The following is a 56,871-nucleotide window of genomic DNA, read 5'->3' as shown; positions in this document are numbered from 1 at the left end:
GGCCGGTCCACCCGCTTGCCGCCGACCACCACGGTGGCGCCCTTCTCGACGGCGTCCCGCACGTACCCCTCGACCTCCTCGACGCCGGACTCGGTGGCCAGCGGGCCGACCTGGGTGCCCTCGTCCATGGGGTCGCCGACGGTCAGGGCGGCCAGCTTCTCGGCGAACAGCCGGGTGAACTCCTCGGCGACGTCGGCGTGCACGAAGAACCGCTTGGCGGCGATGCAGCTCTGCCCGTTGTTCTGGCAGCGCGCGGTGACCGCGACCTCCGCGGCCCGGTCCAGGTCCGCCGAGGGCATGACGATGAACGGGTCGGAGCCGCCCAGCTCCAGCACCGTCTTCTTGAGCGCGTCCCCGGCGACCGTGGCCACCGCCTGCCCGGCGGCGTTCGACCCGGTCAGCGTCGCGGCCACCACCCGGTCGTCCCGCAGCACCCGCTCCACCGCACCCGAGCCGATGAGCAGGGTCTGGAAGACGTCGTCGGGGAAGCCGGCCTTGCGGAACAGCTCCTCCAGGTACAGCGCGGTCTGCGGCACGTTGGAGGCGTGCTTGAGCAGGCCGACGTTGCCCGCCATCAAGGCCGGGGCGGCGAAGCGGATCGCCTGCCACATCGGGAAGTTCCACGGCATGACCGCCAGGACCACGCCCAGCGGCTGGTGGACGACGTAGGCCTCGGTCGCGCCGACCGCGGCCGCGTCGGCGGGCTGCGGCTGCAGCATCTGCTCGCCGTGCTCGGCGTAGTAGCGCAGCCCCTTGGCGCACTTGCCGACCTCGGCCTGCGCCGACGCCAGGGTCTTGCCCATCTCGGTGGTCATCAGCTCCGCGACGCTCTTGGCGTCGGCGTCGAGCACGTCGGCGGCGGCCCGCAGCCAGCCGGCCCGCTGCCGCGGGCTGGTCAGCCGGTAGGACCCGAAGGCCGCGGCCGCCCGGGCGATCCGCTCCTCGACGGCGTCGTCGGACAGCGGCTCGAAGGTCTGCAGCGTCTCGCCGGTGGCGGGGTTGATCGTGGCGATGGCCATGGGTGTCCTCTCTCGGGGCGCTCGGTCTCGGCTGGGGCCCGGGGGGTCAGGTCTTGCTCTTGCCCTGCGCGCTCGAGTGCTCGTGCCGGTCGTCGCCCGTGCTGACGTGCCGCGTCTGCTTGCTCGCGCCGGTGGTCACGCCGGCCTCGCTGGGCGAGAGCCCCTCCTTCTTCGCCTGGCGGGCGGCGGCCTGCTGCTCCTGCTGGTTGGTCTTCTTGCTCATGGGGGTCCGGTTCCCCACGGCGGGGGCGCGCACACCCGCCGGGGCCGACACCCTCGACCGTCGGGTGGCGATGGGTGGGTCGCTCCACGCAGGGGTACCGACGGCGCGGTCGAGACCCGGGACCCCTCCTCCGAGGAGCACGATGCCGCCCCCCTCGCCGGCCCTCGCGGGCCGGGTCGCCTCCGCCCTCGACGGGCTGCCGCCCGGGGAGGCCCTCGCCCGCCCGGTCCGCGCCGCCACCGCGGTCTCGATCGGGGTGGCGGCAGCGGCGTGCCTGGTCGAGCTGACCGTCCCGGGTGGCTGGGGGGACGCGGCGCCGGCCGTGCTGGTGGCCGGGCTGCTGCTCGGCCTGCCGCACGGGGCGGTGGACCACCTGGTCCCCGGGTTCCGGCTGGGCTGGCGGCTCCGGGTGCTCGCCGGGTTCGCCGCCGGCTACGCCGTCCTCGCCGCGGCCGGCTGGCTGGCGTTCCGCGCCGCCCCGGGTGCGGCCCTGCTGGCGTTCGTCGCCGTCTCCGTGTGGCACTTCGGCAGCGGGGAGACCGCCTTCGCCGACCTGCGCGCCGGCCGCCCGGTGCGGCACCGGGTTCCCGCGGCCGTCGTCGTCGGGGCGCTGGTGCTGCTCGTGCCGCTGGTCCGCGGCGCCGAGGAGACCGCCGCCGTCGTCGCCGCGGTCGTGCCCGGGTCGGGCGGTCGCCTGCCGCCGCAGCTGGCGGCCGTCGTCCTCGGCGTCGTCCTCCCCGCCACCGCGGTGCTCGCCGGGACGCTGGTGGCCGCCCGGCGGTGGCTGGACGCCGCCGAGCTGGGCGTCCTGACCGCCCTGGTGCTGGTCGTCCCGCCGCTGGCGGCGTTCGGGGTCTGGTTCGGCTGCTGGCACGCCGTCCGGCACGTGGCCCGCGTCGGGGCCGAGGACCCGGGCAACCGCGCCGACCTGGTCGCCGGCCGGCTGGGCCGTCCGCTGCGGCGCTTCGCCGTGCAGGCGGCGCTGCCCACGGCGGCGGTCCTCGTCGTCCTCGCGCTGCTGTGGTCCACCGCCGACGGGTGGCGGGCGTTCGTGGCCACCGACGTGCCGGTGCTGGCCGCGCTCACCCTCCCGCACGTGCTGGTGGTCGGCTGGCTGGACCGCCTGGAGTCGGGAGGGCGGCGAACGTCCGGCGGGCCATGAGGTCGGCGTCGAAGGCGGCCACCGCCCGGGCCCGCGCGCGCCGGCCCAGGTCCGCGCGCGCGGCCGGGTCGGCGAGCAGGCCGGCCAGCGCCGCGGCGAGCGCCCCGGCGTCCTCCGGCGGGACGACGACGGCGTCGGCGCCGACCGCGACCGCGACGTCCCCCACGTCGGTGGCCACGCACGGCAGCCCCTCGGCCATGGCCTCCAGCAGCACCAGGGGCAGCGCCTCGCGGCGGGAGGACAGGCAGAAGACGTCGAGGCCGGCCAGGAAGCCGCGGACGTCGTCGACGAAGCCGCAGAAGGTGACCGGCAGGCCGGCCGCCGCGGCGCGCAGCCGGTCGCCGTCCCGGCCCTCGCCGCCGACCACCACCTCGACCGGCACGCCGTCGCCGGTCAGCACCCGGACGGCGTCGAGCAGCACGTCGAAGCCCTTCTGCGCGGTCAGCCGGCCCAGCGCGCCGATCCGCGGCACCGCCCGCCCGGCCGGCCCGGCCGGGTCCGCGGGCACGTCGACGCCGTTCGGGACGACGTGCACCCGGTGCGCGGGCACGCCCAGCCCGGTGACCAGCTGGTGGCGGGCGCCGGCGGCCGGCGTGAGGACGGCGGCCATCGCGCGGTAGAGGCCGGCCAGGTGCGCCCGCTCCGCCCCCGTCCCGACGTCGCCGGGCAGGTGCAGGACGCCGACGGTGGGCGCGACCGCGAGCGCCGCCGCCACCGCCGCGGCGTTGGACCCGGGGTCGACGAGGTTGACCAGCACGGCGTCCGGGCGCTGCGCGGCCAGCGCGGCCCGCACCGCCAGCGCGGTGCAGGTGTGCCGGGCCAGCGGGACGGCGGCGAGCCGGTCGGGCGGCAGCAGCGGCGCGAAGCGGCCGGCCAGCGGCTCGGCGCAGACCAGCGACGCACCCCAGCCCCGATCGCCGGCGCGGCGCAGCAGGTGGGTCAGGTAGACCTCGGCGCCGCCCCAGTTCTCGGAGTCGCAGACCAGCGAGACCCGGCTCACGCGATCACACCGACGAGCTCGCGGGCCGCGGCGAGCACGTCCCGGGGCCGCACCGAGTCGGCGCAGCGGAAGTCGATGGGGCAGACCAGGTGCGGGCAGGGGGCGCAGGGCACGTCGGCGACCAGCGCGCGGTGCCGCGGACCGGGGTGCGCCCAGCGGACCGGGTCGCCGGGCAGGAAGACGGTGACGCTGCGGGCGCCCACCGCGGCGGCCAGGTGCGCCGAACCGGTGTCGTTGCCGACCAGCACCGCGGCGTCGCGCAGCAGCGCGGCCAGCCCGCCGAGGCCGGTGGCGCCGGTGAGGTCGACCGCCGGAGCACGCATCGCGGCGACCACCGCCGCGCCCACCGCCCGCTCCCCCGGCCCACCGGTGACGACGACGGCCAGCCCGTCGGCGGCCAGCGCGTCGCCCACGGCGGCGTACCGCTCGGCCGGCCACCTGCGGGTGGGCGAGGAGGCGCCCGGGTGCAGGACGGCGTAGCCGCCGGGCACCAGGCCCGTGCGGTCCAGCGTCGCCGCGTGCTCGGCCTCGTCGGCAGGTGTCAGCGGGAAGGCCATCTCGGGCGGGCCGGCCGGCGGCAGGCCGAGGTGCTCGAAGAGCCGGGTGTGCCGCTCGGCCTCGTGCAGGTGCACCGGGTAGCGCAGGTGCAGGTGCACCGTGCCGGGCGGCGGCTCCCAGCCGGTCGGGGCGAAGCCGCCGACGAGCCGGGCGCCCAGGGCCGCGGTGACCCGGTTGGCGGCGGGCCGGTCGCCGTAGACCTGCAGCGCCAGGTCGAAGCGCCGCCCGGCCGCCGCCGCGGTGAAGGCCGCCCAGGACGCCGGGTCGGGCTCGCGGCCGGGCGGGCGGTCGGGGACGTCGTCCGCCCCGGGGAAGGGCAGCAGCTCGTCGACGGCGTCCGCCATCCGCGCCACGACCGCGGCGGTCTCCGGCCAGGTGACCAGGCTGACCCGCAGGTCGGGCCGGGCGGCGCGCAGCCGGCGCAACGCGGGCAGCGAGCAGAGCAGGTCGCCCAGGCCCACGCGCAGCCGCACGAGCGCGATCCGGCGCACCGCCGGGTCGACGAGGGGTCCGCCCACCAGCCCGTCCTCTCCCCCGGCGGGCGTCCGCCGGGTCTGCTGTACTGCGGGTCCTGTCCAGAACGGGCAGGTCCCATGCGTGCGGGAGGTCCGGTGGTGCACTCCTCCAGCCCGCACGTGCTGCGGTTGTGCAGCGTGTTCGAGCCGGTGCGGGTCGACGGGCGGTCCGCGCGGTACGACCCGATCGGCGGCATGCAGAACCACACCGCCACGCTGACCCGCTGCCTGGACGCCCAGGGGCACGCGCAGACGGTGGTCACCTCGCGGCTGGCCGGCCGGCGGGGCGTCACCCGGCTCGGCCGCTCCGCCGTCGTGCACCGCACCGGGCTCCTGCTGCCGCGGCTGCGCCAGCTGTGGGCGCTGGACGCGCTGCGCGTCGTCCTGCGGCGGCCGGCGCGGCCGGTGGACGTCGTGCACGCGCACCAGGGCGAGGACCTCGCCACCCTGCCGCTGGCCCGGCTCGCCGCGCGGCGGCACCGCTGCCCGCTGGTGGTCACCGTGCACTGCAGCGTCGGGCACACGCTGACCGGCCGGGGCCCGCGCACCCGGCTGCTGCGGGCGCTGGGCGGGTGGGTCGAGCGCTCGGCGCTGCGCCGGGCCGAGGCGGTCGTCGTCCTCACCGACCGGACCGCCGCCGCGCTGGCCGCCGACGGCGTGCCGGCCGCCCGGGTGCACACCATCCCGTCGGGCTTCGACCCGGGCCTGTTCGCCGGCGGCTCCCCCGACGTCCGCCCGCCGATCGCCTTCCCCGCCCACCCGGGCCCGCGGATCGGCTACGTCGGCCGGCTGGCGCCGCAGAAGCGGGCCGACCTGCTGGTCGAGGCGTTCGGGCGGATGCGCGAGCCGGCGTCCCTCGTCGTCGTCGGCGACGGCCCCGACCGCGAGCGGGTGCACGGGCTGGCGGCCGGCCTGCCGCGGGTGCACCTCACCGGGTTCGTCGAGCACACCGCCGTCCCGGCCGTGCTGGCCTCGCTCGACGTGCTGGTGCTGCCGTCGGCCTACGAGGAGATGGGCTCGGTGCTCACCGAGGCCATGGCCTCGGGGCTGCCGGTGGTGGCCAGCGACGTCGGCGGGATCCCCGAGGTGGTGCGCGACGGGCAGACCGGCCTGCTCGTGCCGCCCGGGGACGTCGCCGCGCTGGCCGCGGCGCTGGACCGGCTGGCCGCCGACGCCGACCTGCGCGCCCGGCTGTCGGCGGGGGCGCGCGCCCGGGCCGCCGAGTACGCCTGGCCCCGGCTGGCCAGGCGGGTGGCCGCCGTCTACGCGCGGGTGCGGGGAGGGTGCGCGGTGGGGGCCGCCGCGTGACGGCGGTCGGCGTGCTCGTGCCGGTGTACGACCAGGCCGCCTTCCTGCCCCGCGCGCTGGAGGGCCTGCGCGCGCAGCGGGCCGGCGACTGGACGGCGCTGGTGCTCGACGACGGCTCACCGGACCCCTCGGCGGTCGCCGACGTGGTGCGCGGGCTGGGCGACCCGCGGGTGCGGCTGGTCCGGTGGGCGGACAACCGCGGGCTCGGCGCGACCCTGAACGCCGGGCTCGACGCGCTGGGGACCCCGCTGGTCGCCTACCTCCCGGCCGACGACGTCTGGTCCCCCGACCACCTCACCGCGCTGCTCTACTGCCTGGCCGAGCCCGGCGTCGTCCTGGCGCGGTCGGGCCTCGCCGAGCCGTCGGACACCGCGTACGCCCAGCTGGTGCAGGTGGCGCACCGGCTCACCGCCGACCGGTGGACCGAGCGGGCGGAGCTGGAGAGCGACGACCTCGGCCGGCTGATGTGGGACCGGCTGCGGGGGCGGACGGCGGACACCGGCCGGGTCACCTGCTCGTGGACCCGCCACCCCGGCCAGCGCTCGGCGGCGCTGCGGGAGTCGCGGGACGGCGGGCTGAACGTCTTCCGCAGCCGCTACCGGGTGCGCGAGCCGCTGCGCTTCGCCTCCACCGACGGCGGGGACGTCGACGAGGTCGCCCGCTACGCGCGGTTCCGGTCGCGGTCGTACCCGGCCGACGGGCCGTCCGTGCTGCTGGTCGGCGAGCTCGCGCTCAACCCGGAGCGGGTGCTGGCCCTGGCCGAGCGCGGCACGCGGCTGACCGGGCTCTGGACGACCGACGGCCTCGGCGACGCCACCGTGGGCCCGTTGCCGTTCGGGCACGTGCCCGACCTCCCCCGCGACCGGTGGCGCGACGCCGTGCGGCAGCTCGCACCCGACGTGGTGTGGGCGCAGCTGAACTGGCGGGCGGTGCCGTTCGCGCACGCGGTGCAGTCGGCGTTCCCCGAGCTGCCGTTCGTGTGGACCTTCAAGGAGGCGCCGCAGCGCAGCACCGTCCGCGGGGAGTGGCCGCTGCTGGCCGACCTGGTGACGCGCGCCCCGGCGTCGCTGTTCGCCACCGAGGAGGAGCGCGACTGGTTCGCCCTGGCGCTGTCCGGGCGGGTCGACCCGAGCCGGCTCGGGGTGCTCGACGGCGACCTGCCCAAGCGGGACTGGCTGGACGCGCCGCTCACGCCGAAGCTGTCCGACGCCGACGGGCAGCCGCACACCGTCGTCACCGGCCGGCCGTCGGGGCTGGACCTCGACTGGGTGCTCGGGCTGGCCGCGCGCGGCGTGCACACCCACCTCTACGGGCAGGTGCGGGCGCCCGGGCCGAAGGGCTCGTGGACCGGCTGGCTCGACGTCGCGCTCACCGCCGCGCCGGGGTTCGTGCACCTGCACCCGCCGGTCGGGCCCGACGGGTGGGTGCGCGAGCTGTCGCGGTACGACGCCGGGTGGCTGCACCGCTTCGGCAGCACCAACGACGGCGACCTGCGGCGGGCCACGTGGGACGACCTCAACTCCCCCGCCCGGCTGCCGGTCTACCTCGCCGCTGGGCTGCCACTGCTGCAGCAGGCCAACCCCGGGTCGCTGGTGTCGGTGGAGCGGGTGCTGCGCCGCGACGGGACCGGCCTGCTCTACCGGTCCGCCGACGACGTGGCCACCGTCCTGGCCGGGGAGCTGGCCTCCCGGCGGGGCGCGACGGCGGCGCTGGCGGTGCGCGAGCAGCACACCTTCGACGCGCACGCCGACCGGGTGCTGGAGCTGTTCGGCGCGGTGCTCGGCGCGCGGTGACGCTCGGCCCTGGTGCTGCGGGCACCCGCGCGGCACCCTTCCGGCCAGCACGCACCGAGGAGGACGCCGTGCGCACCCTCGTCGTCGGCGGGACCGGCACCGTCGGCCGGCCCCTGGCCGCGGAGCTGGTCCGCCGCGGTCACGAGGTCCGGGTCCTCAGCAGGAGTGGCGGCACGGCCGGCACCACCGGCGCCGTCGGTCATCGCGGGGACGTGGCCGCCGGCACGGGTGTCGACGAGGCGGTGGCCGGTGTCGAGGCCGTGGTCGACTGCCTCAACGTCGAGACCGTCCGACGGAGCCGTGCCGAGGCCGTGCTGGTGCGCGGCACCCGCCGGCTGCTCGACGCCGGGGCCGCGGCCGGCGTGCGCCACCACGTGCTGCTGTCGATCGTCGGGATCGACCGGATCCCCTACCCCTACTACGCCGCCAAGCTCCACCAGGAGGAGGCCGTCACGGCCGGCCCGGTCCCGTCCACCGTGCTGCGGGCCACGCCGTTCCACGAGTTCGTCGCCACGGTGGCCCGCCGCGGCCGCGTCGGCCCGTTCGTCCTCGTGCCCCGGCTGCGCACCGCACCCGTGGCCGCCGTCGAGGTCGCCCGGGCGCTGGCCGACGCCGTCGAGGGCGGGCCGTGCGGTCGGGCACCCGACATCGGGGGACCGCGGGAGGAGGAGTTCGTGGACCTGGTCCGCGTGCTCCTGCGCGCGCGGGGCGACCGCGGCGTCGTGGTGCCGGTCGTCTGGCCGGGTCGGGCCGGGCGGGCGATGCGTGACGGGGCGCAGCTGCCCACCGGGGGCCGGCGCGGCCACCAGTCGTTCGACGAGTGGCTCGCGGAGCACCACGGCCCGGGCGGGAGCGGCTCCGCCGGTCGGTCGTGATGCCCGGACCTGTCGGTCCCCCGGCCTACCGTCGCGGCGTGTCGATCGAGCTGCGGTGGGCGGTGACGGACGGGCCGGCGGGCACCGCTGCCGTCACGCTGCCCGAGGACGGGACGGCGGCCCGCGTGCTCGGCCTGGACCGCAGCGGCGGCTTCTGGTGCTCCCGCGAGGCCGGCGGGTGCGGTGGCCGGCTCGTCCTGGAGGCCCGGGACGGCGCTCGGCCGCACTTCCGGCACTCCGGCGACGTGCGCTGCGCCTTCACGGCGGCGGACGCCGGGCCGGCGTATGAGCTCCTCCGCCACCGGCGGGCGCTGGGGGCGTGGCTGGCCGCGCAGGGGTTCCGGCCGGTGCTCGAGGAGGTCCCCGGGACGAGCGGGCTCCACGTCGTCGTGGCCGAGGTGAGCTGCGCCCTGGCCGTGCAGCTCTCGCCCCTGCCCGACACCGCCTGGCGGGAACGCGACGACCGGTACCGCAGGCAGGTGCGGCACGTGACCTGGCTCTACGGGCCCGCGGCCGAGTCGGCCGGCGACACCGAGCTGGCCGTCCGGGGCGTCGCCTACGCGGTGCGCCGGCACAACACCGGGCTGCTCGTCGGCGTCCGGGACGTCGACGGCGGGACGCGCTGGGTGCGACTCGGCGCCTGCCGCCTCACCGCTGACGGGTTCGAGGCGCCGGGCGCGGCGGAGGCCCGGGCGCTGCACGCCTGCCGCGCGGCCGACCGGCAGGAGGCGGCGCGCCGCGCCGCCCGGTGCGCGGAGCGGGCGGCGCAGGGGGCGCGGGAGCACCCGCGGGTCGAGGCGCCGCCCGTCCTCCCGTTCCCCGCGTAGCGGACCGGCCCGGCTACTCGCCGGTGGCGCCGTCGATCGCCTCGCGCAGCAGGTCCGCGTGGCCGTTGTGCCGGGCGTACTCCTCGACCAGGTGCAGCAGTACCCAGCGCAGCGAGTACTCGTCGTGCCGGCCCCACGGCCGGTCCGCGGTGTCGAGCGGGAGCTGGTCGACGACCTTGCCGACGGCCTCGGTGACGGCGTGCCAGGTCGCCCAGGCGGCGTCGACGTCGGCCTGGGTGACGGTGTCCGGGTCGACCCGGAACTGCTCGTCGCGGTCCCGGACCACGTCCGGCCAGATGTCGTACGGCAGCCCGCCGAAGCCGACCAGCCAGCCGGTCTCCACCGCCGCGAGGTGGCGGACCACGCCCAGCAGGGTGAGCTCCGAGGTGGGGACGGCGCGGATCGCCAGCTGCTGCGGCGTCAGGCCCGCGCACTTCCAGGCCAGGGTCTCCCGCTGGTACTGCAGGAACCCGGTCACCAGCGGGACCTCGTCCCCGGTCAGCGGGGGCTCGGTGCGGTCGTCCTCGGGCGTCACGCCCACCTCCTCGTCCGGCGCTGTCGCGGCAGTGTGCCGCACCGCCGAGCGGGCCGGCTGCTCGGCGGCCCGCCTCGACGCCGCCGGACGACACCGCGGAGCACAGTGCAGCCGAGCGCTCGTCCGCGCACCGACAGCCCGACCGTCCCCACGGTGTCCGGGCCACCGGACGCTGCACGAGCGCGATCGCGTCGTGCCGCTCGGCCCGGCTACTGGACCGGGCTCCACGACTCGGCTGTCGGAGGGACTCCCGGCTGCCGATGGATCGATGTCCGGTGGGACCCGCGGACACGACACCCGGAGACGGTGCAACGGGAGCATCCCGTGCACGGATGGCGAGGGAGCGACACGTGCTCGGCAGACCGACGTCACCAGGAGTGGGGCTCCTCGTCGTCGCGCTGCTCGCGACGAGCGGGTGCACGGGACCGGTGAGCACAGCCACCGCACCGGTCACGACAGCGGCAGTCGACGACAGCCCGGCACCCCCGGCCTCGTCCGCGAGCAGGTCGCCGGCACCGGCCATCCCGGCGCCACCGCCGTCGCCTGACGTCGTCGTACTGGACCCGGGCCACAACGGCGCGAACGCGTTCCACCCCGAGGAACTGGGTCGCGCTGTGCCGGCAGGAGGCTTCACCAAGCCGTGCAACACGACCGGGACCGCCACTGACGGGGGCTACCCGGAGCACGCCTTCGCCTTCGACGTCGCCCTGCGTGCCGCGGAGCTGTTGCGTCACGAGGGCGTGACGGTGGTGCTGACCCGTCCCGACGACAGCGGTGTCGGACCGTGCGTGGACGCGCGCGCGGCCGTCGCCAACGACGCTGGTGCCGATCTCGCGGTCTCCATCCACGCGGACGGCGCTGCCGCGGACGCGCGGGGTTTCCACGTCATCACACCGGCTGTGGCGCCTGACGGAGGGAACGCGTCGATCGTCGAGATCTCGGCGCGGGCGGCGCTGGACCTGCGGGCAGCATTCGGTGCGGCGACCGGGCAGGCGCCGGCGACCTATCCCGGTGGACTGCTGGAACCGGGGCTCACCCGCCGCGACGACCTGGCGGGGCTCAACCTGGCGCGCGTGCCTGCGGTGTTCATCGAGTGCGCCAACATGCGCAACGCCACGGACGCCGCTGCGGTGGTCGACGCCTCGTGGCGGCAGCGTGCAGCCGAGGGCATCGCGGACGGTGTCCGCGTCTTCCTCGCGACGTCGCCCCGATGAGGGGGCATCCGGTGTCGTCCCATCGGGTGAGGCTCGTCGTCGGCGTCCGCACGGCGACGAGCCGCGGACTAGCGTCCTGCCGTTCGACGCCGACGATCCGGGGGGACCTCATGCGGCGCAGGGTCGCGACGATCGTGGCCCTCGGCGTGACCGTCGCCGTCACGGCTGGATGCGGGACCACGGTGCGCGGACTGGCCTCCCCCGCTGAGGGCACGTCGGCTGCCTCCACACCGGCGACCCCGCCCCCTCGGGACGGCGCTGCCGACGGCGCCGACCCCGCCTGCCTCATCGAGGATGGTTGCCCTGCTCCCGGCGCTCCGGCCTCCTCCCGCGGCCCCGGCACCACGGACACCGTGGTGTGTGCGCCGCTGCCCACCGCGATGGCCGTCTTCGACGAGCAGGCCGGCGCCCTCTTCCCGAGCGGTCAGGTCCCGAACTCGAGCTCGGACGCCAGCCTCAGCGGCCTGCAGGGCCTGGTCATCGACGTCGTCGACCAGTGCGGTTACCAGTTGATGGTCGACGTGGCGAACCAGTACCCCGATCCGCTCTACGGCTGGCTGCGCACCACGGCGGTCATGGCGCTCGGCGAGATCTCCGCGCTGCCGGACGGCCTCCGCTGTGCGGACCTGGCCTCGCTCGGGCTCGGGCCGAAGCAGGCGCTCGACTACTGGTTCCTCTGGAACGGCCCGAGCCTCATGGACGCCGACGTCGACGGCATCCCCTGCGAGACCGTCTGGCCGGACGTCGAGCAGTACATGCCGGCGCACTACTGACCGACCCCGGGCCTCGTCCCCGGCCGGACGTGGTCCCGGGGGCGACGCGTGTGGGTACGCCTCGTCGCGGCCAGTCGGGACGCCGCACCCTCACCGACGCGCCCAGCCGAGACGAGGGCGCAGCTGACGGAACCGGTGGAGACGGCTGCGCGGTACCAACGGCCCTCGGCAGCACATGCCCTGCTGCGTGTCCGGGGACGGTAGCCGTCCGACGACGTCCGTGCGGGTCAGCACCCGCCGGAGCGGCCGTGCAGGAACTCGACGAGGACGGCCGCGAGGTCCTCGTCGGCGACGCCGTGCCAGCTGCCGGGCAGGCTGCGGTGGCTGCCGGAGCGCAGCTGTGCGGCGACGGACGCCGCCATCCCGGTGAGGTCGTCGCTGCTGCCCTGGCTGTCCAGGACCAGGGTCGGGACGGTCACCGCAGCCCGGAGTTCCGTCGTCGTGGCCTCGCTGACCCGGCTGTCGTACACCAGCGTGTGCGCCACCGACTCCATCGCCGTCCACGCCGGGCTGCCGCGCATCTCCGCGACCATCTCGGCCGGGACGCCGATGCTGCTCAGGAAGTGCTCCAGGGCGGCGTCACGCCGGCCGGCCGACACCAGCGCCTCGAGCTCCACGGTGAAGGCGGCCTGCGCCGGCCGGTCCTCGACGGAGCCGATCGGCGGTTCGAGCAGCACCATCGCCGGGATCGGCAGCCCGCGCGCGGCTGCCTGCAGGGCGACCAGCCCGCCGCTGGAGAAGCCGTACAGGCACGCCGCGCCGCCGACGTCCTCGATGAGCGCGGCGAGGTCCTCGACCTCCCGCTCGACGGCGTACGGCGGGGTGTCGCCGCTGTCCCCGCGGCCGCGGCGGTCGTGGTGGACGACGGTGAAGTCCCTCGCGAGGAGGTCGATCAGCCCGGCGGAGAAGGAGCTGAGCCCGCGGAAGTGACCGGCGGCGTCCACGAGCACGAGCGGCGGCCCGCTCCCGGTGCGCTCGAACGCGATGACCGTCCCGTCCGCCGACCGGACGGTGTGCGGCTGCCTCCCCGAGGTCATCGCGGACCCCCCTGCGCCGTGCGGGACCGTTCAGGGGTTGGACCCGCGGCGCACCGCGGAGTCATCGCCGTGGGCACACAGCGCGGACCGCGCGCGGACAGCGCTGCATGCACACCGCGGCCGGACGGCCTACGACGCGGGCTGCTCCTCGGACGGCGGGCCGACCTCGTCCGCCGCGGGCACCGGCACCTCCTGCGCGGGCACCGGCACCTCCGCCGCGGGCACCGGCACCTCCGCCGCGGGCACCGGCACCTCCTGCGCGGGCACCGGCACCTCCTGCGCAGACGCCGGCGCCTCCTGCGCGGGCACCGGCGCCTCCTGCGCAGGCACCGGCGCGTCGGGACGGCGCCGGGTCAGGCGCAGGTGCGGCAGGTGCAGGCGCGGGCGGTGCAGCGTGCCGCGCGTCGTCAGCCGGTCGACGACCCGCGGCGGCAGGTGCACGTGCGGGAGCTGCGTCAGGTGCGGGTGCGGCAGCCGCCGGACGCCGGGCGGCACGTGCTGCGCCACGACGGCCGCCGCCCGCACACGCAGCCCCGCCTCCTCGCGCGCTCTGATCGCCGCCCGGGCGGCCCGGTGATCACGCTCCCACCGCGCGGTGTTGCTCCGCGCCATCGCGATCACCAGTGCGATCTCCAGCCCGAAGCCGAGCACGACGACAGCCGCCCACTTCATGACGACCCACTCCCCGAGCGCCGCGGGAGCCCGGCCCACCCGGCGTGCGCGGCGATGTCGGCAGGATCCGCCCCCGGGGGTTGCGGGACAAGTGCGTCCGCAACGACTCACCGGGCGACACGCCGGTACACCTCCTGCAGCGCCGCGACGTGTGCCGTGGGGTCGTGCCGCGACCGCACCCGGGCCCATCCCGCACGGCCGAGACGGCCCGCCCCGGCGGGGTCCGACAGCAGCCGGGTGAGCGCGCCGGACAGCGCGTCGGCGTCCCCGGGCGGCACCAGCAGCCCCGTCGTCCCGTCGTCCACCAGCTCGGGGACGCCGCCCACCGCGGAGGCCACCACCGGCACGCCGTGGGCCGCGGCCTCGAGGACCGCCATCGGGCAGTTCTCCCACCACAGCGCCGGCAGGACGGCGACCGCCGCGGCCCGCAGCTCGGCGGCGACGCGGTCCGGCGCCAGCGGGCCCAGGACGTCGACCGGCAGCTCCTCCGCCGCGACCCGCGCCCGCACCGCCCGCTCCAGCCGCCCGGACCCGGCCAGCCGCACCCGCACGCCCGCCGGCAGCCGCGCGGCGGCGTCCAGCAGGGTGTCCACGCCCTTCTCCGCGACCAGCCGCGAGGCGTACAGCACCGCCGGCGGGTCCGCGGGGGCGGTCCGGGGCGAGGGAGCCGCGACCACCGGGTTGGGCAGCACCTCGACCCGGTCGGCCGGCAGACCGCCCTCGACCACCCGGTCGCGCAGGAACCCGCTCGGCGCCACGAACCGGTCCACCCGGTCGTAGACGCCGCGGGCGCGGGCGGCGTAGGAGTCCACCGCCGCGGCGACCGACCGCCACCGCGAGCCCTCCAGGCAGCGGTGCCGCACCACCTGCCAGGAGCCGCCGGACAGGCAGCGGGTGCAGGGCGCGCCCTCGGTGAACAACCGGAAGTTCGGGCAGACCGGCTTGTAGTCGTGCAGCGTCATCACCGTCGGCACGCCTCGGCGCTGGAGCGCGTCGAGCACCGAGAGCGTCAGCCGCTCGAAGACGTGGTGCACGTGCGCGACGTCCGGCCGCACCTCGTCGACCACCCGCGCCAGCGCCCGGTACGCGGCCGGCGACCACACCCCGGCCCACGCCTCCCCGAACCGGGTCCGCGCGCCGGCCCCCGCCGCTCCCGGCAGGGAGGAGCGCACCGGGGTGGGCAGGGTCCGCTCCTCGGCCACGGCGAAGGGCACCACCTCGTGCCCGGCGGCCCGCAGCAGGTCCGCGGTGAGGACCAGCACCGTCTCCGCGCCGCCGGGCCCCTCGGTCCAGTGGTTGCCGACGAGCAGGACCCGCACGGCGATCAGGGGACGTCGAAGCGCAGCACGGCCTGCAGCGGCGGCGCGGCCAGCCGGCGGCCGGCGAGGTCGGCGAGCAGCCGCGGCCCCTCCTCGAACGGCAGGACGTCGGTGACCAGGTGCCGGCGGACGTCGTCCCCTCGCCGGCGCAGCAGGTCGAGGGTGACCTCCGCCAGCGCCGTCCTCGGCCAGGCACCGGCCATGCCCCGCGGCACCCGGCCGATCTGCGCGCAGACCACCGCCAGGCCGTTGTGGTGGAACTCCTCGCCGAGCCGCACCGCCTCGGCGCCGGCCTGGTAGAAGCCCAGGTCGACGACCGTGCCCTGCGGGCGCAGCGCCTTGAGGCCGGTGGCCAGCGCGGCATCGTGCCCGCGGCACTGCAGCACGACGTCGGCGCCGGCGTCCCCCGGCCCGTGCCGCCAGCGCTCCTTGACCGCGCGCCAGGCCGGGGAGGCGGGCTCGGCAGCGGCGCCGTCCGCGAGGGTGGTCAGGCCGAGCGCCTCGGCGACCGCGCGCCGCTCGGCGGAGGGCTCGGCGACGACGACGTCCGCGGCCCCGTGCTGCACGGCGAGCATCGCGCTGAGCAGCCCGATGACCCCGGCACCGGTGACCAGCACGTGCCGGTCGCGCACCCCGGCGTCGACGCCCGCACCCGGTCCGGCGACGTCGGCGGCGGCGTGCAGCAGCCCGTTGACGCAGATCGGCCCCATCTGGGCCAGGTAGACGCCCAGCAGCGGGTCGAGGTCGTCGGGCACCGGGATGACCGGCTTGACCGACGGGTCGGCGCAGGTGCCGGTGCGGTGCCCGTAGGCCATGGCGACCAGCTGCCCCTCGGCCAGGTCGGGGGTGCGGCTCTCGGTGACCCGGCCGACCTCCATGTAGCCCAGGCCGGCCACCGGGTAGGCGGCGGGCGGGCCGGCGTCGTCGAACGAGCGCAGGTCGGGGTCCCAGTGCAGCATGTGGTGCGGGTCGGTGCCGCGGACCAGCGCCACCTCGGTGCCGGCGCTGATCCCGCTCCACTCGGTGCGCACCCACGCCTGCCCGGGGCCGGGGTCGGGCTCCTCGAGGTCCAGGATCGCCGGCCGCCCCGGCTCGACGACGCCGATGCTGCGGACCGCGCGGCTCACAGCTGCACCGCCCCGCCGTCGGCGGCCGCCCTGGCGACGGCGACCGCCAGCCGGTGGGTGCGCAGCGCCTCGCGGTACGGCGTCCGGACGTCGTGCCCCTCGCCCCGGACGGCGGCGACGAAGGCGCGGTCCTCGGCCTCGAAGGGGTCGACGTCGCGGTCGATCGTGCGCTCGCCGTCGGCGTCGGTGACCACCAGCCGGTGCTCGGTGAGCCACAGCCCCAGGCCGGGAGCGACCAGCTCGACGCCGATCCGGTGCGCGCGGGGCAGCAGGCAGCTGTTGGAGAAGGACCCGACCGCGCCGCCCTCGAAGCGCAGCGCGGCGGTGCAGACGTCGAGGATGTCGCCGGGGCCGTCGGGCGAGCGCGAGCCGGTGGCCCAGCCGCCCTCGACCTCCCCGACCAGCACCCGGGCGACGTCGAAGAGGTGGGTGGCCTGCTCGACGGTCTGCCCGCCGGAGCCGTCCTGCCGCGCCCACCAGTCCACCCGCGGCGCCTTGTCCAGCCACGTGCCGAGCACCATGCGGGCCGGCGCCCCGGCGAGCAGGTCGCGCGCCATCTCGAGGGTGTCGAGGTAGCGCCAGTGGTAGCCGACGGCGGTGAGCAGGCCGGCGGCGTCGATGCGGTCGGCCAGCGCCTCCGCGGTCGCGAGGTCGGTCGCCAGCGGCTTCTCGACGAACAGCGGCAGCCCGCGCTCGACGGCCGCCGACTCGACCTCGCCGTGCGCGTGCGGCGGGACGCAGACCCACAGCGCGTCCAGGCGCTCCACGTCGAGCAGGTCCGCCCAGTGCGCGTAGGCCGCGGCCCCCGCGCGGGCGGCGAGCACCTCGGCCCGGTCGGCGCGCGGGTCGGCGATCCCGGCGACGGTCACGCCCTCGATGGAGGTGAGCGCGTCGAGGTGCCGACCGGCGATGAACCCGGCTCCGACCAGGCCGATCCTCGTCGTCATGTCCGCCTCCTGCCCGGGCCGGCCGGGCGGCAACCCTCGTCAGTCCCGGAGCCGGACGGGCCCGCCCTCACGCCCCGCCCGGTCGGCAGCGCAGGCCAGGGCGTGCGAGCGCAGCCCCTCGGCGTAGGGGACCCGCACTCCGGGGGCCGCCCCGAGGAGCACGTCGAGGAACTCCCGGTCCTCGGCGGCGATGGGGTCCTCGGCGGAGCCGGTGGTCTCCTCCCCCTCGGCGCCGGAGACGCGCAGCTGGTGGTCGGACAGGCCGCGCTCTGTCACCTCCACGGCGAGCCCCTCGGTGACCAGCTGCAGCCCGACGGAGTGGCGGCGGCCGAGGACCCGCGCCGAGGAGATGCTCCCCACCGCGCCCGAGGCGAAGGTCAGCAGCGTGGTGGAGGCGGCCGGGACGTCGCCCTCGGGCGCGGCCCGCTCGACCGCGGCGACGGTGTCGACCTCGCCGGCGAGCAGCCGGGCGAGGTCGAACAGGTGGGTGGTCTGCTCGACGACCTGCCCGCCCGAGGCCGCCCGGCGCGACCACCACGGCGCACCGGGCGTGCGGTCCAGCCAGGCACCGGTCACCAGCTGCACGGGTCGGTCCCGCAGCAGCTCCTGCGCCCGGTGCACGAGCCCCAGGTGCCGCCAGTGGTAGCCGACGGCGGTGGTCAGCCCGGCCGCCGCGACCTCGGCCCCGATCGCCTCGGCGGTGGCCAGGTCCGGCCCCAGCGGCTTCTCCACGAAGAACGGCAGGCCCCGGGCGACCGCCGCGGCCTCCAAAGGCCCGTGGGCGAACGGCGGGACGCACAGCCAGACGGCGTCCAGCTCCTCGGTCTCCAGGAGCGCGGTCCCGTCCGGGTACGGCCGCGCGCCGGAGCGCGCGGCGGCCTCCTCGGCCCGCGCGGGGACGGCGTCGGCGACCGCGACGACCGCCACGTCGTCGAAGCCGGCGAGCGCGCCCAGGTGCCGGCCGGCGATGAAGCCCGTGCCGACGACGCCGACCCGCAGGCGGGTCACCACAGCGCCCCGCGCAGGACCGACTCGTAGACCGCTGCGGTGTCCCTGGCCATCCGCTCCCGGGTGAACCCGGCCAGGTACCGGCGCCGCCCGGCGTCGCCCTGGCGGCGCCGGAGCGCGGGGTCGGCGAGCAGCCGCGCCAGGGCCGCCCCCAGGGCGGCGGGGTCCCCCGCCCGCACCAGCGCGCCGGTGACGCCGTCCTCGACGACCTCCTCGGTGCCGATCACGCGGGTGCCCACCACCGGGAGCCCCTCCTCCATCGCCTCCAGCGCCACCAGGGGCAGGCCCTCGTGCCGCGAGGGCAGCACGAACACGTCGGCCGCGGCCAGCAGCTGCCGGGCGTCGCCCCGGTGACCGGGGAACCGGACGGCGCCGCCCACGCCGAGCCCGGCGGCCCGCTTCTCCAGCGCCTCGCGCAGCGGTCCGTCGCCGACCAGCACGACGGCGAGGTCCGGGAACCGCCCCAGCAGGCCGGGGACGGCGTCGACCAGGTGCCACTGGCCCTTCATGTGGGTCAGCCGGCCCACGGTGAGGACGACGGGCTGCCGCGGGTCCAGGCCCAGGGCGGCGCGGGCGGCCTCCCGGCCGATCCGGTCGGCGAGCGGGGCCACGCCGTTGGGCACGGTGGTCAGCCGCTCCGGGGGGACGCCGATCCGGGAGTAGGTGCGCCGCAGCCCCTCCGAGACCGCGATGAGCCGGTCGACCTCCTCGATCGCGTGGTGGAAGGCCCGCCGCTTGCGCGGGGAGGACACCAGGTAGGGCAGGTGCTGGCTCTGCACGACCGCCGGGCACCCGGCGCGGCGGGCGAGGCGCACGCCGTCCCAGTCCTCGCAGCCGGTGCCCACGTGACAGTGGAAGACGTCGGCGGGCGAGGTGACGAGGGAGTCCGACACCACGGCGGAGAAGCCGGGGTCACGGGGTGAGGGCAGCTCCACGGTGCGGGCGCCCAGCTCGGCGGCGCGGTCCAGCAACCGCCGGCCGCCCACCGTCGGCCTCATCATCAGCGCCACGTCGGCCGTCCCGGCGAACTCGGCGATCAGGTCCACCATGTGCGCGCCCATCCCCGAGGGGTCGGTCGACGGCGTGTAGAAGCAGATCGAACGGCAGGCGGTCATCGGCGTCCCCCGTGGTCGGTGGGCCCCGTGGGCTCCGGGACGTGGAAGCTATCGCCCCTCGCACCCCCGTGTGGCCTGGAGCACAGCGCCTTCCTCCCGGGCTCGCGGGTGTTCCGCAGCCGCGAGCCGACCCTGGGTGCGTTCCGGGCGGCGGACCGGGGCGCGCGTCCCGTGGCTGGCACCCAGGACGGTCCCGACCTGCACTCCACCACCCGCGAGCCGGCCAGCGGCCCCGACTACGCCGCGATCAGCACCCGTATGCCGAGCGGACACATCCGGACCCAGTACATCTGGGTCGGCGTCGAGGGGGACGGGTTGTTCGTCAACACCGGTCCGCACCGGCAGGAGTTCCGGGACCTCGAGCGGGACCCGCGGGTGACCCTGGCCATCCGGGACGAGCAGAACCCGTACCGCTACGCGGAGGTCCGCGGCCGCGTCGTCGAGACCGAGCGCGGCCAGCGCGCCCGCGACCAGATCGACGAGCTGTCCCAGAAGTACGACGGCAAGCCCTACCCCGCCGAGAACATCACGACCGAGCGGGTGATCGTCTGGACCGAGCCGGAACGCCAGACCATCGCCGGCTGAGCACGGACCCCGTCCTCCCCACCCCCCGCACGCTCAGGCCGCCCCCGAGACGGAGCCGACCCCCGATCGAGGCCAGGTCACCGGCGGGGCGCCAGGCCCTCCACGACGGCCGCGACGTCGGCCGCCGACGGGTCGGGTAGCCGCTCGGCCGCCGTGTCCATCGTCGCCAGCACCGCGGCGGTGAGCCGGTCGGGGACACCCGTGGCCTGCAGGGCCGCCCGGATCAGCCGCGCGTCCTTGGCCGCCCCGGTGAGGGCGAAGCTGACCGGGTACTCGCCGTCGAGCATCAGGCCGGCCTTGAGGTGCGCGTACGGGGTGTCCAGCGGGCCGCCCTCGATCGCGGCGAGGAAGTCGCGCGGGTCCAGCCCGAGCCCGCGGGCCAGCGCCACCGACTGGGCCACGCCGGCGGTGACCATGAACAGCCAGGCGTTGCAGACCATCTTCAGCCGGCTGCCGGCCCCGGCCTCGCCGAGCCACAGGGTCTTCGACCCGAGCGCGTCGAGCACCGGGGCCAGCCGGTCCCGGACCTCCTCCGGGCCCGAGGCGAGCAGCACCAGCGCCCCCTTCTCGGCGGGCTCCTTGGTGCCGAGGACGGGGCAGTCGACCAGCACCAGGTCCAGCTCCCGGGCCGCGGCGACCGTCCTGTCGGCGCCCTCCAGCCCGACGGTCGAGGTCTGCAGCCACACGGTGCCGGCCGCTGGTGACGCCTGCCGGACGACGTCGAGGACGGCGTCGGCGTCCAGCAGCATGGTCAGGACGACGTCCGCGCCGTCCGCTGCCTCGGCCGGTGAGTCGAACGCCTCCGCGCCGGTGTCGGTCAGCGCCCGGGCCTTGGCGGTGTCCCGGTTCCACGTGCGGATGGGCAGGCCCGCTCGGCGCAGCGACCGCACCATCCCCGCGCCCATCGTGCCCGTACCGAGGACCGTCACCACCGGTGTCGACATGTCGCCAGTCTGCGGTGGGCGGCGGGTGCGCACGAACCGGCGGGGTCGGGCGGGCGGTGGCGCAGGGGGCGGGACAGGAGGGCAAGAACGGTCGGGCGCGAGGCCGCCGTCCCCGGCCAGACTCGCTGACGTGGCCGACGACGACCCCCTCCCCGGACGGGACCGACTCCGCGAACTGCTCGACGCCGTCCTCGACGAGGACAACCGCACGCTGCCCGACATGGCCGGCGACGCCTTCGCCAGCCCCTGGTACTTCGCCCGGCAGGTGAGCCGGGGCGCCGGGGAGCCGCCGGTGGCCCTGCGCCGCCGGGTCCTGCTGGAACGGGCGGCGTGGCAGCTGCGCGAGGGGTCGAGCGTCACCGCGGCCGCCTTCGCCGCCGGGTACGAGTCGGTCGAGGGCTTCGCCCGCGCCTTCGCCCGCGCCTACGGCCGCTCCCCCGGCACGCCGGACGACGACCGCCCGCGCACCCGCGACGAGCACTGGCTGCCGGCGCCCAACGGCATCCACTTCCACCCGCCGACCTCGCTGTGGGTCGCCGACGAGGGCCGGCGCGGCACGCCGGACGAGGTGACCGCCCTGCTGGTGCACCACGACGTCGAGGACACCCGCGCCCTGCTCGAGGCCGCGAAGGCGCTCCCGGAGGGTGAGTACCGCCGCGCCCGGCTGCCCGGGCTCTCGGTGCTGCCCTGGGACGGCCCCGAGGAGTCGGTCGCCGCGGTCCTGGACACGCTGGTGTGGAGCAAGGAGGTGTGGCTGGCCTCGATCGAGGGCGCCGGGCACCCCGCCCGCGGCGCCGACGACCCGGCCACCCTGCTGGCCCGGCACGACGCCGTGGCGCCCCGCTGGCTGGCCGCCGTCCGGGACGTCGCCCGCCGGGGTGCGTGGGGCGACCGGCTGGTCGACGCGCTGTGCGAGCCGCCGGAGACCTTCGTCCTCGGCAGCGTCGTCGCCCACGTCCTCACCTTCTCGGCGCACCGGCGGCTGCTGGTGCGCCACCTGCTCCGGGACGCCGGCCTGGCCGTCGACACCGGGGACCCCATCGAGTGGCTCACCAGGAGGGACCGATGACGCGCACCGTCTACTACACCGCGACCAGCCTCGACGGCTTCATCGCCGACCAGCACCACTCGCTGGACTGGCTGCTCTCCCGGCGCTCCGACGAGCACGGCCCGATGGGGTACGCGGAGTTCGAGAAGCGGGTCGGCGCGCTGGCGATGGGCGCGACGACCTACCAGTGGGTGCAGGAGCACGACCCCGGCGCGTGGGCCTACACCGTGCCCGCGTGGGTGTTCACGCACCGGCAGCTGACCGCGTACCCGGACGCGGACATCCGGTTCACCGCGGCCGACGGCGACGACGGGATCGCCGAGGTGCACGCGGAGATGGTCGCGGCAGCCGGGGGCCGTGACGTGTGGGTGGTCGGCGGCGGCGACCTCGCCGGCCAGTTCGCCGACCGGGGTCTGCTCGACGAGGTGGTCGTCTCGATCGCCCCGGTGACCCTCGGCGGCGGGGCGCCGCTGCTGCCGCGCCGGCTGGAGCTGGTCCGCACCGAGGAGGCGGTCAACGGCGAGTTCGTCTGCATCCGCTACGACGTCGTCCGGGGGTGACCCCGCCGGGGCGTCCCGAGGCCGGGTGGGCAGGTGCGGTCGGCGACGCGCGACGACGCGCCGCGCCCGGCGACCGCGACCGCCCACGCGGCCCGGCCGCCTCCCGACCCGGCGACGCATGGTCATTCACAGTCGTGCATACTTCTTCGCGTGTCCAAGGTGCTCACGTCCCTGCCCGTCGGCCAACGCGTCGGGATCGCCTTCTCCGGTGGTCTCGACACCTCGGTGGCGGTCGCGTGGATGCGCGACAAGGGCGCGGTGCCCTGCACCTACACCGCCGACATCGGCCAGTACGACGAGCCCGACATCAGCTCGGTGCCCGGGCGCGCCGCCGCCTACGGCGCGGAGGTCGCCCGGCTGGTCGACGCCCGTGCGGCGCTCGTCGAGGAGGGCCTGGCGGCCCTGACCTGCGGGGCGTTCCACATCCGCTCCGGCGGGCGCAGCTACTTCAACACCACCCCGTTGGGCCGCGCGGTCACCGGCACCCTGCTGGTGCGGGCCATGCTCGAGGACGACGTCCAGATCTGGGGCGACGGCTCGACCTTCAAGGGCAACGACATCGAGCGGTTCTACCGGTACGGCCTGCTGGCCAACCCCTCGCTGCGGGTCTACAAGCCGTGGCTGGACGCCGACTTCGTCACCGAGCTCGGCGGCCGCAAGGAGATGTCGGAGTGGCTGACCGCGCACGGTCTGCCCTACCGGGACAGCGCGGAGAAGGCCTACTCCACCGACGCCAACATCTGGGGCGCCACCCACGAGGCCAAGGCCCTCGAGCACCTGGACACCGGCGTCGAGATCGTCGAGCCGATCATGGGCGTGCGGTTCTGGGACCCGGGCGTCGACATCGAGCCCGAGGACGTGACGATCCGCTTCGAGCAGGGCCGGCCGGTGGCGATCGACGGCAAGACGTTCGACACCGCCGTCGACCTGGTGCTGGCGGCCAACGCGATCGGCGGCCGGCACGGGTTGGGCATGTCCGACCAGATCGAGAACCGCGTCATCGAGGCCAAGAGCCGCGGCATCTACGAGGCCCCGGGCATGGCGCTGCTGCACGCGGCCTACGAGCGGCTGGTCAACGCCATCCACAACGAGGACACCCTCGCCACCTACCACAGCGAGGGCCGGCGCCTCGGCCGGCTCATGTACGAGGGCCGCTGGCTGGACCCGCAGGCGCTGATGCTCCGGGAGGCCCTGCAGCGCTGGGTCGGGACGGCGGTCACCGGCGAGGTCACGCTGCGGCTGCGGCGCGGCGAGGACTACTCGATCCTCGACACCACCGGCCCGGCGTTCAGCTACCACCCGGACAAGCTGTCGATGGAGCGCACCGAGGACTCCGCCTTCGGCCCGTCGGACCGGATCGGCCAGCTCACCATGCGCAACCTCGACATCGCCGACTCCCGGGCCAAGCTCGAGCAGTACGCGGCCCTCGGCATGGTCGGCAGCGGGCACCCGCAGCTGATCGGCGCCGCGCAGGCGGCCTCGACCGGGCTGATCGGTGCCATGGACGCCGGGGGTGCCCAGGCCATCGCCTCCCGCGGCGCGGTCCCCGAGGACGAGGAACTGCTCGACCGCGCCGCGATGGAGTCCGGCACGGACTGAGCAGAAGGACCCCTCTGCCCCCACGCCTCGCAGGCTCGGCGCGGGTCCCTGCAGAGGGGCCGCTCCCGACGGTTCCGAACGCCGGGGCCTCAGCTCTGCCGGTAGACCGCGTCGGGGACGTCGGTGACGAACATGTGCCCCGGCGCGTGGGTGATCGCGAACGGCGGCCGGGAGGCCATGAGCGCCGCCTGCGGGGTGACCCCGCAGGCCCAGAACACCGGGACGTCGCCGTCGGCGAGCTCGACCGGGTCGCCGAAGTCCGGCCGGGCGAGGTCGGCGATGCCCAGGGCCTCGGGCACACCGACGTGCACCGGCGCCCCGTGCACCTGGGGCATCCGGGCGGTCACCTGCACCGCGGCGGCCACCAGCTCGCCGGGCACCGGCCGCATCGACACCACCAGCGGCCCGGACAGCCGGCCGGCGGGGCGGCAGGCCCGGTTCGTGCGGTACATCGACACGTTGCGGCCCTGCTCGATGTTGCGCACCGGCACACCGGCGTCCAGCAGCGCGGTCTCGAAGCTGAAGCTGCACCCGATGAGGAAGGTCACCAGGTCGTCGCGCCACAGGTCGACGACGTCGGTCGGCTCGTCGACCAGCTCGCCGTCCCGCCACACCCGGTAGCGCGGCAGGTCGGTGCGCAGGTCCGCCCCCGGCGCCAGCGCGGTGGACGTCGACCCCGCGTCGGTCACGTCGAGCAGGGGCACCGGCTTCGGGTTGCGCTGCCCGAACAGCAGCACGTCGTAGGCCCAGTCCTGCGGGACGACGACGAGGTTGGCCTGGGTGTAGCCGGGCGCCCAGCCCGACGACGGGACGGCCAGGCCGGCGCGGTAGTGCTCACGGGCGACCGCGGGGTCGGCGGCGGGCATCGTGGCGGTCACGGGGTCCTCCTCGGTCGGTCGCGAGAGGCCAGGTGCCCATGGTCCCCCGCTCACTCCCGCCCGGCTCGCCCGCAGGTCCTCCTGCAGCTGTCCCCGCCCCCCTGCCCCGTCCGACCCCGCGGACGATCACGGAGCTGCGGGGCGACACGCGGACGAGCCCCGGCGTGTCGCCGCGCCGACCCCGTGGTCGTCGCCGAGCGGCCGGCTGCCCACGCGGACGGGACGCCGCCCGCCCTCGCGTTGCCGCTCCCTGCAAGGGCCCCTAGCGTCGGATCCCCGCCGTCGTGGAGAAGCCCATGTCGCAGAGCCACGAACCCGCCACCACCGCCCCGGCCAGCAGCCGCATGGCCGCGGGCACGCGCTCGACCCTGCTCGGCGCGATGTTCCTCATGGCCACCTCGGCCATCGGCCCGGGCTTCATCACCCAGACGACGACGTTCACCGTCCAGCTGGGTGCCGCGTTCGCGTTCGCCATCGCCGTGTCGATCGTCATCGACATCGCGCTGCAGCTGAACGTGTGGCGGGTGATCGGGGTCAGCGGCCGGCGGGCCCAGGAGCTGGGCAACCTCGTCGCCCCCGGCCTGGGCTGGGTGATGGCCGCGTTCCTGCTGATCGGCGGGCTGGTGTTCAACATCGGCAACGTCGCCGGCGCGGGCCTCGGCTTCGACGCGATGATCGGGCTGGATCCGAGGATCGGTGGCGCGGTGTCGGCCGTCATCGCGATCGGGATCTTCCTCAGCCGCCGGGCGGGGGTCGCCGTCGACCGGATCGTCGTCGTCCTCGGCCTGCTGATGATCGGGCTGACCGCCTACATCGCGATCACCTCGGGCCCGCCGGTCGGCCGGGCGCTGCGCAACGTCGTCCTCCCCGAGCAGGTCTCCTTCCTGGCGATCACCACGCTGGTCGGCGGCACGATCGGCGGCTACATCGTCTACGCCGGCGCCCACCGGCTGCTCGACTCCGGGGTCACCGGCCGGGAGCACGTCCGCGACATCACCCGCGGCTCGGTCACCGGGATCGTGATCACCGGGATCATGCGGGTCGTCCTCTTCCTCGCCATCCTCGGCGTGGTGGCCGGTGGCGCCGACCTCGGCACGGAGAACCAGGCCGCCAACGCCTTCCAGGCCGCGGCGGGCGAGATCGGGTTGCGGGTCTTCGGCGTCGTGCTGTGGGCCGCGGCGATCACCAGCGTCATCGGCGCCTCCTACACGACCATCTCCTTCGTCACCTCCCGCACCCGCACCAGCGACCGCACCCGCACGCTGCTGGTGGTCGGCTTCATCGCCGTCACCACGCTGGCCTTCCTCCTCCTCGGTGCCGCCCCGACCACGCTGCTGGTCTTCGCCGGTGCGTTCAACGGCCTGCTGCTGCCGATCGGGATCGCGGTCATCCTCTGGGTGGCCACCCGCCGGTCCGACCTCCTGCACGGATACCGCTACCCGCGCTGGCTGCTCGTGGTCGGCTGGGTGGCCTGGCTGCTCACGATCTACCTGGCGGTCAACTCGATCCGCCCGGTGATCGCGCTGTTCTCGTGAGGGAGGCTGACGGGATGGACCTCAACTCCGACCTCGGCGAGGGCTTCGGCCAGTGGCGCCTGGGGGACGACGAGGCGCTGCTGGACGTCGTCACCAGCGCCAACGTGGCCTGCGGCTTCCACGCGAGCGACCCGTCGATCATGTACCGGGTCTGCGCCCGGGCCGCGGAGACCGGCGTCGCGATCGGCGCCCAGGTGGGCTACCGCGACCTCGCCGGCTTCGGCCGCCGCTTCATCGACGTGGAGCCGGACGAGCTGACCGCCGACGTGCTCTACCAGATCGGCGCGCTCGAGGCGTTCGCCAAGGTCGCCGGCTCCCGGGTGCGCTACGTCAAGCCGCACGGCGCGCTCTACAACACGATCGTCACGCACGAGGAGCAGGCGGCGGCGGTGGTGCGGGCGGTGGTCGAGTACGACCGCGAGCTGCCGGTGCTCGGGCTGCCCGGGTCGGCCTGGCTGCGGCTGGCCGACGAGGCCGGGCTGACGACGGTGGCCGAGGCGTTCGCCGACCGCGAGTACACCCCCGAGGGCACCCTGGTCTCCCGCCGGCTGCCCGGCGCGGTGCTGCACGACCCCGGCGAGATCGCCCGCCGCTGCGTCGCGATGGCCACCGGCGAGCCGGTCACCGACGTCGAGGGCGGACTGCTGCGGCTGGCGCCGGACTCGATCTGCGTCCACGGCGACACCCCCGGCGCGGTGGCGATCGCCCGGCAGGTGCGCGAGGCCCTCACCGCGGCCGGGGTCTCGCTGGCACCGTTCGCCGCCTGATGCGCGTCCTGCCCAGCGGGTCGACCGCGCTGCTGGTCGAGCTCGACGGCCTCGACGAGGTCCTCGGGCTGTACGCCGCGCTCACGGCCGAGCCGGTCGAGGGGGTGGTGGACGTCGTCCCCGCGGCGCGCACCGTGCTGCTGGTGACCGACCCCGCGGTGACCGGTCTCGCGGCCGTGGAGCAGGCGGTGCGGCAGACGACGCCCCGCTCCGGCCGGCGCGACGGCGGGGAGCTGGTCGAGCTGCCGGTCGTCTACGACGGCTCCGACCTGGCCGACGTCGCCGCGCACCTGGGCGTGGACGCCGCCGAGGTGGTGCGCCGGCACACCGGCACGGAGTGGACCGTCGCCTTCTGCGGCTTCGCCCCCGGCTTCGGCTACCTGACCCCCGACGGCGAGCCGTGGCACGTCCCGCGCCGGAGCAGCCCGCGGACCAAGGTGCCGCCCGGCTCGGTGGCACTGGCCGGTGAGTTCAGCGGCGTCTACCCGCGGGAGTCCCCGGGCGGCTGGCAGCTGATCGGTCGCACCGACGTCGCCGTCTTCGACGTCGACCGCGAGCCGGCGGCGCTGCTGCGTCCCGGCGTCCGGGTCCGCTTCACGGAGGTCCGGTGACGCTGCACGGAGGTCACGTGACCGGCCGCGCCGCGTCGCAGGGCGGAGCGACGCGCTCCCTCACCGTGCTGGCGACCGGCCCGCTGACCACCGTCCAGGACGGCGGCCGGCCCGGGCAGGGCGCGCTCGGCATCGGCCGGTCCGGCGCCTGCGACCGGGCCGCCGCACGGCTGTCCAACCGGCTGGTGGGCAACCCTCCGGACGCCGCCGTGCTCGAGGTGACCCTCGGCGGGCTGGTGCTGCGGACGGGCGCGGACCTGGTGGTGGCCACGACCGGCGCCCGGTGCTCCGGCGCGCACAACGCCCCGACGGTGCTGCGGGCCGGGCGCGAGCTGCGGCTGGGCCTGCCGCCGACGGGGCTGCGCACCTACGTCGCCGTCCGCGGCGGGATCGCCGTCGAGCCGGTGCTCGGCAGCCGCTCGACCGACCTCCTCTCCGGCCTCGGCCCGCCGGCGCTCTCCGCCGGTGACGTCCTGCCCGTCGGCGAGCCCACGGCACCGATGCCGGGGGTGGACCTCGCGCCGGTGCCCGACCCCCCCGGCGGCGAGGTGACCGTGCGGGTGCTCCCCGGCCCGCGCGCCGACTGGTTCCCCGCCGAGGCCGCGGCCGCCCTCACCACGACCGCCTGGGAGGTGACCGGCGAGAGCAACCGGATCGGCCTGCGGCTGGCCGGCGTCGCGCTGGAGCGGTCGCGGGCCGGCGAGCTGGCCAGCGAGGGCATGGTGCGCGGCGCGCTGCAGGTGCCGCCGTCCGGGCAGCCGGTCCTCTTCCTGGCCGACGCCCCGGTGACCGGCGGCTACCCGGTGATCGGCTACGTCGAGGACGCCGACGTCGACCGCTGCGGCCAGCTGCGGCCGGGCCAGACGCTCCGCTTCCGCGGCGCCGTCGCCCCCCGCTGACCACCGGTCGGCGTCCGGCAGGGGGTCGTCGACCCCACGCCGCTCGGGACCGTCCCGACGCTGCTGGTCCTCGACGTCCTCGGCAACCGCATCGGGGACGTCAGCGGGGCTGGCCTGAACCGACATCCCGGGCCGACGTGCCCGGGAGGCACCAGCCCGGTCTGCTGCGCCCGGTCCCCGCGGAGGTGCCGCCCACCACCGCTGCGGAGTGGCCGGCCGGTGCTGCGCGACGATGGGCGTCCCCGATCCCCCTGGAGGAACGCGCGTGCAGACCGCCGACCCGGCGACCGGAACCGGCTCCCCACGCCGCTGGTGGGTGGTGCTCGCGCCCGCCGCCGCCCTGGTGCTGGCCGCCCTGTGCCTGCGCGCGCCGTTCTCGGCCGTCGGGCCGGTCCTCGGCGAACTGGGCACCGAGCTGTCCGTGCCGCAGGCCGCGCTGTCGGTGCTGCCCGCGCTCCCGCTGGTCTGCTTCGGCCTGGTCTCCCCCGTCGCGCCCGCGCTGGCCGCGCGGCTCGGCGTCCAGCGCGCCGTCCTGGCCGGCCTGGCCGTGCTCGCCGCCGGGATCGCCCTGCGCACGGCCGGCACGTGGGGTCTCTACGCCGGCACCGTGCTGCTGTCGGCGGGGATCGCGGTGGGCAACGTGCTGGTCCCGGCGGCCGCGCGGGCCGCGTACGGGCGCCGCGCGGCACCGGTGCTGGGCGCGGCGACCGCCGCGATGGGGTTCTCCGCGAGCCTGGGCGCGGGCCTGGCCCAGCCGCTGACGACGGCGACCGGCAGCGCGGTCGCCGGGCTGACCGTGTGGTCCGCACCGGTGCTGCTCGCGGCCGCCGCGATGGCCCTGCTCGCCCGGCGCCGCGGGCCCGCGGCCGGCCCGCGGGTGGCCCGGCCGCCGGTGGTCGCCGTCCTCCGCGACCGGGTGGCACTGGCGGTGACGGTCTTCTTCGGCCTCCAGTCGCTGGCCTTCTACGTGATGCTCACCTGGCTGGCCGACGTGCTGGAGGACGACGCCGGCACGTCCGCGGTCACCGCCGGGGCGCTCGTCGCCGTCGCAGCCGCGTTCGGCGCACCCTGCGCGCTCGTCGTCCCGCCGCTGGCGGCGCGGGCGCGGTCCCAGGTCGGGTGGGTGGTCGGCGCGACGCTGCTGTCGACCGTCGGCATCCTCGGGTTGCTCGCCGCGCCCACGGCCGCCCCGGCGGTGTGGGCGGTGCTGTGGGGCCTGGGCACGGGGACGGCGTTCCCGCTGGCCCTGACCCTGGTGCTGGTGCGCACCCGGGACGTCGCCCAGACCGGCCGGCTGTCGGCGGCCGCGCAGAGCGTCGGGTACCTGGTGGCCGCGACCGGCCCGCTGGCCGTCGGCCTGCTGCACGACGCGACCGGCGGGTGGCGCGCGGGGCTGGCCGTCCTGGCCGTCCTGCAGGTCCTCCAGCTCGGGGCCGGGCTGTACGCCGGCCGCCCGCGGCTGGTGACCGAGGCGACGACGGACGCTGCCGCGGCCCGCCGCTGACCACGCCTGCCTGGCCCGGCGCCGGCGGGCCAGGAACGGATGGCCAGGTCAGCGGCCCGGAAGTGTCGTACCCGACCCGTTCGGGGCACGACCTCGGCCGGCTCCCTGCGCACGCCGATCGAGGCTGCGCCGGTCGGCCGGCTGCTGGACCGGCCCCCGACCACCGCCCGGTTGCCGGTGGGCGCGCTGACCCGGGTGGGAAAGGCCGCCGAGCTGCGGCGGCTGCGGGCCCGACAGGCCATGGACGCCGCCTGCGAGGCCGAGCTGGTGCTGGGGCTGGCCGACGACACCCCCGACACCCTCGACCCGCCACCGGACCGGCCCGGCGCGCGCAAGGGGTCCTGGGCGCCGGAACCCGAGCTGCCCGGGGTGTCGCAGTTCTTCACCGCCGAGCTGGCGGTGGTGCTCAACTGCGGCCGCCGCACCGCCGCGAACCTGGCCCACCGCGCCTGGACCCACCGCGAGCACCTGCCCGCGACCTGGGCGGCGCTGGCCGTCGGCGCCCTGGACGAGCCGCGCGCCAAGGTGCTGGCCGACGTGCTCGGCCTGACCGCCCCGGCGATCGCCCGGGCCGTGGAGGCCCGACTGCTGCCCGAGGCCATCGGCACCGGACCCGCCGCAGAGGGCTGGCGCGCCACCGCCGGACCCGCTGCCTCGGGACACCGATCCCCCGGCCTTCTGACCCATCGGGACCACGTGTCGGTTCGTCGCCGTGTCGGCTGGTCGCCGTGTCGACGAACCGACACGGCGATCGGCCGATGACGGACGGCCAGCTCGGGTGGACTCCTGCAAGCCTCGGGGGCGGCGACGTGTGCCGCGGCAGGCGGAGTCCACCCCGGAGCGGGCCCCTGTGGGGCACCTCGGCGGCATCCCCGGCACGCCGGTCCGCCATGCCTACCCGGGGTGAGCGGTGGCTGCGGTCGCGGCGAAGGTGACGAACCGGCGCACCAGCGGGCTGCTGCGGCGGGGCCGGTAGGCGAGGCAGACGGGAACCGGTGGCGCCCCGGTCAGGGGCACGAACGTGACCCCGGGGTGCGTGCCGGTGCGGGCGGCCGACCGGGGGACGGCGCCGACGCCGCGGCCGGTGGCGACCAGCAGCAGCCACTCGTCGTAGTTGCCGCAGGTCACCACCCGCGTCGGGCGGTGCTCCGCCGGCCAGGAGTCCGGTTGCGTGGTGCCGTTGACGGTGTTGACGACGACCGGCTCCCCGGCCAGCTCCAGCCAGTCGATGACGTCCTCGCCCGCGAGCGGGGAGCGGGTGCTGACGGCGGCGACGCGGTCCTCGTCGAAGAGGGGCGTCTGCACCGTCCCCGACGTGGTGAGCCGGGTACGGGTGATGGCGACGTCGAGGTCGCCGGCCTCTAGGGCGGCGTCGACGTCGTCGCGGCGCAGCAGGGTGACCCTCGCCCCGGTGGCCTGCTCGAACCCGGTGATCGTCTCGGTGGCCCAGGGGTCGGGCAGGACCCACTGGAAGCCCAGCCGCAGCTCCTGCTCACCGCGGGCGGCCAGGATCGCCCGGTCGAGGTCGGCGAGGACGGCGCGGGTGCGGTCGAGGAAGTCCCGGCCGACGTCGGTGAGCTCGACCGATCGGGACGTCCGTTCCAGCAACCGCACCCCGAGCGCGGCCTCCAGCTGCTGGACGGTGCGGGTGAGCACGGGCTGGCCGATCAGCAGCTCCCGGCCGGCGGCGGTGAAGGAGCGGTGGGCCGCGACCGCGGTGAAGGCGCGCAGGTGGCGCAGCTCCACATCCATGCCTGCGGAGCATAGGCGCGGTCGCAGCGGCATTTCCGGCGGCGGCACCCACTGCCTAGCGTCGTCGTCGGGCTCGCCGCGAGACCCGCTGACCACGCCGGACGCTGGAGAGGCGCTGATGGCACGCACCGCACCCGAACCGCTGGGCAGCCCGCTGCCGCTGGCCGCCGCACCGATGGCCGGCGGCGCCACCACGCCGAGGCTGGCCGCCGCGGTCGCCGAGGCCGGCGCGTTCGCCTTCCTCGCCGGCGGCTACAAGACCCCCGAGGCGCTGGCCGCCGAGATCGCCGAGGTGCGCCGCACCGGCGCGGCGTTCGGGGTGAACCTGTTCGCGCCCGGCACCACCGAGATCGACGACGCCGACCTCCGCCGGTACGCCCGCGAGCTGCAACCGGAGGCCGAGCGCTACGGCCTCGACCTCTCCCAGGCCACGCCGGTCCACGACGACGACCAGTGGGCCGACAAGCTCGACCTGCTGCTGGCCGATCCGGTGCCGGTGGTGTCGGTGACGTTCGGCCTGCCCCGGCCGGCCGAGGTCGCCGCGCTGCGCCGTGCTGGCAGCCAGGTGCTGGTGACCGTCACCACGGTGGAGGAGGCCCAGGCGGCCGCCGACGTCGGCGCCGACGCGCTGGTGGTGCAGGGCAGCAGCGCCGGCGGGCACTCCGGCACCCACGACCCCCTCCGGCCGATCACCGAGACGCCGACCGCGGAACTCACCCGGGGCGTCGTCGCGACGACCGGGCTCCCGGTCATCGCCGCCGGCGGCGTCGACGGCCCACGGGCCGTGGCAGAGCTGCTCGCCGCCGGTGCGTCGGCCGTCGCCGTCGGCACCCTGCTGCTGCGCACCGACGAGAGCGGCGCCTCCCGTACCCACAAGGACGCGCTGGCCGATCCGCAGTTCCCCGACACCGTCATCACCCGCGCGTTCACCGGCCGCCCGGCGCGCTCCCTGCGCAACCGGTTCGCCGACCGCTACAGCGCCACCGGCCCGGCCGGCTACCCGGCCGTCCACCACCTCACCCGCGCGCTCCGGCAGGCCGCGGCTGCCGCCGGGGACCCGCACGGTCTGCACCTGTGGGCGGGCACCGGCTTCCGCTCCGCCACCACCGGACCCGCGCGCGCCGTCGTCGACCGGCTCGCCGAGTTCCTCTGACCGCTCCGACCACACCGCCCGCCCGACAGAGGAGACGCGATGACCCTGCACACCCGCTTCACCGAGCGCTTCGGGATCGAGCACCCCATCGTCTCCGCACCGATGGACGTCGTCTCCACCGCGCAGCTCGCCACCGCGGTGAGCCGAGCCGGGGGCCTCGGGCTCATCGGCGGCGGCTACGGGGACCCGGACTGGCTGCGCCGAGAGGTCTCGGCGGCCGCGGGCACCCGCGTCGGGTGCGGCTTCATCACCTGGAGCATCGACGCCGGCCTCGTCGACATCGCGCTGTCGCACGAGCCGGCCGCCGTCTTCCTGTCCTTCGGGGACGCCGGCCCCTACGTCGAGCGGATCCACCGAGCCGGCGTCCCGCTCATCTGCCAGGTCCACGACCGGGCCGGGGTCGAGGAGGCGCTGCAGGTCGGCGCCGATGTGGTCTGCGTGCAGGGCGGCGAGGCCGGTGGCCACGGCACGGGCACGCGGTCGACCTTCACGCTCGTGCCCGAGGCCGCCGACCTCATCGCCGAGCAGCGCCCGGAGGTGCTGCTCCTGGCCGCCGGCGGCATCGCCGACGGCCGCAGCGTCGCAGCGGCGTTGGCGCTGGGCGCCGACGGGGTCGTGGCCGGCACCCGCTTCTGGGCGACACGCCAGGCCGCCGTCTCCCGAGCCGCCCACGCACGGGCCCTCGCCACCACCGGCGACGCCACCCGGCGCACCAGCGTCTACGACATCGTCCGCGGCAAGGACTGGCCTCCCGTCTACACCGGCCGCGTCCTCGCCAACGACTTCGTGGTCCGCTGGCACGGCTCCGAGACCGAACTGGTCGAGCACCTCGACGACGCGCGCGCGGAGTTCCGGCACGCCGTCGAGGCCGACGACCTCGACCACGCCAACATGATCGTCGGCGAGGCGGTCGGGCAGGTCCACGCGATCGAGGACGCCGGCGACGTCGTGCGGGACATGGCCGCGCAGGCGGAGCGCATCCTGACGGGACGTCAGAAGGGGTAGGCGGGCAGGTCGCCGCGCAGGGTGACCCACTGGGTCTCGGTGAACGCCTCGATGTTGGCCTGGGGTCCGCCGTGCCGGGAACCGGTGCCCGACGCCCCGACGCCGCCGAACGGGGCCACGGCCTCGTCGTTGACCGTCTGGTCGTTGATGTGCACCAGGCCCGACGGGATCCGCTCGGCCAGCTGGAGGCCGGCGTAGACGTCGCGGGTGAGGATGCCCAGGGACAGCCCGTACTCGGTGCCGCGGGCCAGCTCCACCACCTGGTCGAGGCTGGAGAAGGGGGTCACCGGGGCGACCGGGCCGAAGATCTCCTCCCGGTAGGCGGGCGCCTCGACCGGGACGTCCCCGAGCACGGTGGGCCGGTACAACAGCCCCTCGAAGGTGCCGCCGGTGCGCAGCGTCGCCCCGCCCTCGACGCTGCTCGTCACCAGGCCGTGCACGCGGTCGCGCTGGCCGGCGTCGATCAGCGGGCCCAGCGCCACCTCCTCGCGGAACGGGTCGCCGACGGGCAGCTTCTCGACCTTCTCGGTGAGGACGGCGGTGTACTCCTCGGCGATCGACTCGTGCACCAGGTGCCGGCTGGTGGCCATGCAGATCTGCCCCTGGTGCGCGAACGTGCCCCAGGCACCCACCGAGGCCGCCGCGGTCACGTCGACGTCGGGCAGCACGATGAGCGCGGAGTTGCCGCCGAGCTCCAGGTGCGCGCGCTTGAGGTGCTGACCGGCCAGCGCGCCGACCGCGCGACCGGCCCTGGTCGAGCCGGTGAACGCGATGACCCGCACCGGCGGGGCGGTCACCAGCGCCTCGCCGACGTCCGCACCGCCGGGCAGCACCTGGAGCACGCCGGCCGGCAGGCCGGCCTCCTCGAAGACGCGGGCGAAGAGCACACCACCCGAGACCGCGGTGCGCGGGTCGGGCTTGAGGACGACGGCGTTGCCCAGCGCCAGCGCCGGGGCGATCGCCCGGATCGCCAGGATGGTCGGCACGTTGAACGGCGCGATGACGCCGACCACGCCGGCCGGCACCCGGCGGGCGAAGGACAGCCGCGGCGCCCCGGTGCGCAGCAGCTCGCCGTACGGGTGGCTGGGCAAGCCTGCGGCCTCGTAGCACTCCGCGGCGGTGGTGTGCACCTGGAAGTCGCCGAAGGGCTGGATGGCGCCGGTCTCCCGGGCCAGCCAGCCCTTGATCTCGTCGGCGGAGCCCTCGAGCACCTCACCGGCGCGGCGCAGCACCCGCGCCCGGTCCTCGAACGGCAGGGCCGCCCACGCCCGCTGGGCCTCGGCGGCCCGGTCCGCCGCGGCGGCGACGTCCTCCGGGGTGGCCCGCCCGACCGCGCCGACGACGTCCCCGGTCGCGGGCTCGACCACGTCGTACGTGCCGCCCGACCCGTCGGTCCACGCACCGGTCCAGACCTTCCCGTGCCACGCGCCGTCGTCCAGCAGTGCCATGCCTGTCCTCTCGTCGGGGCGGGCGGGGCCTGGGGTCGCCCCGCGGCTCGCCTCCCGGCAGGGTAGGAGGCACGGCAGCCGATCCGTCGGCCGGGAACGGGAGGGGTCCATGGGCATCAGCGACAGCGCGGAGTGGCAGGCGCTGGCCGAGCACCACCGCGCGGTGCGCGACCGGCACCTGCGCGACCTGTTCGCCGAGGACCCGCAGCGGGGCACCGAGCTGGTCGTCACCGCCGGCGACCTGTACCTCGACTACTCCAAGAACCGACTGACCCGCGAGACGGTGCGGCTGCTCGCGGCGCTGGCCGAGCGGGTGGGCCTGCGCGAGCGCACCGAGGCGATGTTCCGCGGTGAGCACATCAACGCCACCGAGGACCGCGCCGTCCTGCACGTGGCGCTGCGCGACCCCGCTGCCCGCGGCCTCGTCGTCGACGGGCACGACGTCAACGCCGAGGTGCACGAGGTCCTCGGCCGGATGGCCGACTTCGCCGACCGGGTCCGCAGCGGGGCGTGGACCGGGCACACCGGGGAGCGGATCCGGGCCGTGGTGAACATCGGCATCGGTGGCTCGGACCTCGGCCCCGCCATGGCCTACCTGGCGCTGCGCGACCACTCCGACCGGTCGCTGACCTTCCGGTTCGTCTCCAACATCGACCCGACCGACCTGGCCGAGGCGACCCGCGACCTGGACCCGGCCACCACGCTGTTCATCGTCGCGTCGAAGACCTTCACCACCCAGGAGACGCTGACCAACGCCAAGGAGGCCCGCCGCTGGCTGGTCGAGGGCCTCGGCGGCGACGAGAAGGCCGTCGCCCAGCACTTCGTCGCCGTCTCCACCAACGCCGAGAAGGTCGCGGAGTTCGGCATCGACACCGCCAACATGTTCGGCTTCTGGGACTGGGTCGGCGGCCGGTACTCGTTCACCTCGGCGATCGGCCTCTCGCTCATGGTGGCGATCGGGCCGGAGCAGTACCGGGAGATGCTCGACGGCTTCCACACCGTCGACGAGCACTTCCGCACCGCGCCGTACGAGGAGAACCTGCCGGCCCTGCTCGGCCTGATCTCGGTCTGGTACGTCGACTTCTTCGGGGCGCAGAGCCAGGCGGTGCTCCCCTACTCGCAGTACCTGGCGCGCTTCCCCGCCTACCTGCAGCAGCTGTGCATGGAGTCCAACGGCAAGTCGGTCACCCTCGACGGCTCACCGGTCGACGTCGCCACCGGGGAGATCGTGTGGGGCGAGCCGGGCACCAACGGCCAGCACGCCTTCTACCAGCTGCTGCACCAGGGCACGGTGCTGGTGCCGGCCGACTTCCTCGCCTTCGCCCAGCCCAGCGATCTCGCCCACGACAGGGACCTCGACGGCATGCACGACCTGTTCCTGGCCAACTTCCTGGCCCAGCCGCGCGCGCTGGCCTTCGGCCGCACGGCCGAGGAGGTCGCCGCCGAGGGGACGGCGCCGGACGTCGTCCCGCACAAGGTCATGCCGGGCAACCACCCCTCCAACGCGATCGTGGCGCCGAAGCTGACGCCGTCGGTGCTCGGGCAGCTGGTCGCCGCCTACGAGCACCGGGTCTTCACCCAGGGCGTCGTCTGGGGCATCAACTCGTTCGACCAGTGGGGCGTGGAGCTGGGCAAGGTCATGGCCAACCAGCTCGCGCCGAAGCTGCAGAGCGAGTCCGCGCCGGAGTACGACTCGGACTCGTCCACCAACGCGCTGGTCCGGCTGCTGCGGGAGGGCCGCGGCCGGCCGGCCTGAAGAAGGCCCCTGCCCCGACCCGTCCCCCCGCGAGATCTGCACGCTGGCGGCCTTCGAGGGCTCGAAGGCCGCCAGTGTGCAGATCTCGCACCGGGGGCCGGCCGCGGGACGGTCACTCCCCGCCGCGCAGCTCCTCGAGGATCGGCGCGGCGACCTTGAACGCGTGGTTGGCCGCGGGCACGCCGGCGTAGACGGCGGCGTGCTGGACGACCTCGGCGATCTCCTCGTCGGACAGGCCGTTGTTCTTCGCCGCCCGCACGTGCAGCGCGAACTCGTCCCAGTGGCGCAGCGCGATGGTGATCGACAGCGTCATCAGGCTGCGGTCGCGGCGGGACAGGCCGGGTCGCTGCCAGATGTCGCCCCAGGCCACCCGGGTGATGAAGTCCTGGAAGTCGGCGGTGAACGGCGTCGTGCCGGACACCGCGCGGTCCACCCAGGCGTCGCCGAGCACCTCGCGCCGGGTGCGCATGCCGGCAGCACGGCGCTCGTCGTCCGTGCTGGGAGGCAGAGCCCGGCGGGCGTCGTCGGTGTCGGGGAGCTCGCTCATGCGTGCCCGCCCGCCGCGTCGAGGTGCGCCAGGAGCGCACCGGTGACCTCCAGCGGCTGCTCGAGGTTGGGCAGGTGCGCGCCCGGGCTCACCGACACCAGGGAGGCGCCGGCGATGCCCTCGGCGATCGCCTGCTGGTGCGGCGGCGGCAGCGCGGGGTCCTCGGCGCCCGACACGACCAGCGTCGGGGCGGTGATCCGCCCCAGGTCCTCGCGCAGGTCCACCGCCGCCACCACCTCGCAGCACAGCGCGTAGCCCTCGTCGTCGGCGCTGACGATCATCGCCTCGAGCCGCGCCACCAGGTCCGGGTGCTCAGCGGCGTACGCCGGCGTCAGCCACCGGCTCACCACCGTCGGCGCCAGCGGCGCGGTCCCGCCGGAGCGGGCCGCCGCGGCCCGGTCGAGGAAGCCCTGCGGGTCGGGCTTGGCCGACGTGGCCAGCGCGACGAGCCGGTCCACCCGTGCGGGCTCGCGGGCGGCCAGCCGCAGCGCCGTCATCCCGCCCAGGGACAGCCCGGCGACGTGGGCCCGCTGCACGCCGAGCCGGTCGAGCAGCGCGACGACGTCGTCCACCAGGTCGTCGAGGGACCAGGGCCCGGCGGGGGACGGCGAGTCGCCGTGGCCGCGGGTGTCGTAGCTGACCACCCGGTAGCGCTCGGCCAGCGCGGGCACCTGCGGGTCCCACATGCCGCGGGTGGCCCCGAGCGAGTTGGACAGGACGACGACCGGCGCGTCGGCCGGCCCGTCCTCGGTGTACGAGACCTCGACGGCTGTCATGGGCGTCCCTCCGTGAGTGCGGCGTGCTCGGCGAGCGCGGCGTCCACCTGGGCGCCGGCCTCGCCGACGTCGGGTCTACCGGCGGCGAGCACCGCACGCACGTCGACGTCGGTCCGGGTGGCGACGACCTCTGCCAGCGGCCGGCCGCTGTCGCGGGCCTCGCGGACCGCCGCGGCCGCGGCGTCGTGCGCCGCGCCCTTGCCGAGCGTGGGCGCCAGCGCCTCGGCGAGCGCGCCGGCCAGGGGACCCTCGGCGGCGGCCGCGGCGGTGGCGGCCATGCGGGCGGGGTCCGGGCGCAGCCCGCGCAGGCTCTCGGCCAGCCACGACGCCGCCGACCCGACGGTGGTCAGCAGCTCGGTGAGCGTCGGCCACTCGCTGTGCCAGGCGCCGGCGGCCCGCTCGTGCTCCTGCTCCATCGCCGACAGCAGCGTGGCGACCAGCCCCGGCGCGCGGCGGGCGCAGGCCCGGGCGGAGACGGCGGCCACGGGGTTGCGCTTGTGCGGCATCGCCGACGACCCGCCCCGCCCCTCGCCCACCTCGGCGACCTCCGCCACCTCGGTCTGGGCGAGCAGCACGACGTCGACGGCCACGGTGGCGACCACGCCCGCGGCGGCACCCAGCGCCCCGGCGAGATCGGCGACCGGCAGCCGGACGGTGAACCACGGGACGGCGGTGCTCGTCAGCTGCAGCTCCTCGGCCAGTGCCGCCCGCAGCGCGACGCCGGCCCCACCGCTGGCGGCCAGCGTGCCGACGGCGCCGCCGTACTGCACCGGCAGCGCGGCGACCACCTCGGCCAGCCGCAGCCGGGCGCCGTCGAGCCCGGCCAGCCAGCCGGCGGCCTTGAGCCCGAAGGTCGTGGGCAGCGCCTGCTGCATGAGCGTGCGGCCGGCCAGGACGTCGTCCCGGTGGGTGCGGGCGAGCTCCGCGACGGTCTCCGCGGCCGCGGCCAGGTCGGCGTCGACCGCGGCGATCGCGTCGCGCGCCATCAGCAGCAGCGCGCTGTCGAGCACGTCCTGGCTGGTCGCCCCGACGTGGACGGCGCCGGCGTCGCGCTCGCCGACCGCGTCCTGCAGCACCCGCACCAGCGGCGGCACCGGGTTGCCGGCGTCCGCCGCCCGGGCCACCACGGTCGCCAGGTCCAGCCGCTCGGGGTGCGCGCAGGCGGCGGTGACCGCGTCGGCCGCGGTGGCGGGCACCAGCCCGGTGCGGGCCGCGGCGCGGGCCAGCGCGGCCTCGACGGCCAGCAGCGCCCGGAACCAGGCGTCGTCGGAGACGGCGGCCGCGGCCCCGCCGCGGGCGAAGGTCCCGGAGAGCAGCGTCATACGGCGAAGAACACCGTCTCCCGCTCGCCCTGCAGGTGGATGTCCAGGCGGTAGCCGTCGTCGGTCGGCTCCGCGACCAGCGTGCGGCGCTGCTCCTCGGTCAGCCCCCGCAGGACGACGTCCTCGGCGTTGGCCGCGGCCTCGTCGGCGAAGTAGATGCGGGTGACGACGCGGTCGAGCAGGCCGCGGGCGAAGACCGAGACGTCGATGTGCGGCGCCTGCAGGCCGCCCTCGCCGTCGGGCACCCGGCCGGGCTTGAGCGTGAAGATGCCGAACTCCCCCGGCGGGTGGACCGTCGAGGCGCGGGCGTAGCCGCGGAAGCCGGGGTGGGTCGAGGCGCCGCGGGGGTCCTCGGGCGACGGGAAGCGGCCGTCCGGGTCGGCCTGCCAGGTCTCCAGCATGGCGTCGGGGACGACGTCGCCCGCGCCGTCGAGCACGCGGCCGCGGATCCAGATCCCGCCCTCGGTGCCCTCCGCCGCGGCCCAGATGCCGTCCGGCCAGGTCAGACCGATGGCCAGGTAGGGGCCGACGGTCGCGCTCGGGGTGGTGCCCAGCCGGAACGGCTCGGTGAGGAAGCCGGTGCCGCGCTGCCCGGACCGGGGCTGGAACGGGGTGGCCGGGTCCGGCGGGACGTCCAGCGGGTCCACGAACTGCGACGCTCCCTCGGCTGTCGTCACGCCACGTCTCCGTCGTCGTCGGTCTCGAAGGGGGTCTGGTCCGTGCCGCGCAGCACGATGTCCCACTCGAAGGCCAGCGCCCAGTTGTCCTGCGTGCGCTCGAGGGAGTACCGGCTGACCGCCCGGTGCCGCGCGACGGGAGGGATGGCGTTGAAGATCGGGTCCTGGCCGAACAGCGGGTCGTCCGGGAAGTACATCTGGGTGACCAGCCGCTGGGTGAACGCGCGGCCGAACAGGCTGAAGTGGATGTGCGCGGGGCGCCAGGCGTTGTGGTGGTTGCCCCACGGGTAGGCGCCGGGCTTGACCGTCATGAACTCGTAGCGGCCCAGGCTGTCGGTCACCACGCGGCCCAGCCCGTCGAAGTGCGGGTCCAGCGGCGCCGGCCAGTTGTCGGCGACGTGGCGGTAGCGACCGGCCGCGTTGGCCTGCCACACCTCCACCAGCGCGTCCGGCACCGGGCGGCCGTCGCTGTCGAGGACCCGCCCGTACACGAGGATCCGCTGGCCGATCGCCTCGCCGCCGTTGCGCAGGGTCAGGTCGGCGTCCTGGGGCAGCACCCGGTCCTCGCCGAGCACCGGGCCGGTGACCTCGGTGAGCCGGTGCGGCAGGTCGACCGGGGTGCGCAGCGGTGCGCGCAGCGCCGTGCTCCGGTAGTCGGGGAAACCGACGGGCGTCCGCTTCTCGGCGGGTTCGCGCAGGTAGCGCGGCAGTATCAGCCTGCTCTCCGATGTGGTGCCGGTCATAGCGTGGAAGGTACGGCCCCGGCTCTACGCTCCCAAGCGATCGCTTCCGGTGGTCGGAAGCAGGGAGGTGCGATGGCCGGTCGGAGCAGCACCCCCGGGCGGTCGGTCACCTCCCGCGCGCTCGCCGTCCTCGGCGCCTTCGACACCGGTGCCCCGCGGCTGTCGCTGTCGGAGATCGCCGAGCGATCCGCCATGCCGCTGACCACCGTGCACCGGCTGCTCGGCGAGCTCACCGACTGGGGTGCGCTGCAGCGGCGTCCCGACGGCCGCTACGAGATCGGCCGCCGGCTGTGGGACCTGGGCCTGCTCGCGCCGGTGCAGCTGGAGCTGCGCCAGGTCGCCGCGCCGTTCCTGCTCGACGTGCACACCGCGACCCGCGACACCGTGCACCTGGCGGTCCGCGAGGGCCGCAGCGCGCTGTACGTCGAGCGGGTCTCCGGCCGCGAGTCGGTGCCGGTGGTCAGCCAGGTGGGCAGCCGGCTGCCGCTGCACGCCACCGCGGTGGGCAAGGTGCTGCTGGCCGCCGCGCCGGAGGACGTCGCCGAGGCGGTGCTGCGCGCGCCCACCCGCGAGACGCGGCACACCATCGTCGACCCCGGGCGGCTGCGCCGGGAGATCGCCGAGGTGCGCCGCCGCGGGTACGCGCGGACCGCCGAGGAGATGTCGCTGGGCACGCTGTCGGTCGCCGTCCCGGTGCGGGTCGAGCGGCCGGCCGGCCCGGCGGTCGTCGCCGCCCTGGGCATCGTCGTCCCCAGCCACCGGCGGGACCTGCTGCGGCTGGTGCCGGTGCTGGAGGTGGCCGCGCGCGGCATCGGGCGGGAGCTGGCGCGGGCTCAGCCCTTCCACTGAGCGGGAGCGAACGGTTCCCATCCGGGCGTTGCGGCGGTCACACTCGGCCCGTGCGCACCCAGGTGGGGATCATCGGCGCCGGCCCGGCCGGCCTCCTGCTGTCACGGCTGCTGGCCCTGCAGGGCATCGACTCGGTCGTCCTGGAGAACCGGTCGCGGGACTACGTGGAGGCGCGCATCCGCGCCGGCATCCTCGAGCAGCACACCGTCGACACGCTGACCGCGGCCGGCGTGGGCGACCGGCTGCAGCGCGAGGGCCTGGAGCACTCCGGCATCCACCTGCAGTACCCGGGTGTGCGCCACACGCTGGACTTCCCGGCGCTGTGCGGGCGCACCGTGTGGGTCTACGGGCAGACCGAGGTCACCAAGGACCTCATCAAGGCCCAGCTGGACGGCGGCCCGCCGCTGCTGTTCGAGGTCTCCGACGTCCGGCTCGAGGACGTCGACGGCGACAGCCCGCGGATCCGGTTCACCGACGCGGACGGCGTCCCGCAGGTGCTCGAGTGCGACGCCGTCGCCGGCACCGACGGCTTCCACGGCGTCTCGCGGCCGGTGGTGCAGGGGGCCGGCGGGCGGGTGTGGGAGCGCACCTACCCCTACGCCTGGCTGGGCATCCTGGCCGACGCCGCGCCCGCCACCGACGAGCTGATCTACGCCTGGCACCCCGAGGGCTTCGCGCTGTACTCGATGCGCTCGCCGACGGTGTCCCGGCTGTACCTGCAGGTCGACCCGTCGGAGAGGATCGAGGACTGGTCGGACGAGCGGATCTGGGACGCGCTCGACACCCGGATGGCGCTGGAGGGCTGGTCGGTCAACCGCGGGCCGGTGACGGAGAAGTCCATCCTGCCGATGCGCTCCTTCGTCAGCGCCCCGATGCGCCGCGGCCGGCTCTTCCTCGCCGGGGACGCCGCGCACATCGTCCCGCCGACCGGCGCGAAGGGCCTCAACCTCGCCGTCGCCGACGTCACCCTGCTGGCCCAGGCGCTGGTGCGGCTGCTGCAGGAGAAGGAGACCGACCTGGTCGACTCCTACTCCGACCGCGCCCTGGCCCGCGTCTGGCGGTGCACGCACTTCTCCTGGTGGATGACGTCGATGCTGCACCGCTCCGGCGACGACTTCGACGCCGAGCTGCAGCTCTCCCAGCTGCGCCGGGTCTGCTCCTCGGAGGCCGCCGCGCGCGAGCTCGCCGAGAACTACACCGGCCTCCCGCTCGAGCTCTGAGTCGCGGCCACCGGCCGCCGGCCGAATCAACGGCGGCCGGTAGCCGGTGGCCGCGCTACCCAACGGTCCGAACGCGTGCACGCCCACGACCCCCACATGCCAAGCTCAGCAGGCACACTGACCGACCTGGCGCCACGGCGGCCGGACAACGATCCCCATGCTGACTGGCTCCAGGCACCGTCCCTGTGAAGACAGCCCCAGGGATACCCGCCGGTGCAAGCTGGCGCGGCGATGCCAAAATCCTCGGCACTGACAAGATCCAGATCTGCGTCGGCAGCAGCGCCGACCTGTCCACGAAAAGACTTATTGATGCGCAGCGGGGGCTACGACCTCCTCAGATTGTTCAAGACGACGATCACGTTTCCCCGAACGTTGACTCACTTCGAAGTTCGCGCGCAATAAGATCTAGTTGGTCAACCGTCCTGGTGACCCGCTCACTCCAGCCTTGCGGCAGCTCTCCTTGATTCGGATGAAGCTCCTCAACCAAGGCCTCCAACTGCACGGCCTGTTGCTTCCAGCGTGCCGCTAACGGGCCGCTGCGTCTCGCACCCAGAGAGCTAAGGGGCCTCAATTGCTCCTGAACTGCTTGAACGGTCTGCGGTTGCACATTCACCGCCAAGTCGGCAATGGCGGCGCGAAGCCGTCTCAGTGCCGCTTGGATTGTGATCAAAGTTGTGTCGGTCGAACGAGTTGACTCCGCGGCGAGCACGTATGGGCCCAAATCAGGCACAGACAACAGCGCCCGCCCCTCCTGGTTCAAGTAGTTGTACAAAGATGGTGGCAACTGCGGCGCTCCGTCATTGACACCCTGGCCATCCGCGAGTTCCGGCTGCAGGACCGTCGAAACGTACAACTGTGGATCTGCCGCTAGCGCCAAGTACTGAGGTCGCCAGTCGGAACGGGAGCCCATAAGTTGGAGGATCATGACGATGTTCGGATCCACGACGGCGAGCCGCCGCGTAAGGATCTTCATCTGGATGACATACGAATTGATCAGTCTCTTGACCTCTCGCGGATTAACGGTGTCATTCTCGACGAGAAATCTCAGATGGTGCCGGACGACTACGTTGTAGTCCACCTTCTGATCGTCAGCCCAATCGCTGTCTCGAAGCAGCACCTCGTTGTAGTGCCTGAGGTCAGCCGAAGTAATGCGCGGCAGTGCGAACGGTAATTGGAATATCTTCTGAATGTACTCACTGCCGGACACGTGTTCGACAGCCTCGGTGGCGGGCGTTGGATACTTGGACGAAACTGCTCGCGCAACGAGGTCCTGATCAAGTCCGCAGACGAAAACAAATCCCTCAAGATCGAAGAATAACTTCATAGACTCGAGGACCTGCAGCGCTTGGGACGGGAGGCATCGGTCTAAGTCGTCGATGAAGACGACCACGCGCTCTAGGCCGGCCTCTCGGAAATCACCCGCGGCTCCCTCCAACTCTTTGAAGGCCGCATGATAGAACGATTGCAGTGATGGAGCTTGCGTCTGCGCCCCCTTCGACCATTCATCCAGTATTGCACCCGCGTTCAGTCCAACGTCCACTACAGGTGTCTTCAGAGTGACCGTCGATCCGTGGAGTATTGCGCGCGCGGCTCGAGCGATGCGGCTAGCTGCGCGACGAATCATCTGCTGACGATCATCGTCGGCCTCATCGTTGTCGGCCGTAAGTTTTAATAGCCTGTCCCGCATTATATCCAGCAATGGCACGATCAGGTCGGGCTCCCGCTCGTAACGCCAGGCATTGAACTCAACTGTCAGCACTCCAGAATCTGCTGCCAGGAGGTTTTGGACCGCTCGCATCAAAGTGGTCTTGCCGGCTCCCCAGTCTCCGAAGATCCCTACTGCGAAACGTGCGGGACTTTCCGATACCACTTCCGCCAGAGCCTCGGCGTAGTGCGTAAAACCCAGTCCAGGCGCTTTCGCGGGCGTGTCCAGAAGAATACGAAAAGAGCTGTAGTTCACCACTGGAGTCCTCCGTGAGATCCATACGGATAGACGACGCGCAGTTCGACAGGTGAAAACACCGTTTGCCGAGATTGCCGGCGCGTGTTCATTTCGCTCCTGAATAGGGCGTCGGCGCGATCGCTCGTCCGTGACCACTTGTACCTATTCTCACCCCCAAGGATCAAAGCTGATCGTCGAGCTGAGGCGAGGCTCGATACGCCATCCGGCTCGAGATTCGACCACAGCAAAGAGGGCGGAGTCTGCACGGGCGACCGTCACGCAGACGTCACCAGAGCGTCACCGCTGCGTCGACCCCTTAATGGGTCGCCCAGGAACGCAAGGCAACTCTTGAGACAGCAGCGGTGTCCTGCCCTGAGGGGCGGCCTGAGCCGTCATGGCCGACAGAATGTGCACCGACTGCGCGCACCCTTGGGAGGTCCACTCCGGGGCCCCAGCCCAGGTCACTACCTGCGCCTCTTGCACCTACGGAGAGGATGCCGGCCTATGGAAGAAAGCTGCCATGTACTCACGGGTCCGCCCGACATGGGAAGGCGCACCCGCTGGTCGCTCGTCGATCCTCCGTTATGAGCGCCGTTCGTCCAGAGCGGCAAGGTGTCCTTCGGAGACCACATGAGCTCCCAGGGAGCTGCTCTGGCCGCCGGTTGACGGCCAAGCGCAAGGAGAGCGCCTGACGCTGCAGGTTCGGGAGCACCTGGCGACGATGCCGACTACGCGCCTTCGTCAGAAGTAGGCGACCTCATGGAACAGCCTCAGGTGGGCCGCTGCGAGGCTCCTTGCCGCGTTGGGTCGGCCGGGTCAGCTCCGTGTCGCCGGGCCGTGGGGCGCTGCGGCGCTCAGGGGGTCCACCGGACCTCGACCCTGGTCCAGGTGACCTCGATCCCGCCGGGGAGCACCTGCCGCACCGCATCGGCACCCATCCGCTGCCGGGCCACCCGGCCGGCCACCTCGACCGCCTTGGCCGCAGCGGCCGCGGTGAGCGCGAGAGCCGACGCGGTGAGCAGCGGCCCGGCGAACGCCACGCGTGCGAGCGCCGGGACCAGCGAGGGGAGCTGCTGCGGCGCCAGGCCGGAACCCCGCGGGCCCGGGACCGCGGCCCCGTCCCTCCCGAGGATCGCGTCGGGCTCGACCGGCTGCTGATCGCTCATCCTGTCCTCCGTCCACCGGGCTCCGCGGCCCTGGACCGCCCTCTCCATCGTGACGGACGCCGGCACCCCGGCGCGAGGGCGGTGTCCCGACGGCGGTCAGCGGCCGGCGTCGAGCAGGGTGAGGACGGCGTCCGCGGTGCCCGGCGCCAGTGGCAGGTGCGGCAGGACGGCGGGCAGCTCCTCGGGCTCGATGCCCTCGGCCAGCAGCGCGGTGAGCACCCGGTCGGCCTGCGACGGCGGCACCGGTTCGTCGAGGCCCGCGAGCGCGGCCCGGGCCAGGAAGACCGCCCCCGAGGCGGCCGGGTCCTCCCCCGGCGGCCCGGACGGCGGAGCGGTCGCGGCCTCCCGGGTCAGCGCCTCGGCCGCCCGCAGCAGCGACAGCGGCAGCCCCTCGGCCTCGACCTCCAGCAGCGGGACGTCGGCCAGCGCGGCCAGCACCAGGTGCTCGGCCTCGGTGCGCAGCGACGTCTCCCACTCCCCCGCCCGGACCACCCCGACCAGGTCGCGGCCGTCCTCCCCCAGGTCGTCGAGCAGCTCGGCCCACTCCGCCCGCCGGGTGGCCCGCGCCCGCTCGGCGGCCAGCACGCAGGTGGCCAGCACGAACGGCTCGAGCACCTCGCGGTCGAACCGGTCGGCGTAGAGGACCCCGGTGGCGTCCACCGCGTTGAGCACGTCGCGGAAGCTGCCCGGCCGGGCGTCGCCGAGGTCGAGGCGGCCGTCCTCCTCACCGGACAGCGGCTGCCCGCGGGCGATGCGGTCACCGATGGTCCCGCCGGTCTCGCCCAGCCGGCCGCGGCGCCGCTCGTGGTGCGGCCGGTCGGACATGCCGACGGCCCACGCGCAGGTCTCGGCGATCAGCGCGGGCAGCCGCTCCCGCAGCACCTCGCGGCTGAGCTGACCCATCCAGTCGACGTCGAACACGCTGACGAGCGTGCCCGCACGACCGCGGCGACACGCGCGGGGACCGGCGGCGGGTGGACGGGCACGCGCCTCCGGGGCCCGCACCGACCCCCGGTCCCCTACCCTCCGCACGACCGTCGTGACACGGCTCCGGTCGCGCGGCGGGCCGACCAGCCCCCGGAGGTCCCGTGCGACCCTCCCTCCCCCGGCCGCTCGGCCGGGCACTGCTCTCCCTCGGTCTCGGCGCGGCCCTCCTGGCCGGTGGCGGGCCGGCCCTCGCCGCCCCCGGGGGCGCAGCCGCGGTCACGGCCGACGGTGCGCCGCCAGTCGTCGTGCCCACCGAGGACGGCGCCGTGCGGGGCACCCTGGCGAAGGGCTACCGCCTCTTCCAGGGCATCCCGTTCGCCGCCCCGCCGGTGGGTGACCTCCGGTTCCGGCCGCCGGCGCCGGTGGAGCCGTGGGACGGCGTCCGCGACGCGACGGAGCCGGGCAGCAGCTGCCCCCAGCCGCAGTTCCCGGACCTCAGCACCATCGCGTCGACGGACGAGGACTGCCTGTTCCTGAACGTCACGACGCCGGCCGGCCTGGAGGGCCGGCGCGGGGAGCTGCCCGTCATGGTGTGGATCCACGGCGGCTTCTTCGTCCTCGGCGCCGGGTCGCCGTACGACGCGGGCAGGCTCGCCGTCGACGGTGACGTGGTGATCGTGACGATCAACTACCGGCTCGGGCCGCTGGGCTTCCTGGCGCAGCGGGACCTGTCCGCCCAGAACGGCGACGTCGCCTCGGGCAGCGCCGCCCTGCTCGACCAGCAGGCCGCCCTGCGCTGGGTGGAGCGCAACATCGCCGCCTTCGGGGGCGACCCGGACACCGTGACGGTGTTCGGCGAGTCCGCCGGTGGCGCGTCGGTCTGCGCCCAGCTGGTCTCGCCGACAGCGCGTGGGCTGTTCGACCGCGCGATCGCGCAGAGCTACAGCTGCACCGCGCGCTCCGAGGACCTGGCCACCGCCGAGGCCAGGGGCGACCAGGTCGCCGCGGCGGTCGGCTGCGCCGGGGGGACCGACGTGGCGGCCTGCCTGCGGGAGGTGGGGGTCGAGGAGCTGCTGCGCGCCTGGCTGGGCGCCCTGCCGCAGAGCGGCGCCTTCGTCGTCGGCGGCTCGGCCCTGCCGGTCCAGCCGGCGGACGCCATCGCCGCGGGCGAGTACGCGCGGGTACCGGTCCTGCACGGCAACAACCGCGACGAGAACACGCTGTTCGCCCCGGACCAGCCGCTGGTCTCGACCGGCGCCCCGCCGTCCCCGACGCTGACCGCGGAGGAGTACGCGGCGGAGCTGACCGCGCGCTACGGCGACCGGGCCGAGGAGGTCCTCGCCCGCTACCCGGCCGACGCGTATCCCTCGCCGCTGCGGGCACTGGCGGCGGTGTACAGCGACGCCGGCCCCCCGACCATGCTGTCCACCTGTGCGCACGTCGACGCCTACGCGGCCCTGTCGGCGACCCCGGGACGGCCGCGGGTGTACGCCTACCAGTTCCGCGACCGGACGGCGTCCCCGCTGGTCGACCTCCCGTCACCGGACCACCCGGAGGACGCCAGCCACGGCAGCGAGCTGCCGTACCTGTTCCCGGGCCTGTTCGGCGCCCCGCTGACGCCGGAGCAGCAGGAGCTGTCGGCGACGATGGTCCGCTACTGGACCACCTTCGCCGCGACCGGCGACCCCGACGGCCCGGGTGTCCCCCGGTGGCACCACCACCGCGACAGCGGGGACGTGCAGGGCCTCGACCTCGCCTCCGCCGGCGGGGTCGGACCGGTGGACGTCGCCGCCGGGTCGAACTGCGCCTTCTGGACCTCCCTGGCGCAGGCCTGACCAGCGGCCTCGAGCGGTGGACGGCGATCCCGGGACGGCGACCGCCACGCCGTACCCACCGGTGCTACCCGCCGGTAGGAAGTGTGGGAAAGTCGGTCTCCCACCCTGCGAGACGGCACGGTCGCCGTCAGGAGAGAGGCCCGATGCGGTTGCAACTGTCCCCGGAGCTGGAGGCCTTCCGGGAGGAGATGCGCACGTTCTTCACCACCCAGGTGCCCCAGGAGATCCGCGACACCGTCGCGGCCCGCCGGCACGTCTCGAAGGACCAGTACGTCCAGACCCAGCGGATCCTGAACGCCGCGGGGCTGGCCGTACCGCACTGGCCCGTGGAGTGGGGCGGCAGGGACTGGACGCCGCTGCAGCGGCACATCTGGCGCGAGGAGATGCAGCTGGCCTGCGTGCCGGAACCGCTCGCCTTCAACGCCAGCATGATCGGCCCGGTGATCGCGGCCTTCGGGAGCCAGGAGCAGAAGGAGCGGTTCCTGGCGAAGACGGCGAACCTCGACATCTGGTGGTGCCAGGGCTTCTCCGAGCCCGACGCCGGCTCCGACCTGGCCAGCCTGCGCACCACCGCCGTCCGCGACGGCGACGACTGGGTGGTCAACGGCCAGAAGACGTGGACGACGCTCGGCCAGCACGCCGACTGGATCTTCTGCCTGGTCCGCACCGACCCCACCGCGGAGAAGAAGCAGCGCGGCATCTCGCTGCTGGTCTTCCCGATGGACACCCCCGGCGTGACGCTGCGGCCGATCGAGCTCATCGACGGCAGCTTCGAGGTCAACGAGGTCTTCTTCGAGGACGTCCGCGTGCCGGCCGAGAACCTGATCGGCGAGGAGAACCGCGGCTGGGACTACGCCAAGTTCCTGCTCGGCAACGAGCGCGTGGGCATCGCGCGGGTCGGCAGCACCAAGCGGCTGCTGGCCCAGGCCAAGGCCTACGCGCAGGAGGTCACCGTGGGCGGTCGCCCGCTCGCCGAGGACCCGCGCATGGCCGGCCGCATCGCCGAGGTGGAGAACGAGCTCCTCGCGCTGGAGCTCACCGCGCTGCGCGTGGCCGCGCACTCGGCCGACGGCAAGCCGCACCCGGCCTCGTCGGTGCTCAAGCTCCGCGGCTCGGAGCTGCAGCAGGCCGCCACGGAGCTGGTGGCCGACATCGCCGGCCCGCTCTCGCTGTCCTCGTTCGCCGACGACGGCTCCGAGGTCCCCGACTGGGCCCGCGTGGCCACGCCGGAGTACCTCAACTACCGCAAGGTCTCCATCTACGGAGGCTCCAACGAGGTGCAGCGCACCATCATCGCCGGCACGATCCTGGGGCTCTGAGGCAACCGTGGACTTCACCTTCGACAGTGAGCAGAACGACCTCCGGGAGGCCGTGCGCGGTCTGCTGGAGCGCGCCTACGGCGACAGCGAGCAGCGCCGCCGGGTGACCGGGACCGACCCCGGCTTCGACGAGAAGACCTGGTCGCGGCTGGCCGAGATGGGCCTGCTGGGGCTGCCCTTCGCCGAGGAGCACGGCGGCATGGGCGCCGGGCCGATCGAGGTGGCGATCGTCGCCGAGGAGATCGGCCGGGTGCTCGCGCCCGAGCCGTTCATCGAGGTGGTGGCGCTCGCCGGCGGCCTGGTCGCCGCCGTCGGCACCGACGCCCAGCGGTCGGAGGTCCTGGGCGGCATCGCCGAGGGGACGACGCTGGCCGCCGCCGCGCACGCCGAGCCCGGCACCCGCTGGAGCCCGTCGGCCGAGGCCGTCACCGCCACCCGGGACGGCGACTCCTGGACGCTCACCGGCGTCAAGGAGCCGGTGCTGAACGGCGCGCGGGCCGACGTCCTCGTCGTGTCCGCTCTGCTGACCGGGGACGGGGCCGACGGCGGGACGGCGCTGTTCCTCGTCCGCGGCGACGCGGCGGGGCTGACCCGCACCGGCTACCGGACGCACGACGGCGGCCGCGCGGCCAACGTCCGCTTCGAGGGCACCCCGGCCGAGCTGCTCGGCGAGGGCACCGCCGACCGGACCGCGGAGATCGAGCGGGTGCTCGCCGAGGCGCGCATCGCCTACGCCCACGAGGCCATCGGCTCGATGGACACCGCGCTGCGCACCACCGCCGAGTACCTCAAGACCCGCAAGCAGTTCGGCGTGACGCTCAACCGGTTCCAGGCGCTCACCTTCCGCGCCGCGGACATGTACGTCTCGCTCGAGCTGGCCCGCAGCACCGCGCTGTGGGCGTCGATGGTGGCCGACGCCGGCGGGGACGTCGTCACCGCGGCCGACCGCGCAAGGCTGCAGACCAGCCGCGCCGGCCGGCACATCGGCAAGGAGGCGATCCAGCTGCACGGCGGGATCGGCGTGACCGCCGAGTACACGGTCGGCCACCACACCAGCCGGCTCACCGCCATCGACCACGTCCTCGGCGACGGCGACTGGGCGCTGTCCCGCCTCGCCGCCGACGTGACCGGGCACGAGACCGTCGACCCGCTGGGCGCGCCCTACACCGGCTGAGCCACCGGCGACCACTGCGGCCGGCGTCCCCCGTGGGGCGCCGGCCGCGGTCGTCTCCCGGTGCGGACACGCGCGGCGGTGCGCCCGGCCGCGAGGGGGCCGGCGGTCCCTAACCTCCCGGTGTGCTCACGTCCCCGCTGTTCGTGCCGCTCCTCCTCGCGGTCGCCGGCCTCGCCGGCTGGGGCGCCGCCCGGCTCGTCCGCCGCAGGCGCGGGCGGACGGTCACCGCGCTGGTGGCGGCCCTGGTCTTCGTCGCGGTCACCGCCGGGGGCGTGCAGCTGTGGGCACTGGCCGCGCTGGACTCCTCCGCGGTGGCGCGGGCGGTCGTGTGGCGCGACGCCGACGTCGACGACTGGCGGCGCTTCCCGGCGCTGCCGGTCCCCGCCGGCCCGCAGACCCTGGAGCTCCGGCCGGGGTCCCTGCCCGACGGCGTCCTCGACGAGGTGACCCTGCCCGACGGCGGGACCGAAGACCTGGGCGCGCTGCTCGAGCGCACCGGGACCCAGGCGTTCCTCGTCCTGCGCGGTGACGAGCTGGTGGTCGAGCGGTACCTGCACGGCGGCGGCCGGGAGGCGACCCAGACGTCGTTCTCCGTCGCCAAGTCGATCCTCTCCACCCTGGTCGGCATCGCGATCGACCGCGGTCGGATCGGCAGCCTCGACGACCCGGTCACCACCTACGTGCCGGAGCTGCTCGACCGCGACCCCGACTTCGCCCGGGTCACGCTGCGGTCCCTGGTCACCATGTCGTCGGGGCTGCGCTACGAGGAGCACGGCCTGCCCTGGAGCGACGACTCGGTCACCTACTACTCCCCCGACCTGCGCGCGACCGCCCTCTCGGTGCAGATCGACGAGGCCCCGGGCGTGCGCTGGCACTACGACAACTACAACCCGCTGCTCGTGGGGCTGGTACTGGAGCGGGCCACCGGCACGCCGGTGGCCGACTACGCGAGCGAGGTGCTGTGGCAGCCGCTTGGCGCCGAGGCCGACGCGTCGTGGAGCGCCGACAGCCTGGCCTCGGGTTTCCCGAAGATGGAGAGCGGCTTCAACGCCCGGGCCGTGGACTTCGCCCGCTTCGGGTACCTCTTCGCGCACGAGGGCCGGGTCGGCGACCGGCAGGTGGTGCCCGCGGCCTGGGTCGCCGAGGCCACCGCCCGCGACACCTCCGCCGACCCGGCCGAGCACTACCAGTACTGGTGGTGGGTCGACACCGAGCGGGAGGGGCGCTTCTCCGCGCGGGGGAACAAGGGCCAGTACGTCTACGTCGACCCCGCCACCGACGTGGTCGTCGTCCGGATGGGCCGCGACCACGGCATCGACGACTGGCCCGCGGTCCTGCGCGACGTGGCCGACCGGGTCCAGGCCGCCGGGTCCTGAGCGCCCCTACTCCCCGAGCATCGCCACGCGCAGCTCGTCGGCCTCCGCACGCACCCGGTCCAGCACCGCGACGACGGCGTCCTCGCCCAGCTGACCGCCGGTCAGCTCCTCGACCGGCACCGGCACGTGGTCCTCGACCGTCAGCCGGGTGGCGACCTCCAGGGCCGCCCGCAGCAGCGCGCCGTCCTGGCTGCCGTGGTCGTCGACCGCGCCCAGCGGGGTGACCATGCTCGACGGGAAGCCCCACTGCTCGAGCGCCACCGCGGTGAGCCGGAAGGCGTGGATGCCGTAGCGGCGCACCTCGGCCGCCCGTCGACCGGCGGCGGTCGGCTCGGCGGCCGCCAGCTCGGCGTAGCCCTCCCGGTCGCCGTGGTGCAGCAGCGCGACGCCCAAGGGCGCGAGCAGCCCCAGGCACAGCGCGTCCTGCGGGCGCTGGCCGAACCGCGGGGCCAGCGTGGCGGCGGCGAGCGCGACGGTGGTGCTCATCGTCCAGAACCCCTCGGGCAGCCGCGACTCGTCGTCCAGGCCGGACAGCGCGACGGTGGCCATGGTGCGCACGGTGGGGAAGCCGACGACGGTGACCGCGACCTGCAGCGAGGTGACCCGCCCGCGCATGCCGAAGTAGGCGGAGTTGGCCAGCTTCATCACCCGCCCCGCCAGCGCCACGTCGGAGGTCAGGATCCGGGCGAGGGTGCGCGCGTCGGTGTCGTCGGAGTCGACCATGGACACGATCTGCGCGGCGGTCGGTTCCTGCGCGGCCATCGTGTCGATGCTGCTCAGCACCGCCTCGAGGTCGGAGGACGGCGTGGCGGCCGGGGTCGTGGGCACGGCTGCTCCCGGGATCACGAGGTGGCTGACGGTCATCGGGCGTGGGTGGCGTACCAGGCAGCGGCTCGGGAGCCGGTCATCGGCCGGGCGAGGGCGAAGCCCTGCAGGAAGCCGGCGCCCAGCTCGGCGAGCTGGGCGGCCTGCTCCTCGGTCTCCACCCCCTCCGCCACGGTCGTCAGGCCGAGGCTGCGGGCCAGCGCGATGACCGCCGCGGCGATCTCGGTGTGCCCGTCGGCGAGCTCGGCGACGAACGAGCGGTCCACCTTGAGGACGTCCACCGGGAGGTGGCGCAGGTAGGACAGCGACGAGTAGCCGGTGCCGAAGTCGTCGATGGCCAGCGAGACGCCGAGGTCGCGCAGCTGGACGAGCACCGCGCGGGCCGAGGCAGGGTCCTCCATCAGGGCGGACTCGGTGATCTCGATCTGCAGCCGCGCCGGGTCCAGCCCGTGCCGGTCCAGGGCGGCGACCACGGAGCCGTGCAACCGGTCGTCGAGCTGCAGCGCCGAGACGTTGACGTTGGCCCGCTGCGGGGCGGCGTCCCCCAGCACGCGGTCCCACTCGGCCAGCTGCCGGCAGGTCTCGTCGAGCACCAGCAGACCCAGCGCGCCGATCAGCCCGCCCTCCTCGGCCAGCGCGACGAACACCGCCGGGCTGATCGGGCCGCGCTGCGGGTGGTGCCAGCGGGCCAGCGACTCGACGGCCACCGGGACGCGGTCGTCGGCGCGGAAGATCGGCTGGTAGAGCAGCGTGATCTCCCGCCGCTCGATCGCCTCGCGCAGCTCGGCGACCAGCCGCAGCTTGTCCCGCGCCTCGGCGCGGGCGCTCTGGTCGAGCAGGGTGATGCGGCCCTTGCCGCCTGCCTTGGCCTGGCACACCGCGATGTCGCCGTCGCGGACGAGTTCCTCCGCCGTGCCGTGCGCGGCGGTCTGCACGGTGACGCCGATGCTGGCGTGCGGGCGGACGTCGACCCCGCCGAGACGCACCGGCTGGGCCAGCGCCGCACCGATCCGCTCGGCCAGCGCCACCGCGGCGTCCGCGTCGAGGTCCGCGCAGACGACGACGAACCCGTCGCCGCCGGGGCGGGCCACCAGGTCCCCGGGCCGCACTGTGGCGCGCAGCCGGGTGGCGACCTCCACGAGCAGCTCGTCACCGGCGGCGTGGCCGAGGGACTCGTTGACGACGGTCAGGTCGTCCAGGTCGAGGGAGATGACGGCCAGGCCGCCGGCGCCGGGACGGAACCGCTCGGCCACCCGCTCGGCGAGCAGGGTGCGGTTGGGCAGCCCGGTGAGCGGGTCGTGGTGCGTCTGGTGCTCCAGCCGGGCCTCGAAGGCCAGCCGGTCGGTGATGTCCTCGATGGTCCCGACGAAGCCGGCCCCGACGCCGGGGGTGAACAGCTGCGACAAGCGGATGACCGTCGTCCGCTCGGTGCCGTCCGCGCGGACCAGCCGGGCCCTGGTCTCCCCGTCGTGCCCGCCGAGTACGGCGACGACCTGCTCGATGACGGCGTCGAGGTCCTCGGGGTGCACCGTGGCCATCCAGCCGGTGCCCAGCAGCTGCTCGGCCTGCAGCCCCACCAGGCTGCAGAAGGCGTCGTTGACGTGCGCCAGGCGCATGCCCTGCTCGGAGAGCAGCGTGGGCACCGGGGAGCGTTCGGCCAGCGAGGCCAGGCGCCGCTCGTGGGCGTCGGCGGTTGCCCGCAGGACCCGCTCGGACCCGCTGTCGGCCGGGACCACCTGCAGCGTCCACGTCCGCCCGCCCGGCGTGGGGGTGCACAGCACGAGCACCCCGACGAGGGCGCCGCTGGCGGTGCGGACGGACAGGTTCATGCGTGCGCTGCGCTCGCGGCGGAGCAGCAGTCCGGTCTCCGCGCCGCGCAACGACGGCACCAGCGAGGCGACCGGCAGCCACCGCAGGTCATCCGTCCCGTAGCCGAGCAGCTGCGTCGCGCCCTCGTTGCCCCAGACGATCCGCGGCGTCCCGTCCACGACCTCGGCCACCAGGAGCACGAGCCCGTCGCTCACCGCGGCCCCGTAGAAGACCGACGAGACGATCTCCGCCGGCACCAGTGGCTCAGCGGTCGCGGTCGTCGCTGACACGCGCCCCCCTCCCGAACAGGCGGCGATCGGCATCCGTGCCCTCGTCCGCCCGGACAGGAGTACGGCACCCACGGGTGTCCCCACCAGTGGAGGACGGCGCCCCCTCACCCTGCCGGGGGTGGAGCCCCCGGTCCCGGCCGGCCTGGAGAGGGCACTCGCCGCGCGGGGTGACGCAGCCCACTCACGGAGGGGTTCGGCGATTCGGCATGATCTCCCCGGCTGCGCCACCAGTGCACGCCGTCCCGGACTGCCCGCCCACCGGCGGGTGCCACCGCTGTACCGGACCGCACCGTTCCCGGCTCCGTCGCCGAGGATGGGCGGCGACCGACCCGCGCAGGAGGAACCGGACGTGCTCATCGGAGTCCCTCGGGAGACCCGCCCCGGCGAGACGCGCGTGGCGGCGACGCCGACCACCGTGCGGCAACTGACCGCGCTGGGCTACGACGTCGTCGTCGAGGCCGGAGCGGGGGCGGCGGCCAGCTTCCCCGACGACGGCTACCGCGAGGCCGGGGCCCGGGTGGGGACGCACGTCCACGCGTGGGGCGCCGACGTCGTCCTGCACGTGGCCAAGCCGACGCCGGAGGAGGTCGGGCGGCTGCGCGACGGCGCGGTGCTGGTCAGCACCCTCGCGCCCGCGCTCGACCCGGACCTGCTCAGCGACCTGGCCGCCCGGCCGATCACCGCGCTGGCGATGGACGCCGTCCCGCGGATCAGCCGCGCGCAGTCGCTGGACGTGCTCAGCTCGATGGCCAACATCGCCGGCTACCGGGCCGTGATCGAGGCCGCACACGCCTTCGGCCGCTCCTTCACCGGCCAGGTCACCGCGGCGGGCAAGGTCCCCCCGGCGACGGTGCTGGTCGTCGGCGCGGGCGTCGCCGGGCTGGCCGCCATCGGCGCGGCCAGCAGCCTGGGCGCGGTCGTGCGGGCCACCGACGTGCGACCCGAGGTCGCCGAGCAGATCGCCTCGATGGGCGGTGAGTACGTCGGCGTGCCCGCCGACGAG

The 56,871-nt window shown here is 75.3% G+C and carries 54 protein-coding genes (2 of these 54 cut by a window edge); 28 read left to right on the top strand and 26 right to left on the bottom strand.

Annotated features, from left to right (window positions below):
* On the bottom strand, positions 1-1,019 hold the 5' portion of the coding sequence (locus tag BLS21_RS10715) for an NADP-dependent succinic semialdehyde dehydrogenase (RefSeq protein ID WP_091217528.1). 406 nt of this gene lie to the left of the window's left edge; 1,019 of the gene's 1,425 nt are visible here — the first part of the coding sequence; the start codon lies at positions 1,017-1,019; its stop codon lies off the left edge, out of view.
* 46 nt (positions 1,020-1,065) lie between these two features.
* A complete protein-coding gene (locus tag BLS21_RS25130) occupies positions 1,066-1,242 on the bottom strand; it encodes a hypothetical protein (RefSeq protein WP_175479530.1) in 177 nt (58 codons plus the stop codon).
* A gap of 142 nt (positions 1,243-1,384) precedes the next feature.
* Between BLS21_RS25130 and BLS21_RS10705 the strand changes: the two genes are divergently transcribed.
* Positions 1,385-2,404: a Brp/Blh family beta-carotene 15,15'-dioxygenase gene (locus BLS21_RS10705; protein WP_175479529.1), complete on the top strand. Its 1,020-nt coding sequence runs from the start codon at positions 1,385-1,387 to the stop codon at positions 2,402-2,404.
* Here BLS21_RS10705 and BLS21_RS10700 read toward each other — a convergent pair.
* Positions 2,325-3,404 (bottom strand): glycosyltransferase, encoded by a 1,080-nt coding sequence (locus BLS21_RS10700; RefSeq protein WP_091217520.1) that lies wholly within the window; start codon positions 3,402-3,404, stop codon positions 2,325-2,327. The genes BLS21_RS10705 and BLS21_RS10700 overlap by 80 nt on opposite strands.
* The gene (locus BLS21_RS10695) at positions 3,401-4,480 is read right to left on the bottom strand and encodes a glycosyltransferase family 9 protein (RefSeq protein ID WP_245700269.1); all 1,080 of its coding nucleotides are present in this window, start codon (positions 4,478-4,480) and stop codon (positions 3,401-3,403) included. The genes BLS21_RS10700 and BLS21_RS10695 overlap by 4 nt, the downstream gene beginning before the upstream one ends.
* A 93-nt stretch (positions 4,481-4,573) precedes the next feature.
* Between BLS21_RS10695 and BLS21_RS10690 the strand changes: the two genes are divergently transcribed.
* From BLS21_RS10690 to BLS21_RS10675, 4 genes are all read left to right on the top strand, one after another.
* The gene (locus BLS21_RS10690; RefSeq protein WP_245700267.1) at positions 4,574-5,785 is read left to right on the top strand and encodes a glycosyltransferase; all 1,212 of its coding nucleotides are present in this window, start codon (positions 4,574-4,576) and stop codon (positions 5,783-5,785) included.
* Entirely contained in the window at positions 5,782-7,578 is a 1,797-nt protein-coding gene (locus tag BLS21_RS10685) for a glycosyltransferase family 2 protein (protein WP_091217678.1), read from the top strand. Before BLS21_RS10690 ends, BLS21_RS10685 begins: the two co-directional genes overlap by 4 nt.
* Positions 7,579-7,646: 68 nt before the next feature.
* The gene (locus BLS21_RS10680) at positions 7,647-8,453 is read left to right on the top strand and encodes an SDR family oxidoreductase (protein WP_091217514.1); all 807 of its coding nucleotides are present in this window, start codon (positions 7,647-7,649) and stop codon (positions 8,451-8,453) included.
* A 38-nt stretch (positions 8,454-8,491) separates the two neighbouring features.
* Positions 8,492-9,280 (top strand): competence protein CoiA family protein, encoded by a 789-nt coding sequence (locus tag BLS21_RS10675; protein ID WP_091217511.1) that lies wholly within the window; start codon positions 8,492-8,494, stop codon positions 9,278-9,280.
* A gap of 13 nt (positions 9,281-9,293) precedes the next feature.
* Here BLS21_RS10675 and BLS21_RS25550 read toward each other — a convergent pair whose 3' ends face one another.
* A complete protein-coding gene (locus tag BLS21_RS25550; protein WP_217636080.1) occupies positions 9,294-9,815 on the bottom strand; it encodes a DinB family protein in 522 nt (173 codons plus the stop codon).
* Positions 9,816-10,230: 415 nt separating this feature from the next.
* Between BLS21_RS25550 and BLS21_RS26200 the strand changes: the two genes are divergently transcribed.
* The 3 genes from BLS21_RS26200 (at position 10,231) to BLS21_RS10660 (ending at position 11,802) form a co-directional block, all read left to right on the top strand.
* A complete protein-coding gene (locus BLS21_RS26200) occupies positions 10,231-10,362 on the top strand; it encodes a hypothetical protein (RefSeq protein WP_281241930.1) in 132 nt (43 codons plus the stop codon).
* Complete coding sequence (locus tag BLS21_RS10665; RefSeq protein WP_245700282.1) at positions 10,337-11,029, top strand: N-acetylmuramoyl-L-alanine amidase; 693 nt, start codon at positions 10,337-10,339, stop codon at positions 11,027-11,029. Before BLS21_RS26200 ends, BLS21_RS10665 begins: the two co-directional genes overlap by 26 nt.
* Before the next feature lie 353 nt (positions 11,030-11,382).
* Positions 11,383-11,802 (top strand): hypothetical protein, encoded by a 420-nt coding sequence (locus BLS21_RS10660; RefSeq protein WP_139177078.1) that lies wholly within the window; start codon positions 11,383-11,385, stop codon positions 11,800-11,802.
* A gap of 227 nt (positions 11,803-12,029) precedes the next feature.
* Here the strand turns inward: BLS21_RS10660 and BLS21_RS10655 are convergent, their stop codons facing one another.
* From BLS21_RS10655 to BLS21_RS10625, 7 genes are all read right to left on the bottom strand, one after another.
* Positions 12,030-12,839, bottom strand: coding sequence for an alpha/beta fold hydrolase (locus tag BLS21_RS10655; protein WP_091217501.1), 810 nt, complete (start codon positions 12,837-12,839; stop codon positions 12,030-12,032).
* Between the two features lie 129 nt (positions 12,840-12,968).
* Positions 12,969-13,511 (bottom strand): hypothetical protein, encoded by a 543-nt coding sequence (locus BLS21_RS25125; protein WP_175479528.1) that lies wholly within the window; start codon positions 13,509-13,511, stop codon positions 12,969-12,971.
* 107 nt (positions 13,512-13,618) lie between these two features.
* The gene (locus BLS21_RS10645; protein WP_091217494.1) at positions 13,619-14,830 is read right to left on the bottom strand and encodes a glycosyltransferase; all 1,212 of its coding nucleotides are present in this window, start codon (positions 14,828-14,830) and stop codon (positions 13,619-13,621) included.
* A gap of 5 nt (positions 14,831-14,835) precedes the next feature.
* Positions 14,836-15,957 carry a zinc-binding dehydrogenase gene (locus tag BLS21_RS10640; protein WP_091217491.1) on the bottom strand — a complete coding sequence of 374 codons (1,122 nt, stop codon included), beginning with the start codon at positions 15,955-15,957 and terminating at the stop codon, positions 14,836-14,838.
* Positions 15,954-16,904: a Gfo/Idh/MocA family protein gene (locus BLS21_RS10635; RefSeq protein WP_091217489.1), complete on the bottom strand. Its 951-nt coding sequence runs from the start codon at positions 16,902-16,904 to the stop codon at positions 15,954-15,956. Before BLS21_RS10635 ends, BLS21_RS10640 begins: the two co-directional genes overlap by 4 nt.
* 39 nt (positions 16,905-16,943) lie before the next feature.
* On the bottom strand, positions 16,944-17,912 hold the full coding sequence (locus BLS21_RS10630; RefSeq protein ID WP_217636079.1) for a Gfo/Idh/MocA family protein: 969 nt from the start codon (positions 17,910-17,912) through the stop codon (positions 16,944-16,946).
* Entirely contained in the window at positions 17,909-19,027 is a 1,119-nt protein-coding gene (locus BLS21_RS10625) for a glycosyltransferase family 4 protein (protein ID WP_091217486.1), read from the bottom strand. The genes BLS21_RS10630 and BLS21_RS10625 overlap by 4 nt, the downstream gene beginning before the upstream one ends.
* A gap of 171 nt (positions 19,028-19,198) precedes the next feature.
* Between BLS21_RS10625 and BLS21_RS10620 the strand changes: the two genes are divergently transcribed.
* On the top strand, positions 19,199-19,612 hold the full coding sequence (locus BLS21_RS10620; protein ID WP_091217669.1) for a TIGR03618 family F420-dependent PPOX class oxidoreductase: 414 nt from the start codon (positions 19,199-19,201) through the stop codon (positions 19,610-19,612).
* A gap of 77 nt (positions 19,613-19,689) precedes the next feature.
* Here BLS21_RS10620 and BLS21_RS10615 read toward each other — a convergent pair whose 3' ends face one another.
* Positions 19,690-20,556, bottom strand: coding sequence for an NAD(P)-dependent oxidoreductase (locus BLS21_RS10615; protein ID WP_091217481.1), 867 nt, complete (start codon positions 20,554-20,556; stop codon positions 19,690-19,692).
* Positions 20,557-20,686: 130 nt separating this feature from the next.
* Here BLS21_RS10615 and BLS21_RS10610 point away from each other — a divergent pair, with 130 nt between their 5' ends.
* The 3 genes from BLS21_RS10610 (at position 20,687) to argG (ending at position 23,763) form a co-directional block, all read left to right on the top strand.
* A complete protein-coding gene (locus tag BLS21_RS10610; protein WP_091217478.1) occupies positions 20,687-21,625 on the top strand; it encodes a helix-turn-helix domain-containing protein in 939 nt (312 codons plus the stop codon).
* On the top strand, positions 21,622-22,164 hold the full coding sequence (locus BLS21_RS10605; RefSeq protein WP_091217476.1) for a dihydrofolate reductase family protein: 543 nt from the start codon (positions 21,622-21,624) through the stop codon (positions 22,162-22,164). Before BLS21_RS10610 ends, BLS21_RS10605 begins: the two co-directional genes overlap by 4 nt.
* Positions 22,165-22,314: 150 nt before the next feature.
* Entirely contained in the window at positions 22,315-23,763 is a 1,449-nt protein-coding gene (argG, locus tag BLS21_RS10600; protein WP_091217473.1) for an argininosuccinate synthase, read from the top strand.
* Positions 23,764-23,852: 89 nt separating this feature from the next.
* On the opposite strand, the gene BLS21_RS10595 is transcribed toward argG, so the two are convergent.
* Positions 23,853-24,641, bottom strand: coding sequence for a putative hydro-lyase (locus BLS21_RS10595; protein ID WP_217636077.1), 789 nt, complete (start codon positions 24,639-24,641; stop codon positions 23,853-23,855).
* 296 nt (positions 24,642-24,937) lie between these two features.
* Between BLS21_RS10595 and BLS21_RS10590 the strand changes: the two genes are divergently transcribed.
* The 6 genes from BLS21_RS10590 (at position 24,938) to BLS21_RS10565 (ending at position 30,719) form a co-directional block, all read left to right on the top strand.
* The gene (locus tag BLS21_RS10590) at positions 24,938-26,176 is read left to right on the top strand and encodes an NRAMP family divalent metal transporter (protein ID WP_091217471.1); all 1,239 of its coding nucleotides are present in this window, start codon (positions 24,938-24,940) and stop codon (positions 26,174-26,176) included.
* A gap of 14 nt (positions 26,177-26,190) precedes the next feature.
* A complete protein-coding gene (locus BLS21_RS10585) occupies positions 26,191-26,943 on the top strand; it encodes a LamB/YcsF family protein (RefSeq protein ID WP_091217468.1) in 753 nt (250 codons plus the stop codon).
* Complete coding sequence (locus tag BLS21_RS10580) at positions 26,943-27,554, top strand: 5-oxoprolinase subunit B family protein (RefSeq protein WP_091217464.1); 612 nt, start codon at positions 26,943-26,945, stop codon at positions 27,552-27,554. The genes BLS21_RS10585 and BLS21_RS10580 overlap by 1 nt, the downstream gene beginning before the upstream one ends.
* 17 nt (positions 27,555-27,571) lie before the next feature.
* Positions 27,572-28,453, top strand: a complete 882-nt coding sequence (locus BLS21_RS10575; RefSeq protein ID WP_091217664.1) for a 5-oxoprolinase subunit C family protein — start codon at positions 27,572-27,574, stop codon at positions 28,451-28,453.
* Positions 28,454-28,718: 265 nt separating this feature from the next.
* On the top strand, positions 28,719-29,957 hold the full coding sequence (locus BLS21_RS10570) for an MFS transporter (RefSeq protein WP_091217461.1): 1,239 nt from the start codon (positions 28,719-28,721) through the stop codon (positions 29,955-29,957).
* Positions 29,958-30,152: 195 nt separating this feature from the next.
* Positions 30,153-30,719, top strand: coding sequence for a hypothetical protein (locus tag BLS21_RS10565; protein WP_175479527.1), 567 nt, complete (start codon positions 30,153-30,155; stop codon positions 30,717-30,719).
* A 132-nt stretch (positions 30,720-30,851) separates the two neighbouring features.
* Here the strand turns inward: BLS21_RS10565 and BLS21_RS10560 are convergent, their stop codons facing one another.
* Complete coding sequence (locus BLS21_RS10560) at positions 30,852-31,709, bottom strand: LysR family transcriptional regulator (protein WP_091217459.1); 858 nt, start codon at positions 31,707-31,709, stop codon at positions 30,852-30,854.
* A 118-nt stretch (positions 31,710-31,827) separates the two neighbouring features.
* Here BLS21_RS10560 and BLS21_RS10555 point away from each other — a divergent pair, with 118 nt between their 5' ends.
* Both BLS21_RS10555 and BLS21_RS10550 read left to right on the top strand, forming a co-directional pair.
* Positions 31,828-32,862 carry a nitronate monooxygenase gene (locus tag BLS21_RS10555; protein WP_091217456.1) on the top strand — a complete coding sequence of 345 codons (1,035 nt, stop codon included), beginning with the start codon at positions 31,828-31,830 and terminating at the stop codon, positions 32,860-32,862.
* A 39-nt stretch (positions 32,863-32,901) separates the two neighbouring features.
* The gene (locus tag BLS21_RS10550; RefSeq protein WP_091217453.1) at positions 32,902-33,867 is read left to right on the top strand and encodes an NAD(P)H-dependent flavin oxidoreductase; all 966 of its coding nucleotides are present in this window, start codon (positions 32,902-32,904) and stop codon (positions 33,865-33,867) included.
* Here BLS21_RS10550 and BLS21_RS10545 read toward each other — a convergent pair.
* Positions 33,855-35,315, bottom strand: coding sequence for a benzaldehyde dehydrogenase (locus tag BLS21_RS10545; protein ID WP_091217450.1), 1,461 nt, complete (start codon positions 35,313-35,315; stop codon positions 33,855-33,857). The genes BLS21_RS10550 and BLS21_RS10545 overlap by 13 nt on opposite strands.
* A gap of 109 nt (positions 35,316-35,424) precedes the next feature.
* Between BLS21_RS10545 and pgi the strand changes: the two genes are divergently transcribed.
* Complete coding sequence (gene pgi / locus BLS21_RS10540) at positions 35,425-37,071, top strand: glucose-6-phosphate isomerase (protein ID WP_091217448.1); 1,647 nt, start codon at positions 35,425-35,427, stop codon at positions 37,069-37,071.
* A gap of 112 nt (positions 37,072-37,183) precedes the next feature.
* On the opposite strand, the gene pcaC is transcribed toward pgi, so the two are convergent.
* The 5 genes from pcaC to pcaH are packed head-to-tail and all read right to left on the bottom strand — an operon-like array spanning position 37,184 to position 41,136.
* Positions 37,184-37,618, bottom strand: a complete 435-nt coding sequence (gene pcaC, locus BLS21_RS10535) for a 4-carboxymuconolactone decarboxylase (RefSeq protein WP_091217445.1) — start codon at positions 37,616-37,618, stop codon at positions 37,184-37,186.
* Complete coding sequence (gene pcaD / locus BLS21_RS10530) at positions 37,615-38,394, bottom strand: 3-oxoadipate enol-lactonase (protein WP_091217442.1); 780 nt, start codon at positions 38,392-38,394, stop codon at positions 37,615-37,617. Before pcaD ends, pcaC begins: the two co-directional genes overlap by 4 nt.
* Complete coding sequence (pcaB, locus tag BLS21_RS10525; protein WP_091217439.1) at positions 38,391-39,716, bottom strand: 3-carboxy-cis,cis-muconate cycloisomerase; 1,326 nt, start codon at positions 39,714-39,716, stop codon at positions 38,391-38,393. Before pcaB ends, pcaD begins: the two co-directional genes overlap by 4 nt.
* Positions 39,713-40,393 carry a protocatechuate 3,4-dioxygenase subunit alpha gene (pcaG, locus tag BLS21_RS10520; protein ID WP_245700265.1) on the bottom strand — a complete coding sequence of 227 codons (681 nt, stop codon included), beginning with the start codon at positions 40,391-40,393 and terminating at the stop codon, positions 39,713-39,715. The genes pcaB and pcaG overlap by 4 nt, the downstream gene beginning before the upstream one ends.
* Positions 40,390-41,136: a protocatechuate 3,4-dioxygenase subunit beta gene (gene pcaH / locus BLS21_RS10515; RefSeq protein ID WP_091217437.1), complete on the bottom strand. Its 747-nt coding sequence runs from the start codon at positions 41,134-41,136 to the stop codon at positions 40,390-40,392. The genes pcaG and pcaH overlap by 4 nt, the downstream gene beginning before the upstream one ends.
* A 72-nt stretch (positions 41,137-41,208) precedes the next feature.
* Between pcaH and BLS21_RS10510 the strand changes: the two genes are divergently transcribed.
* Positions 41,209-41,985, top strand: a complete 777-nt coding sequence (locus BLS21_RS10510) for an IclR family transcriptional regulator (protein WP_091217434.1) — start codon at positions 41,209-41,211, stop codon at positions 41,983-41,985.
* 50 nt (positions 41,986-42,035) lie between these two features.
* Positions 42,036-43,205, top strand: a complete 1,170-nt coding sequence (locus BLS21_RS10505; protein WP_091217432.1) for a 4-hydroxybenzoate 3-monooxygenase — start codon at positions 42,036-42,038, stop codon at positions 43,203-43,205.
* 355 nt (positions 43,206-43,560) lie between these two features.
* Here BLS21_RS10505 and BLS21_RS10500 read toward each other — a convergent pair whose 3' ends face one another.
* From BLS21_RS10500 to BLS21_RS10490, 3 genes are all read right to left on the bottom strand, one after another.
* The gene (locus BLS21_RS10500) at positions 43,561-45,165 is read right to left on the bottom strand and encodes a KAP family P-loop NTPase fold protein (RefSeq protein WP_175479526.1); all 1,605 of its coding nucleotides are present in this window, start codon (positions 45,163-45,165) and stop codon (positions 43,561-43,563) included.
* Between the two features lie 836 nt (positions 45,166-46,001).
* Positions 46,002-46,313: a hypothetical protein gene (locus tag BLS21_RS10495; protein ID WP_091217426.1), complete on the bottom strand. Its 312-nt coding sequence runs from the start codon at positions 46,311-46,313 to the stop codon at positions 46,002-46,004.
* 96 nt (positions 46,314-46,409) lie between these two features.
* A complete protein-coding gene (locus BLS21_RS10490; protein WP_091217423.1) occupies positions 46,410-47,234 on the bottom strand; it encodes a hypothetical protein in 825 nt (274 codons plus the stop codon).
* A gap of 167 nt (positions 47,235-47,401) precedes the next feature.
* Between BLS21_RS10490 and BLS21_RS10485 the strand changes: the two genes are divergently transcribed.
* The 4 genes from BLS21_RS10485 (at position 47,402) to BLS21_RS10470 (ending at position 52,944) form a co-directional block, all read left to right on the top strand.
* The gene (locus BLS21_RS10485; RefSeq protein ID WP_091217421.1) at positions 47,402-49,075 is read left to right on the top strand and encodes a carboxylesterase/lipase family protein; all 1,674 of its coding nucleotides are present in this window, start codon (positions 47,402-47,404) and stop codon (positions 49,073-49,075) included.
* A gap of 143 nt (positions 49,076-49,218) precedes the next feature.
* Positions 49,219-50,394: an acyl-CoA dehydrogenase family protein gene (locus BLS21_RS10480; RefSeq protein WP_091217418.1), complete on the top strand. Its 1,176-nt coding sequence runs from the start codon at positions 49,219-49,221 to the stop codon at positions 50,392-50,394.
* A 7-nt stretch (positions 50,395-50,401) separates the two neighbouring features.
* A complete protein-coding gene (locus tag BLS21_RS10475) occupies positions 50,402-51,568 on the top strand; it encodes an acyl-CoA dehydrogenase family protein (protein ID WP_091217415.1) in 1,167 nt (388 codons plus the stop codon).
* 122 nt (positions 51,569-51,690) lie between these two features.
* Positions 51,691-52,944, top strand: coding sequence for a serine hydrolase domain-containing protein (locus BLS21_RS10470; protein WP_091217412.1), 1,254 nt, complete (start codon positions 51,691-51,693; stop codon positions 52,942-52,944).
* A gap of 6 nt (positions 52,945-52,950) precedes the next feature.
* Here the strand turns inward: BLS21_RS10470 and BLS21_RS10465 are convergent, their stop codons facing one another.
* Together BLS21_RS10465 and BLS21_RS10460 are read right to left on the bottom strand one after the other, a co-directional pair.
* Positions 52,951-53,772 carry an HDOD domain-containing protein gene (locus BLS21_RS10465; RefSeq protein WP_245700262.1) on the bottom strand — a complete coding sequence of 274 codons (822 nt, stop codon included), beginning with the start codon at positions 53,770-53,772 and terminating at the stop codon, positions 52,951-52,953.
* Positions 53,773-53,804: 32 nt separating this feature from the next.
* Positions 53,805-55,868: a putative bifunctional diguanylate cyclase/phosphodiesterase gene (locus BLS21_RS10460; RefSeq protein WP_245700259.1), complete on the bottom strand. Its 2,064-nt coding sequence runs from the start codon at positions 55,866-55,868 to the stop codon at positions 53,805-53,807.
* 349 nt (positions 55,869-56,217) lie between these two features.
* Here BLS21_RS10460 and BLS21_RS10455 point away from each other — a divergent pair, with 349 nt between their 5' ends.
* Positions 56,218-56,871, top strand: partial view of a Re/Si-specific NAD(P)(+) transhydrogenase subunit alpha gene (locus tag BLS21_RS10455; protein ID WP_091217659.1) — the 5' end (the start) only. 888 nt of this gene lie beyond the right edge of the window; 654 of the gene's 1,542 nt are visible here — the first part of the coding sequence; it begins with the start codon at positions 56,218-56,220; its stop codon lies off the right edge, out of view.

Source organism: Geodermatophilus siccatus (assembly GCF_900103785.1).
GTDB lineage: Bacteria > Actinomycetota > Actinomycetes > Mycobacteriales > Geodermatophilaceae > Geodermatophilus > Geodermatophilus siccatus.
Note: the sequence above shows the minus strand (reverse complement) of the source record. Positions and strands in the feature narration are given on the sequence as shown.

Bases quoted from the DNA above. Each gene is read 5' to 3' on its own strand.
- BLS21_RS25130 (WP_175479530.1), bottom strand. From the start codon at position 1,242: ATGAGCAAGAAGACCAACCAGCAGGAGCAGCAGGCCGCCGCCCGCCAG.
- BLS21_RS10705 (WP_175479529.1), top strand. From the start codon at position 1,385: ATGCCGCCCCCCTCGCCGGCCCTCGCGGGCCGGGTCGCCTCCGCCCTC.
- BLS21_RS10655 (WP_091217501.1), bottom strand. From the start codon at position 12,839: ATGACCTCGGGGAGGCAGCCGCACACCGTCCGGTCGGCGGACGGGACG.
- BLS21_RS25125 (WP_175479528.1), bottom strand. From the start codon at position 13,511: ATGAAGTGGGCGGCTGTCGTCGTGCTCGGCTTCGGGCTGGAGATCGCA.
- BLS21_RS10635 (WP_091217489.1), bottom strand. From the start codon at position 16,904: ATGACGACGAGGATCGGCCTGGTCGGAGCCGGGTTCATCGCCGGTCGG.
- BLS21_RS10625 (WP_091217486.1), bottom strand. From the start codon at position 19,027: ATGACCGCCTGCCGTTCGATCTGCTTCTACACGCCGTCGACCGACCCC.
- BLS21_RS10615 (WP_091217481.1), bottom strand. From the start codon at position 20,556: ATGTCGACACCGGTGGTGACGGTCCTCGGTACGGGCACGATGGGCGCG.
- BLS21_RS10605 (WP_091217476.1), top strand. From the start codon at position 21,622: ATGACGCGCACCGTCTACTACACCGCGACCAGCCTCGACGGCTTCATC.
- BLS21_RS10590 (WP_091217471.1), top strand. From the start codon at position 24,938: ATGTCGCAGAGCCACGAACCCGCCACCACCGCCCCGGCCAGCAGCCGC.
- BLS21_RS10585 (WP_091217468.1), top strand. From the start codon at position 26,191: ATGGACCTCAACTCCGACCTCGGCGAGGGCTTCGGCCAGTGGCGCCTG.
- BLS21_RS10580 (WP_091217464.1), top strand. From the start codon at position 26,943: ATGCGCGTCCTGCCCAGCGGGTCGACCGCGCTGCTGGTCGAGCTCGAC.
- BLS21_RS10560 (WP_091217459.1), bottom strand. From the start codon at position 31,709: ATGGATGTGGAGCTGCGCCACCTGCGCGCCTTCACCGCGGTCGCGGCC.
- BLS21_RS10555 (WP_091217456.1), top strand. From the start codon at position 31,828: ATGGCACGCACCGCACCCGAACCGCTGGGCAGCCCGCTGCCGCTGGCC.
- BLS21_RS10550 (WP_091217453.1), top strand. From the start codon at position 32,902: ATGACCCTGCACACCCGCTTCACCGAGCGCTTCGGGATCGAGCACCCC.
- BLS21_RS10545 (WP_091217450.1), bottom strand. From the start codon at position 35,315: ATGGCACTGCTGGACGACGGCGCGTGGCACGGGAAGGTCTGGACCGGT.
- pgi (WP_091217448.1), top strand. From the start codon at position 35,425: ATGGGCATCAGCGACAGCGCGGAGTGGCAGGCGCTGGCCGAGCACCAC.
- pcaC (WP_091217445.1), bottom strand. From the start codon at position 37,618: ATGAGCGAGCTCCCCGACACCGACGACGCCCGCCGGGCTCTGCCTCCC.
- pcaD (WP_091217442.1), bottom strand. From the start codon at position 38,394: ATGACAGCCGTCGAGGTCTCGTACACCGAGGACGGGCCGGCCGACGCG.
- pcaB (WP_091217439.1), bottom strand. From the start codon at position 39,716: ATGACGCTGCTCTCCGGGACCTTCGCCCGCGGCGGGGCCGCGGCCGCC.
- pcaH (WP_091217437.1), bottom strand. From the start codon at position 41,136: ATGACCGGCACCACATCGGAGAGCAGGCTGATACTGCCGCGCTACCTG.
- BLS21_RS10510 (WP_091217434.1), top strand. From the start codon at position 41,209: ATGGCCGGTCGGAGCAGCACCCCCGGGCGGTCGGTCACCTCCCGCGCG.
- BLS21_RS10495 (WP_091217426.1), bottom strand. From the start codon at position 46,313: ATGAGCGATCAGCAGCCGGTCGAGCCCGACGCGATCCTCGGGAGGGAC.
- BLS21_RS10480 (WP_091217418.1), top strand. From the start codon at position 49,219: ATGCGGTTGCAACTGTCCCCGGAGCTGGAGGCCTTCCGGGAGGAGATG.